The sequence below is a fragment of the Cytobacillus sp. IB215665 genome (assembly GCF_033963835.1).
GTDB lineage: Bacteria > Bacillota > Bacilli > Bacillales > SM2101 > Nanhaiella.
Genome location: NZ_JAXBME010000003.1, coordinates 230,687 through 288,357, shown reverse-complemented (window position 1 = coordinate 288,357; position 57,671 = coordinate 230,687). Strand labels below are relative to the sequence as shown.

Genomic DNA, 57,671 nt, shown 5'->3' with positions numbered 1-57,671 from the left:
CAAAAAACTTTAAAGGGAATGAGAGAGAATTCCAATATTAATGAAATAAAACTACTCGATTTATATGAGGAAGGATTTAATCCTGCGCTTGTATTTAATAAGGACAAAAGAAGAAGGGACATGCATAAGGATCCTGATTTAAAAAAGTATAGAGATCAAATTATTCGGGCAGATAAAATTGTTTTTATTTATCCAATTTGGTGGGGAAGACCACCAGCAATGCTTTTAGGCTATATAGATCAAATATTCTCAACAAAATTTGCCTATAAAAATGTTGGAAAAATCATGCCTGAAGGGCTATTGAAGGGAAAATCCGTTGTTTGTATCTCAACAATGAAAGGACCGGAAATTCTTTATCCGTTACTTATATTGAGAAATTCCCATAAGCGTTCAATGGAAAAGTTAGTATTCAACTTTGTAGGAATTAAAGATGTAAAGTTTTTTGAATTCGGTAATATGGAGAACCCGAAAGGAAAACATACAAAAAAACTAGAAAAAGTTTACCAATATTTTCAGCAAATAAGTAGCTAAGTAAACTCAGTAATATAGGGAGAGAAGTAAAATGAAAAAAGTACTATTAGTGAAAGCAAATCCACAACAAGAGAAAAAATCTTATACACTGCGTTTAGCAAAAACGTTTATTGATGAATACCAAACGCAGAATCCAAATGATCAAATAATAGAGTTAGATTTGTACAAGGAAGAGATTCCTTTTATTGATGGTGATGTGTTATCTGCTAGAGGGAAGGTCGTGTTACAACAAGAGCTTAATGAAATAGAGTTTGAGAAAATAAATAAAATAAACTGACTAGCCTACTTATTTTTAGAGTCAGATAAAATCATTTTCTCTGCACCTATGTGGAATTTTGGTTTTCCACCTATGGTAAAGGCATATATTGATGCCATATCCATTGCAGGCAAAACTTTTAAGTACACAGAGATTGGGCCGGTGGGCTTAGCAGGAGATAAAGCTGTTGTTTTACTTGAGGCACGTGGGGGGATTTATTCAGAAGGTTCAGGAGCAAGCTCCGAACATACAAAAAGCTATTTAGAAACTGTCATGAATTTTTTAGGGGTTAAAAACTTTAAAGTTGTTTTGTGTGAGGGTGTAAATTTAGATCATTCAACAGCTGAAGAGATATACCTTGAAGCAGCTAACAATGCAAAAGAGGTTGCAAGATTATTTTAATTAAGTATAACTATCGCTCTTCTTGGCGTATAGAAGGTAACTAACGCTTAGGAAACTTATCTTCAATATCATTTCAGCACAAGCTCTCTCAAATGACATGAAAGAATATTTTTTTGTGAAACATAATAGAAAGTGTGTTGAATAACTATTATTCTTATCTGATGCACCAACAAATAAGGAAAACATATTATGTATTACATTGGTCATGGTGACATGGAAACTGCCCTACTATTTGATTAAAGTAGGGCAGTTCTTGTGTTTACTTATCTTTTTGAAAAGTAGTGACATTTATACATCGGCAATTACTTTCTAATTCTAAGGTAGGGTTTGATCCGACATCTATATGGGAAGGGTGCCACCTGCAACAGCTATTTTTTGTATTTCTATCATTGTATCAAGTAGATTACCTTATCATTATTTATACCGTATATTATCTGTTCAAGGCAGCGTAGATATTGATAAATGGTTTAACCATGATAACTTATTTTAAAATGATATCCTTACTTCCAAGCAGGAAAGAAATATTTAGTAGAGATAATCTTTTTTGAGGTGAAAATCTATTCGCCCACCCCATGATTGACCAATTTACATATGTTCTGTACACTTAGATAAGTTTGGATCGGACAATAAGAAGGTGATGTATATGAAAATATTAATAAATGGTTTGGATGATCCGCGATATAAACGTCCAATGGAACTAATTACAGATTTATTTTTTGAACAAAGCGAACTCTCGTTTAATAATACTGATGATCCAACATTAATTGTTACGGTTGATCTAGACGAGAGTAAAAACGCTTCAGCTACTGCTAAATTACATGTACTTGCTACAAATCATACATTTGAAGCAAAGATGGAAAAGTCGCTTGTTTCTTTTGAAAGTGAAAAGGAACGGTTTACCCAAATAAAAAATATCGTTTTATATGTGTATTTATCATTGTTACAGCAGCATACAAAAGTGAGACAACCATGGGGATTATTAACTGGGATTCGCCCAACGAAATTACTTCATAAAAAACGTCAGTTAGGTATAGCTAAAAAACAAGCCCATAACGAGCTTCGTGACAACTATATGATTTCAGATGAAAAAATACAACTGATGCAGCAAATTGTGGATCAGCAGCTTTCAGTTGTGCCAGATCTATATCAATTAAAGAACGAAGTAAGCATTTATATCGGAATTCCATTTTGTCCAACGAAATGCGCATATTGTACCTTTCCTGCTTATGCGATAAATGGTAGGCAGGGCTCAGTAAATTCCTTTCTGGGGGGACTACATTATGAAATGCTTAAAGTAGGAACTTGGTTAAAAGAGAATGGTATTAACATTACGACTATATATTACGGTGGTGGAACACCTACAAGTATTTCTGCAGAAGAAATGGATATGCTTTACGAGGAAATGTATGAGTCCTTTCCGAATGTTGAAAATGTACGAGAAATTACAGTAGAGGCTGGTCGGCCTGATACAATCACACCTGAGAAGCTCACTGTGTTGAACAAATGGAAAATTGATCGTATAAGCATCAATCCACAATCGTATATTCAGGAAACATTAAAAGCGATCGGACGGCATCATACGGTTCAAGAAACGATTGATAAATTTCATCTTGCTAGACAAATGGGGATGAATAACATTAATATGGACCTTATCATTGGATTACCTGGAGAAGGTAAAGAACAATTTCACCATACATTATCCGAAACAGAAAAATTAATGCCAGAATCTTTAACGGTGCATACTTTATCATTTAAACGTGCTTCAGAAATGACAAAAAACAAAGCAAAATATCCAGTAGCTGATAGACAAGAAATAGCCGAAATGATGGATATGGCTTCTGTATGGAACAATGAAAAAGGATATAGACCTTATTATTTGTATCGACAAAAAAATATCCTAGGAAATTTAGAAAACGTTGGATATGCTCTTCCTGGTCAAGAAAGCATCTATAATATTATGATTATGGAAGAACAGCAAACAATTATTGGATTAGGGTGCGGGGCATCGAGTAAATTTGTGCATCCACAAACAGGAAAAATAACAAGGTTTGCAAATCCTAAAGACCCTAAAACGTTTAATGACGGTTACGAAAAGTATACACATGATAAGATTTCTATCCTTTCAAATATATTTTCAGATTGAAAATTGCATTATTTTCACTACAAAAGTTGCCCTTGAAATTCTAACTTTCCTGGCAACTTTTTTTAGTGAATTTTATTTTTGGAATATTCGAAAAAATAAAGGTGTTTTACTTTTTTTTGATGAAATATATATTGGAATGACTTACTTAATTAATAGTAAAAAGGAGGAATTTTTTTTGTACATGACAATAGCCAGATTATTTGAACAAACGGTCGCAAAATTTCCTAAGAAGGAAGCGCTGGTTGATGTTGCTAAAGGTTATAGGTTAACTTATGAACAATGGGACATCGAGGTAAATAAGTTAGCAAATGCGTTACTTTCCTCAGGTGTGCAAAAGGGTGATAGAGTATCGACCTATCTTTTTAACACGAGTGAACTAGCAACGGCCCTTATAGCTTGTGCCAAAATTGGTGCTATATTTAATCCAATAAATTTTAGGCTGCAACCAAAAGAGGTAGCTTACATTTTAAGTGATGCAGAACCAAAAGTAGTATTATTTGAGCAAGCCTTAGAACCTCATATATTTGCAATTCATGAAGAATTTACAAACACTTCCTTCTGGTACATTAACGAAGATACTCCTTCTTATGCTGTAAGTTATGATGAAAGATTAAAACTAGCTTCTCTAGAACAACCCCAAGTAAAAATTAGTGAAGATGACCTCTACGCAATTATGTATACGAGTGGTACGACAGGAAGGCCTAAAGGTGTCCTTCACCGTCACCGTGATATGGTTGAACAAAGTATTATTTGCCTTACCGCTCTGAAAATAACGGATAAAGACCGAGGTCTTGTCACAGCCCCAATGTTTCATTGTGCTGAATTACATTGTTGCTTCATACCGAGGATACATGTCGGAGCAACTAATGTCATACTTCACCATTTTGATCCACAAAGTGTGTTAAAAACAATTGAAGTAGAGAAAATCTCAGTTTTGTTTGCAGCACCTACGATGTGGAATATGCTGTTGCAGGAACAAATTGAATCTAAATCACTCACTTCATTACGCTTAGGGCTATATGGGGCAGCGCCAATGGCTCCTGTATTAGTAAAGTCAATAAAAGAGATAATGGGAATTGATTTAATACAAGCATATGGTATGACGGAGATGGGTCCTGCGGTTTCGTTTCTTATGGAAGATGAACAATTACTCAAAGCAGGGTCTGCTGGCAGAGCATGCATAAACCACGAAATACGTATAGTACTGCCGAATGATGATGGCCCTGCAGATCCGGAGAATGTTCTGTCTCCTGGAGAAGTAGGGGAAATAATTGTTAGGGGTCCTTGTATGATGGAAGGATATTTTAATCGTACTGAAGCATCTGATAAAGCGATGTATAAAGGATGGTATCATTCAGGAGATCTAGGCTATCTTGATCAAGGAGGATATTTATATGTAGCAGATAGAGTTGATGACATGATTATAAGTGGGGGAGAGAACGTATATCCGAGAGAAATAGAGGACGTACTCCATGCATATGACGGAGTGCTAGATGTTGCTGTACTTGGGGAGCCAGATGAGGTATGGGGAGAAAAAGTCATAGCAGTAATAGTCAAAAAAAATCCACAGCTAACGGCAGAGATGTTAGAAGACTACTTGATAAATAGCGATCAGCTTGCAAATTATAAACGACCAAGAAAATATGTTTTTATAGATGCGTTACCTCGCAATGCGAGTGGTAAAATCCAAAAGTTTTTACTTCGAGAGCAAATGACTAACACACAAGTATAAATATCTTCTTTATATGGCTCTTTTCGTAATTTTTGTAGTTATTGTATCAAATGAATAATATAAAAGTGGTTTTATATTGTTAGTCATTATGTTACAGAAAAAAAGTTGCCCTGAACTCAAGTTGTGTAAGTATTTAAATAGATCTTTGGGGATTTGAAACTGAGATGATTGCAGAGTTTGTTATGGAGAAGTGGAGACTAAAGGTGTAATTGGAGGCTCGTTCTTTCCTTAAACCAACAAATAGGAGGCTGGTATCATGATGAATTCACCGTTACTTTTGCCAATGATGATGGAGCACGCTGAAACATATTTTCCGAACAAGAAGGTTATCTCTCGAACTGCACAAGGAAAAACAACGCATACGTATAAGCAAATTGGTGAAAGAACTAGACGTTTATCAAGTGCATTGCAAAAACTGGGGGTCAACAAAGGGGAACGTGTTGGAACGTTTGCGTGGAACCACCATCGCCATCTTGAAGCGTATTTTGGCATACCTGGGATAGGAGCGGTTCTTCATACAATTAATATTCGCCTAGCTCCTGAACATATCGTCTATATTATTAATCATGCGGAGGACAAAGTTTTATTAATAGATGATGATTTGCTTCCTCTTATTGAAAAAATTAAAGATGAGCTTCCAACCGTACGTGCTTATATTATTATGACAGATAAAGAAGACATTCCTGAAACAATACTTGAACCGGCTTTCCACTATGAAAAAATACTTGCTGATGCTGACCCAACATTTCCATTTGAAAATAATTTGGATGAAAATGACCCAGCAGGTATTTGTTATACATCAGCAACAACAGGGAATCCAAAAGGTGTCGTTTATTCTCACAGGGCAATTGTTCTACACAGCTTTGCATTAGGATTGGCCGACAGTGCAGCAATTTCTGAGAGTGATGTATCATTAGCAGTTGTACCGATGTTTCATGCTAATGCTTGGGGATTACCTTTTGCGGGGGTATGGTTTGGAACAACCATGGTTATGCCAGGACCTTCTTTTACCCCAAAGATATTAGCACAATTAATGGAGTCAGAAAAAGTGACAATAGCAGCTGGTGTTCCTACGGTTTGGTTAGGGTTATTACAGGTTCTTGAGCAAGGAGACTACAATTTAAATAGTGTAACTAGAATTTTATGTGGTGGTTCTGCTGCACCAAAAGGAATGATAAAAGCATTTGAATCCAAATATGGCATCCCATTTATTCATGCATATGGAATGACTGAAACGAGCCCACTTGTTGTTTTGTCTAGATTAAAAAGCCACCAAACTAACTTATCAGAGGAAGAGCGTTTAGAAATTCGAGCTAAGCAAGGTTATCTTGTGCCGGGTGTTGAAATGAAAGTGATCGGTAAAGATGGCGAAGTAACATGGAATGGAACAGAAATGGGTGAGCTTTGTTTACGAGGTCCATGGGTAGCAGAAGAATATTATCATGATGATAGAAGTAAAGAGGCATTTCGTGATGGCTGGCTCTATACAGGTGATGTAGTAACAGTGGACCAAGAAGGGGTAATTAAAATTGTAGATCGTACAAAGGATCTTATTAAAAGTGGTGGAGAATGGATTTCATCTGTAGATTTAGAAAATGCCTTAATGGCTCATGAAGAAGTTTTTGAGGCTGCTGTCATTGCAGTTCCTCATGAAAGGTGGCAAGAGCGACCAATTGCATGTGTTGTAATGAAGGATGAAAGAAATACTGTAACGAAGGAAGAGCTTTACGAGTATTTACGCCCTCAGTTTGTCAAATGGTGGCTTCCTGATGATATCGTATTCATGAAAGAAATACCTAAGACATCAGTTGGGAAATTTTTAAAAAGAGCATTGAGGGAGCAGTTAAAGGAGCATCTTCAAAAACTATAAACAAAAATAATTTCAGAATATTTATTTTATTGTATAGTTTTGGTACAATTATAAAGAATAAATAAAAGGGGGATAATTATGACAACTCAAAGCTCTACTGAAGTAGTTCTATTAACAGTCGAAGAAAGAGTGGCAACACTAGAACTAAATCGTCCGAAAGTTTTAAATGCGATGGACGTAGAAATGATTTTTAGTATAGTAGAAAAGCTTCATGAAGTTGCTGACAGTGAGGCAGACATACTCGTTATTAAAGGAAGCGGGAAAGGTTTTTGTTCAGGCGGTGACATTAAATCAATGCTAGCAACTGCCGCATCAGCTGGACCAGAAGACTTCGAAAAAATGATGAACAAAATAAACGAAATGATGGAAACGCTTTATAAGTTACCATTGTTAACGATTAGTGCAATTCATGGTCCTGCAGCTGGATTAGGGTTAAGCTTTGCGTTAGCGAGTGATTACGTAATGGCTGAAGCTCATTCAATTGTTGCGATGAACTTTATCGGGATCGCCTTAGTTCCTGACGGTGGAGGACATTTCTTTATCGAAAGACGTGTAGGTGAACAAAAGGCGAAAAAAATTATTTGGGAAGGCGAAAAACTTCCTGTAGCTAAGGCACTTGAACTAGGACTGATTGATCAAGTTGTTGAAGGTAACTTCGAGGAAGCAGTTCAAGCTAAAGTTACTGAGTGGTTAAACAAACCTACGAAAACAATGTTAGAGACTAAAAATATTTTTAAACAAATGCATTTACCTACATTAAAGAATATTCTTGAGTTAGAAAAGCAGGCCCAATTTAAAATGCGCCAAACGGCTGATCATCAAGAAGGTATCATCTCATTTATTGAGAAGAGAAAACCTCAATTTATAGGCAAATAATCATAATATTGAAAGCGATTTCAGAAACGATTTACTTTCTAGTAAGTAAAAAAGCGCAAGTGTCACATTACATAACAATAGTGAGCTTGCGCTTTAGTTTCGAATAAAACTCTGAAATTGACCGATAAAAGTAGTAGATTTGACATGAAAAACAGTAAATTTGACCGATGAAATTGCATAATTGACAATCAGTACATGTAGTCGATGAACAATGATTGTTAACGATATGCGTTTGCCTGTTACATCTCACAACATCAACATCGGACTTATTTGTGGAAAATTTTATTAGCGATGAAACAAAATTAATTTTCCTTGCGAAGACGTACAGCGGTGTGTTTTATCTTGGTAGTTTGATTCAACTAACAATTGTTCTCCTTTTAACTTTGCTTCTTTGTCACCGCTTGCTTCAAATGTCTTTTCTAGTAATTTCTCACCGCTTGCATCATATACTGTTAAAGTGTACACAATTCAACAACTCCTTATTAAATAATTACTATTATTCTTACATAATAATCAAAATTCTGCAAAAAATATGAAACTTATTAGTTTTTTTATTCGTAATTATAGTATCGAAAAATAGGAGGGGGTAGACTATGGGATTAAAGCTAGAGAATGTAACAAAACGTTTCGGCAGTTTTTCAGCTGTCGATAAGTTAACAATTGATATTCCAGAGAAAGAAATGTTCGGCTTCTTAGGGGCGAATGGGGCTGGAAAAACGACAACCTTTCGAATGATTTTAGGATTGTTAGATGCTACTGAAGGAAACATCACTTGGGAAGGAAAACCAATTAATTATTCATCAAGCCATTTAGTTGGTTATTTGCCAGAAGAACGAGGACTCTATCCAAAATTGAAGGTTGTCGAGCAGATTGTTTATTTTGGTAGGCTACGAGGGATGGACAAAGCAAAGGTGGTAAAAGAACTAGACTACTGGCTTGAACGATTCAAAGTTCCAGAATACAAGAATAAAAAAGTTGAAGAGTTATCTAAAGGTAACCAGCAAAAAATTCAATTTATCTCGGCTGTCATACATAAACCTAAATTACTTATTTTGGATGAGCCATTTAGTGGCTTAGACCCAGTAAATGTTGAACAACTAAAAGAAGCTGTCATTGACTTGAAAAATGAAGGTACTTCAATCGTTTTCTCAAGCCATAGAATGGAACATGTGGAGGAATTATGTGAGCATTTATGTATTATGCATCACGGTAAACCTGTCGTTCATGGTAGCCTAAAAGATATTAAAAGGTCATTTGGTAAAAAGAATGTAATGATCGACGCTGACTTTGATTTATCTGACATTAAAACGTTACCTGGTGTAGTCAAAGCTAAGGATACGGCACTAGGAGTGGAGCTGCAAGTAGAAAATGAGAATGTTTCACAAAAGATTCTTGCACAAATTAGCAATAAGGGCTTTATTAGAAAATTTATGCTAGAAGAACCTTCGTTAAATGATATTTTTATAGAAAAGGTAGGTGCTTCTTATCATGAATAAATTTTGGATTATTGTGTCAAATACCTACATGACCAAGTTAAAAACAAAATCGTTTATTATATCAACTCTTATCATTGGCTTAATAGTATTTGCTTTAGGAAATATGCAAAATATTATAGATTTTTTTGATAAACAAGATAAGGCAACAACGATTGCTGTAATTGACGAAACTGCGGAGTTATTTGAGCCTTTTAAAGCCCAGTTAGATGTTTTTAGTGAAGAGTTAACCGTTGAGAAATATAGTGGGACAGAAGAAGAAGCGACATTGAAGGTTGAAGAGGAAGATTATACTGGATTTATCATTCTTTCTTATAATGAAGCAAATTTACCTCAAGGAACCTTTAAGGCGATGAGTATAACTGATAATGATGTAAATACGAAGCTAGAACAAGCTTTACAGCAATTGAAAACAACGATTGCAACGAGTCAAATAGGACTTGAACCATCACAGGTGGAGAAATTATATGAACCAGTATTTTTCGAAAAAATAGCACTTGCAGAGGATGCAAAAACAGAGGAAGAATTAATGCAAGCACGAGGCATTGTTTATGTGTTATTATTCTTCATTTATATCTCAGTCATCATGTATGCGAGTATGATAGCTACTGAAGTTGCCACTGAAAAAACTTCACGGGTAATGGAAATAATTATTTCGAGTGTTTCGCCTGTTACACAAATGTTCGGGAAAATTTTAGGTATTGCTCTTCTTAGCTTAACGCAGCTTGCAGCTATACTAGCAATAGGATATTTTTCATTATCAAGCAATGTAGATAATATTAAAAACAGTGGCGGGGTTTTAGAATTCTTTGGGTTTGCTAATATACCAGCATCTACGATTATATATGGTTTTGTATTTTTTATACTTGGATATTTGTTATATTCAACACTTGCTGCAGTTCTAGGTTCGTTAGTGAGTAGGATTGAAGATGTACAGCAAATGATTATGCCAATGACACTGTTAATCGTTGCAGCTTTTATGATCGCGATGTTTGGATTAGGAGTACCTGAAGCCTCCTTTATTACAGTCACATCTTATATACCATTTTTTACTCCGATGATTATGTTTTTACGTGTAGGCATGTTAAATCTTCCTTGGTGGGAAATTGCTTTAAGTATCACACTGCTAGTTGGAACAATTGTTGCGTTAGCGTTATTCGGAGCAAAAGTATATCGCGGTGGTGTATTAATGTACGGAAAATCAAGTTCGTTTAAAGATATTAAAAAGGCGCTACAATTAACAAAAAAATAACGGTAAATGTATATCAATCTGTTATTATTCATGTTCGTTAAGCATAACGCTTTAAAATAATAATAAGACCACTGAAAATGTTTCAGTGGTCTATTTGTATAATAAGGCTTTTGAAATACCGATAAAGTACTCAGATTCACGAATGATATGATCTATTACTACAATTGCAGTTTGATTTTCTTGGATGGGCTTGCTATGTCTTTGGAGGAACCTGCACAGTTTAATAAACTCTTCACTCTGTTGTAAGCAAAATTGTACTAGTTTCATAATGTCTTCATGGAGCTTAGCAGATATTTGATTACCTGAGCGTATGACAGTTTCAATAAACCTGACTATATGTTGATGTGTTTCTTTAAGTGTTTGTTCCCATACTTTTAACTGATCTACATATTCAGATTCTAGATCTTTAACAAGCTCTCTAATGACAACAGTATGTTCCTCTTCCTGGTGCTTCCAAAATTCAGCTTCATCAAGTATGCGCAAGGGCATTTGCTGCCCATAATAGAATTGCAAATAAACTCCCCCTTAATAGAAATATGTAATACTAATGGAAAATAGCATCCATCATCAGCTAGATAAAATCTTGCATGAATTGAATAGAATGTAATTGGATAGAATAAGAAGTAAAATATCGAATGACAAGTGAAGACTGTTTTCACATTGATTCATTACGTTCGTTATAACATATTTGAACGTATACATTTAGATCTAGCGTTTGTGACTTCTTTTCTATTTTTTAGAACTTTTTGAGCCCTCATAAGAACCATCATACTATCCATTTTTAGTAACGCTATTTTCGCATTAAGAAATAAATACGTAGTCAATTTGTGTTCGTGGCATCTTTTCTACTGTACAACGAGACGATGGTACGAATTTGATAACCATAGCAGCAGAGTTTACGAAAAAAGCCTATGTTAATGAAGCATAATAGCATCTAATCGTTATATCATTTGGCTTAAATTTAGACTTAGTAGAATGATAAAGCATGATGATCTACATATACACAATGTATGTAACTACTACTTTGAAAATGCTTTTTAATAGACATTTATATAGATTTGCCAATGAAAGCTAATGCATCTGTAGTAGTTCCTACTAAGCTCGGGGTGATTTTATATTTGGGTTGTAAATTGCTTGAGTAGGGATATAGTGACACGGTTAAATTGAGCAGCAACAAACGCTTTGTAACAATGACTATGAAGTTACTTTTACTTAGAAAAATAAACAATCAAAGTGAAAGCATTTTTTATGTTATATAATCAATCAAGAAATGCTTTATTAGAGCTAGATAACGGTATACTTTTGTGATTTACGAAAAAGAGGGGTTTATGAGCAACATATGGTAAAATAAATAGAATTATAATAATAGTAAATAGTTGTTTAAAAGGAGCAAGTTTATATGGAGCAAATCAAATTTTTACATGCAGCAGATTTGCATTTGGATAGTCCTTTTGTTGGATTAAAAAAGCTTCCCACACAAATATTTCAACGAGTAATGGATAGTACCTTTATTGCATTGACAAATCTTGTTGATATCGCAATAAAAGAACAAGTAGATTTTGTTATTCTAGCAGGTGATATTTATGATCAAGAGGATCGAAGCATAAGAGCCCAAGCTCGATTAAGGAAAGAAATGGTAAGGTTGAAAGAAGCACAAATAGAGGTATATATTGTGCACGGGAATCATGATTATATTAATGGATCATGGATAGATATAACGTGGCCTGAAAATGTACATATTTTTGCTGATGAAACAGTTGAATGTAAGACTTATAAAAAAGAAGGAAAAGAGCTTGTCAATTTATATGGGTTTAGTTATCGAAACAGATCCGTACGTAACAATATGACTGACCTGTATAACAAACATGGAGAAGTAAAATTTCATATTGGGATCCTACACGGCAGTTCTGAAGGACAAACAGAACATAATAATTACGCCCCGTTTACTGTTAGACAACTCATTGAAAAAGATTTTGATTATTGGGCATTAGGCCATATCCATCAACGTCAAGTTCTATGTGATAACCCTCCAATTATATATCCAGGGAATACTCAAGGTAGGCATCGAAAGGAGTATGGTGAAAAAGGCTGTTATATAGTGAACCTATCTACAACAGGTGTATCTTATTCTTTTCATCCAACTACAAATCTCATTTGGGATCAGTTAGAAATTAATATAGCGCAACTTGAAACATTTGAGGAGTTGTTAAACGTAAGCTATACAAAATTTGAAGAGATTCGATCAAGAAATAATGGAACCCTACTATCTATTGAGTTTATTGGATCAGGACCACTACATAAAGTATTGCATAATGAAGCACAGTTAGAGGATTTTTTATCAATCATAGTTGATGGTGAAGAGGAAAGGCAAGATTTTATCTGGGTTGACAAAACGATCGTTAATACTAGTGAAGGTATTAAGGATAAGAACCTAGCGCAATCTCCTTTTCTCAAAGATTTAGTTTCTATGATAAGCGAGTTCGAAGAATATGAGGAAGTTCTCAAACCGCTATTTTCTCATTCTCAAGCACGTAAATACCTTACAGAGTTGTCTGAAGAAGATATACGTGAAATTCATAACGAGGCTCAGAAGTTATTATTCAGAGAATTATACTAATCATGGAAATAAGCGGGTGATTGAACATGAAAATTATCGGTATATACATTTATGGATATGGAAAGCTTGATCATATAGACTTACAGCCACTTGGTGATATTCAAGTTTTTTATGGGAAAAATGAGGCAGGAAAATCTACACTACATTCATTTATCCATAGTATGTTATTTGGTTTTCCTACTAAGCAACAGAGTGAAAATCGATACAAGCCAAGATTAGGGAGCAAGTATGGTGGTCGCCTTGTGCTTGAAACAGAGAAGTATGGTGTTGTAACTGTTGAAAGGTTATCAAGAAAAGGTGAAAGAGCTGTTACAGTTACGTTTTCTGATGGAACAAAGGCTGGAGAAGAGGCATTGCAAATGATTGTTCAAGGTATGGATAAATCAAACTACCAGTCGATATTTTCATTTAATATTCATGGATTACAAAATATACATACAATGAAAGCTGAGGATTTGGGTCGTTATTTATTTTCTTCTGGCGCTGTAGGAACGGATGCCATTCTTTCGGCTGAGCTAAAGCTTTCAAAAAAGATAGATGAGTATTTTAAGCCAAATGGTAGAAAACCGTTAATTAACGAGATGCTACCTCAACTAGCTGAACAAAATAAACAGCTTCTACATTGGCAGGAAAAAAGTAATCAATACAAAAATTTAATGAATCGTACGACAGTAATAAAGGAAGAACTACAAACGATAAAGGTAAATAAAAAAAAGCTTGAACAAGAAACAGTAATCGTAAAAAAACTAACTGAGCTACAGCCATTGTTTGAAAAAAGAGCATTATATCGTACGCAATTAGACAAGCTACCGACATATCTTCCTTTTCCTGCTGATGGACTTATCCGCTTTGAACAACTATATGCTGAAAAAAGAGCTTATGAAGCACAATATCATACTTTATTTGCAAAACGAAGAGACCTTGTTGAAGAGCAGCAAAATGAAGCGGTAGCTGAAGGCATGTTAATAGCTGAAGAAAAAGTTCAAGAGGTCAAGTCGAATTACAGTTTATTTCAAGCTATGTTGGAAAGACAAAATGAATTATCTGTTCAAATTGATCAACAGCAAAAAGAGTTTCATTTTGAGCTTGCAAAGTTACCCTTTGATCTTGACGAAACACATATTCTTCAAATCGATGCTGGTTTACTACAAAAAGATCAACTTTCTACCCTAATAAGAATTGATGAAGAACTGGCTCATGACAAACGAGTGTTAGATGAGCGTTTTAATCGTGCAAAGGAAGATTTAGAAGATAGTGAACAAAAGCTCATTGAATTCGAACAACAAACCTTACAGGATGAACAGCGTGACAAGTATGAGAAACAAATTTCACAGCATAGTTCACTGCAAGTGTTACAGCATGAGCAGGAACATTTAGCAAAGAGTTATGCTCGCTTAACTCGTAAAGTTGATACGATAAAGGTTGTTGAAAAGAAGAAAAAACAACGGATAAATTTAGTTAGTTCTTTGAGTATCTTGTTGCTTGTTGGGCTTGCTGGCGGAGCGATCTTCACTAGTAACTGGATCATGTTATTAGGTGGAATTGTTATCCTATTTATCCCACTGTTACTTAGATTCAATGCGCCGTCCGAAAAAATATTGTTAAATGAGCTCGAGAAAGAAAAAGCTGAGATAATAAGCGCTATTGATGAAAATAAGCAACAACTTTTAAATTTGTCAAATAATCACCTTTCAGACTTAGAACGAATGTTAGCGAAAGATGACCATTATAGGCAATTACTTGAAATCGAAAAAATAGCAGTTGAACAACGTGGTAGAACATATGAAAAGATCGTTAAGAAATTTACAGATTGGGAACAGGACAAGTTTGCATTTTCTAATAAGTTGCATAATTTAGATTTAGGATTTCCTATTAATGAGGATGTTTCAGCTAAGCAATTATATGAAATATTACTTATTATAGAGAAAATAAAAGAATTGATAATAGGAAAGCAATTGATAGCTGAAAAAAAACAATTGTTAGAAAATGATATGAATGAATTTGATGCTAAAGTGGCTGAATTAGCAGATTTATTCCAAATCGATAAGAATGATAACGATATAAGTGTAACGCTATATAATATTGATAAGCGGTTAATGAAAGAAAAGGATAAAAAAAGGCTGTTGCAAGAAAAAGAAAATAACATAAATGCATTAGACGATGAATTACATGAGATTATGACTAAAAAAAATCATTTACACAATGATATTGTACATCTATTCCAACTTGCTGAAGTCCAAGATGAAGAGCAATTTCGTTTGAAAGAGAAGGCATTTAAAGATAGTCAACTAATATTAGAGAGACTAGCAATCGTTGAGGCTCAAATTTTAACTCAACGTGGAGATGAGTTAACTAATCAACTCCCTAAAGACCTAGTCCCTTTATCAGAGCAGGTTGAGAAGTATGATAACGAGCTTAAAAGCATAATTATGAAAGAACAAAGCCTTATCGAAGAACTCTCAGAATTAAAGGTCCTTCAGTCGCAACTTGAGGAGGGAGGAACATATGCTGAATTACTACATAAATTTGAGATTGAAAAGTCACAGCTTCAAGAGGAAGCGAAAAAATGGGCGAGCTATGCATTAGCAAAAAAAATGCTTACAAATACTATTGATCATTATCGTCATGTACGTTTACCCAATGTACTAAAAAACACGACAGCATATATGAAATTATTAACGAATGGAGAGTATACCGAAGTGTTGCCTCCAAATGAAAACAATAGCTTTTTATTAAAACGTAAGGATGGCCTTTTTTTTCAACCCAATGAAGTAAGTCAAGCAACTGCCGAACAAATGTATGTAGCACTACGTCTAGCACTTGCAGAGCAAGTAGGAAAAGGAGAAAAGTTTCCGATTATTATTGATGATAGCTTTGTAAATTTTGATCGTGATCGGTTAGCGAAGTCAGTCGAGTTAATTAGAGTTATAGCTAAAAAGCATCAGGTTTTATTTTTTACATGCCATGAATATATACTTGACTATTTTCAAGAAAACGAAATTATCTTATTGGAAAATAAGACTGAAAGGATAGGTATATGAATTCAACACACGAATCCACATTTAAACGTGGTCCACTTTTGTTGTTAAGTACTAATTTATTTATTATTATGGTTGGGATTGGCTTAGTCATTCCAATATTACCTTTCTACGTAGAAGCATTCAATGCTAATGCTAGAGTATTAGGGATGCTTGTTGCTGTTTTTGCGTTTATGCAATTTTTATTTGCACCTCTTTGGGGGCGCCTCTCTGATAAAATTGGCAGAAAGCCCCTTATTACAATCGGGCTCTTTGGTTTTGCTGTAGCAGAATTTATATTTGCTTATGCAACAGGCTTGTGGATGCTATTCCTGTCTAGAATTCTTGCTGGAACATTTGGTTCTGCTCTTATGCCAACTGCAATGGCGTATGTATCAGATGTAACTAGTGAAGACAAACGTGGTCAAGGAATGGGGATTCTAGGAGCCGCAATGGGTTTAGGTATTGTAGTTGGTCCTGGTATTGGAGGATGGTTAGCAGAGTTTGATTTGTCTTATCCATTTTTATTTGCTGGCATTGCAGCGACTATAGCAGGTATTGTTTCAATGCTTATCTTACCTGAATCGTATACGAAGGATATGCGAGCTCAGACTCAAACACAAGAAAAATCTGCTAACCATTTTGAAATATTAGTTAAAGCACTTGTCAGTCCTGTAGGTTTCCTATTAGTGCTTGTTTTTATCATGAGCTTTGGTTTAGCGAATTTTCAATCAATCTTTGGATATTATTCGATGGAACGGTATCAATACAGTCCAAGTGAAGTAGGAACGATAATACTCATTGTCGGGTTAATTGGTACAATTGCACAAGGAGTTTTAGTAGGTAAGTTAGTAAATCGTTTTGGAGATGAAAGAGTAGTAACAGGGTCGTTGTTGCTTAGTGCGATTGGCTTCGTAATCATGACATTTGCTAAAAGTTATAGCATGGTTATTTTGACAACTAGTATTTTCTTCCTTGGGAATTCAATTTTGCGTCCAGCACTAAACTCCCTTATTTCTAAGCTTGCTGGCAATAAACAAGGTATGGTCATGGGGTTAAATAATTCATTTCTAAGCTTAGGAAATGTTGCAGGTCCGTTAATTGCAGGTAATTTGTTCGAGGCAAATATACACTTACCATATTTCTTTGGAGCATTGATCATGGTAATTGGGATGATTTCAATGAAAGTTTGGTTATATAATAAACAGCGAAAAGTTACTATTCACGTCGAGGATTAATGAATCATGATATAATGAAATGAATTATATATATGTGAATGAGGGGGAGTGAACACATGTCGTCGAAAGGAATTTTACATTTTGATGTTGGTGAGCAGGTTGATGTGTTTCTATTGATAAAATCTGCAACAAAAGGTATAGCTAGTAATGGAAAACCATTTTTAACGTTAATCTTACAAGATAAAAGTGGTGATATTGAAGCAAAGCTGTGGGATGCTTCCACTGAAGATGAGGATGTATATGCAGGTGAAAATATTGTTAAAGTTGTTGGAGATATACATAATTACAGAGGAAGAAATCAATTAAAGCTTCGTAACATTCGTCCTGCGAATCAAAGTGATGGAGTTAAAATGTCTGATTTTATCGAGATAGCCCCTCTGTCAAAAGAGTCAATGATAGACAGTATAACCCAATTTATATTTGAAATGAAAAATCCTAATATCCAACGTATTACACGGCATCTATTAAAAAAATATCAGCAATCTTTTTTAGAGTATCCAGCTGCTACAAAAAATCATCATGAGTTTGTCTCTGGACTAGCATATCATGTCGTTTCCATGCTCGATTTAGCAAAAGCAATTGCTCAACAATATCCTTCTCTAGATAAAGACTTGTTATATGCAGGTGTAATTTTACATGATTTAGGAAAGGTAATTGAATTATCTGGACCTATCTCAACAGTTTATACTGTAGAAGGTAATTTATTAGGTCATATTACAATCATGGTAAATGAAATAGGTAAAGCAGCTGATGAGCTCGGTATTGATGGTGAAGAAGTAATGGTACTCCAGCATTTGACTTTGAGCCATCATGGCAAAGCCGAATGGGGGAGTCCAAAGCCACCAATGATAAAGGAAGCAGAAATATTGCATTATATTGACAATATAGATGCCAAAATGAATATGCTGGACCGTGCACTAGAACGTGTGAAGCCAGGAGAGTTTAGTGAAAGGGTTTTTGCGCTTGACAATCGATCATTTTACAAGCCTACTTTTCACAAGTAAAGCCTAACATCTATGCTCAAAGTTAGCTGTTCACTATACCCACCTTCATTAACAATAAACACAATATCTTGTCTATTGCAAAAGTGATAAATGCTTGTCCCTATGCATATAATCAATAAAGAGTTGAAAGAGCAGCTAGAGCGTATACCAGCGTCTGTCTACGTCAAATTTGTAGGCTCTTTATTGAAGTACAATCGTTACTAATGATTTTTATCTAAGTAACGATTCATTTGACAACAGTCATTGAATCTTGAGTTAAAGGCAGGGGATAAAGCATGTTTATCATTCCTTGGTGGGTATTATTGGTCATCTTAGGGATTTTGTTTTCTGGGTATATGTCCTATCATATTACGATGAAGGAGCGGAAAATAGAACAATCCTATATTGAAAGAGAAGGAAATGTTTACATGGAGAGAATGAAGAAAGAGCGTGAGCAGCGAAGCTTGAATCGGGAGTTAATTAATGAAGAAAAAACGAATCGGTCGTAATTAATTACGACCGATTCGTTTTTGTTATATGAGACATTGTCATTATTATTCATTCGTTTTAAATAAATCTTTTAAATCATTGTCTTTCACTTTTACTTTGGCAGCTTCTACGTCTTCTAAAATTACCTTATCAACAAAATCTGGTTGACTCATTTTAGATTCGCGAATTTGTTGAGTAAGCTCATCTTTCATTTCGTCAAGTGGTTTAACTGTTTCAGTTAATTTGATGATATGGAATCCGTGTTCACTTTGTACTGGATCGCTTATTTCGCCTTCTTCTTTTAGTGCAAATGCAGCTTCTTCAAATTCTGGTACCATTTGTCCTTTTCCGAACCAGCCTAAGTCTCCACCGTTTGCAGCAGAAGCATCAGTAGAGTACTCTTTTGCTAAGTCTTCAAATGATTCACCTTGATCAAGCTTGTCCTTCACTTCTTTTGCTGTTTCTTCATCAGCAACTAATATATGACTAGCTTTAATTTGTCCTTCCATACTGTCATGTAACTGTTTGACTTCTTCGTCGGTAACTTCGATTTCATCTTCACGCTCTTTTGAAGCTTTTTCTGTCAAAAGTCCTAATTTAATCGTTTCTTTAAGTTGGTCTTCATCTTTATAACCATATTGCTGAAGAAGCATTTCAAATTGTTCACCGTATTGATCTTTTATTGTTTGAAGTTGCTCATTAATTTCCTCATCTGTCACTTCGTATTTGTCCTCTAAGACCTTTGTAAATACGATTTCTCTTAAAACATCTTCACCAACTCGTTCCTTCATTACATCATAAAATTCATCTTTAGTAATATTTCCTGCACTTGTTTCTACGATCACTTCACTATCTCCAGCATTATTACATGCAGAAAGCGCAAATATACTTGCTGCTGCTGTGAATGCGATAAACATTTTCTTCATTAAAAACACTCCTATATCGGTAAATTAAATGATATCTAAGCCACAACAACTACTATAACATATTTTGAAATGAGAAAGAAATTATTTTATTTTTCAACCCATACAGAAATAGAAGATTTTGTATGGTAGTTTGATCATTAGTCGTTATTGTAGTCAGAATTCAGACCATTAATCTATACATAGTTCCAGTGACATGATAAACACCGGAAATGATAAGGAGATCGACTCCAAATATAGCGTTTGTATTAGTAAGGATATTATCTAATGGCTGTTTTCGTCATGATTGGTTTTGCCATTAAGAAATATACCGTACCCAACTAGAGTTCGAGTCATCTTTTTCCATCTTTAGACTATAAAAAATCATAAAAAACACAATAGTTAGTCTAATGCAAGTGAAAAAAAGCAGAAAAGAGGCTTAGTAAATAACAACAAAAGCCGACAAATTAATCTGTCAGCTTTGAAGTGAAAACGATAAATAATTTACAAGTCAGCTTGATCGTTTATTTCGGGTAATGAGTTATCAAGTGTACATGACTTCAACATATGATGAAAGTAGCAGGATAGTTATAAGGACATTGATTGTTCGAAATACTTTTGGCTGGCGCTCTTCAGGAATCTCTTTTTGAATACATAAAGTGTTTGTTAATTTATTAATATAATATAGGACAAATATAGCGAAAGGAATAAAATATATTAGCAATTTGAGATTCCCTCCCTGGAATGTAATTGATGATGCTCAACATCATTAAATATTTAGTTGAACATTTTGTATATGTTTATAACAATATCAAAAATTTAGCAAAAAAGATACCCTTATACTTTGTTATTGTATTAAAGCTTTGATTAACGGTCTAATACACACGTCATTGTTGAGCCTTTTTCGTAAACTTTGTTGCTTTTTATATATTTTATAAAGCTAAATAGTGGTTTATACGATTGGCATTAAGTTTAAGAACAAAAGATGCTGTAAACACTAATTTAATACACGTTTATGTCTTAGTAAGAGGCTCATTTTGTAAACTTTATATCAAATTTTGCTAATAATGGACTGTACGATGAGTATTATGAGAGACTGATAATTGTAAAAGCAGGGATGTATACGTGCTTACAACAATCAATGTGAAAGCAGCCTAGTAAGAAAAGCTATAATTAACGAGATAACAGGCTTAATTTACTAATAACATACGTGAATGAGTGAACTACGTTGTATTTGAGCTCTTAACAATAGTGAAGAGCACCCATATTTGTTGGATGCCCTTAAGAAAGCTATTGTAGTAAGTCCCTGTAAGGTTAATTACTTTTTACTAAAATATCATATCCGTCTTCAATTTCTTCAATAACTGAGCGTTTAGGAGCACTTATAAATTGCTTTAAGCATATAAAGTCTGGTACACACAAACCTAAGTTAGCTGCTGCGATAATTGAAAAATAGTGGATATAGCTTGGGAACATCACAGCTAGAAGCAAGCAAATGGATGTAAACATGACAAACGGTGTTAAAAACACCAGTATAGACATTGTTTTAGATATCATATTGCAAAATCGCACCGTGAATATGGGAATGATTGTAATCCATTTTAATTCAATTTTTACTTTCTTTCTCATAAGTATAAGAGGTATAGCATGCAAGCATTTATGAAATACTATGGTCATAAGTAATGCTATGATAAAATAAATAAATCTATCCCCATGCAACTTAGTTGAAGAGTAATATAAATTTAATGGTAAATAAAATAATATAAATGTACTTAACATGGTTAATAGTGAAATGAGTATGATTCGATGGAATCCAACATCTCTAGAAAAATTGATTGTTTTCCAACAATTCATATAATCACCTTCCGAACTATAATATTGCAGTCCTAAATGAGTTATAATATAAAATCTATAATCTATAATCTACGAACTTACAAACATACTTTACGCTCATTTGTTGAAAAAATCAATAGCTGTTACAAAACTATCAATATTTATGCTTAGACTAAGGTTTTAGTATGAAAAAAACATGTATAAAATAGACTTCGTGTCCCTTTTTTTCTTTAATCGATGACTTTTTACGTAATCTTCTAATTTAGGAACGATAGCAACAAGGTTACGAAAAAATTTTATTAAAAATAGTTGTTATAGAGAACTTATGAAAAGATGTTGGTACTCATGTATCTTTTTAGATATTATTGTATTAGAAATATGGAAAAATTAAAAGTAATGCTATAGAAGGGAATAGTAGTATGGATGAATTTATTGCTCGAATAGAAAAGATAGAGTATTATCAAACACTGTTACTGAAAATGGTTGAAAAGGATCATATGCCATTTTATCAAATGGTTATCAAGGAACAATTATCAAAAGCAGATGTAGATGAAATTCTATCAGTTTGTGAAAAGTTGAGCATGAAACTTGAAGAACAAAAAGCGGAAGGCCTATTAGTATTTACCCCGCTTCTTATAGAATTCTCCAAAACAATCCAATTTAAAATGAATGTAAAAGATACAGTAACAGCTATGTTAAAACAACAAATGTACACTCCGTTGATGGAAGAATTTATGAAATTAATAAAATAGACTTTAGTTATCTTCAATCACTTCTTGTAGCTGATTGTGCTTTCTAATTTTTCCATCTACCTCAACAAATTCTTCTTCAATATTCTCAAAAGATTTTTCAAATATCCTCATGAAATCGTCACCGTATATACTACGAATGATACACATTACATCAGTAAGTTCTGGGAATTTTCCGTATAAATCTTTTATTGGAAGTGCACCCTGAAAGGTAGAATGTCTTGTTGGGTCATAACTCTCCATTAACTCTAATAAAATTTCTTCTCCCTGACTAGTAATTTTTACATAGGTATTTCTTTTATCATTCTCTTTTTTGGAAAATTGCAATAAATTTCGTTCTTCCAATTTCTTAGAAAAGTTGAAGGCAGTTGAAACGTGCATGACTCCGAATTTTGCAATCTCTGAGATGGAGGCACCATTTAAATGGTAAGCAATCCATAGTATATGATGTTCATTAATATTTAAATCATATGGTTTGATCCAGTTTTGCCAATCCTTTTCGATAGTCTTCCATAGTGCTTTACCGAGTTGAGCCATTCTTTGGCTAAATAACATTGCTTCTTTCATAGAAAAATTATTTTCTTTCGTCACAACTAGTCACCTACTTTTCTTTGGATTTTTTATTACAATCTATTATGCCAATAAAATAAAAATTAATAAAGGATTAAATTTCGGAAATTTTAAAATAAACGAAATTTATTTAAATCAGAACACATAGTTATTCTGAAAACACCATAATATCAATTAAGGGGGGGACTGCATTGACAGTGTTAATCTTGTTATTGTTTGTTTTAAGTCTATTATTCTTTGTTGGCATGATAAATTATTTCTCACTAATACAAAGAGCTGTCGCCTACCCACCTAAACAAATACTTCGTCAAAAAGCAGCTGTCCTAGGTGGAGGTGGATGTGTTTGTTTGCTAGTAGCTCTATCTATCATTTATTTTAGATGATGAAACCCCGACCAAAGACCGGGGTTTTTATAAATTTCATCTAACTAAATTATTTTTGAGTTTAGAGCTGGTTCCTCTTATAAAAGCTGTTCATGAAATCTGCTAAGGTTTCACAAGCTTCTAGTGGTACAGCGTTATAAATCGATGCACGACACCCTCCTACAGAGCGGTGCCCACTCAAACCGATAAAGCCTTTTTCTTTAGCCTCGAAGAGAAACTTCTTTGTTAACTCTTCAGAAGGTAATGTAAATGTTACATTCATTTTTGACCTGCTATCCATCTTTGCATGAGGCTTATAAAACCCATTACTATCGTCAATACAACTGTATAGAAGAGAAGCTTTTTCATTATTAACTCTCTCTATTCCTTTCACACCACCATTATTAGCCAACCACTCAAGAACAAGTGATAAAGTATATATTGCAAATGTAGGAGGAGTGTTATATAAGGAATTTTTGTCAGCATGCGTACGATAGTTAAGCATCGTTGGTAATTCATCAGTGGTGTTAGTGAGTAGTTCTTTTTTTAGAATGACAACCGTAACACCAGATGGTCCAAGGTTTTTTTGTGCACCAGCATAAATCATTGAGAATTGCTCCACATTAATTTCATGGCTTAAAATATCACTAGACATATCTGCAATAAGCTCAACATTATTTAACTGTGGATATTTCGACCATTGGGTACCATAAATCGTATTATTTGAAGTAACATGTAAATAAGCAGCATTATCACTTACTTCTAAATCATTAATAGATGGAATGTGCTTGTATTGATTTTCTTTACTAGATGCAGATACATGGACATGCCCGATTTTTTTAGCTTCAGCTAAGGCTTTCTCAGACCAAGATCCTGTCAAAACATAGTTAGCAACTGTATTGTTGGAAAGTAAATTCATTGGAATCATTGTAAATTGAAGACTAGCTCCACCTTGAAGAAATAAAACTTCATATTCATCTGAGATGTTAAGTAATTGCTTTAGTAGAGTTTTCGCTTTTTCATGAACGGCGTCATATTCTTTGCTACGGTGACTAAGCTCCATGACAGACATCCCAGTTCCTTGGAAATTTACTAACTCTTGTTGAGCGATTTGTAGAACTTCTAGTGGTAGTGCAGATGGTCCAGCATTAAAGTTGTATGCACGCATCACGTAATATCCTCCTCAAAAATGTTTTGTTACGTTAATTGCTTAAATTGTTTATATAGTACCATGAAACGGTAATGAAGTAAGCTATTATTTTAAAGTTTTCGAAAATTAGCTAAGATTAGTTAACAAAATATAAACATGAATTCAAAAGGGGAGATATATTTTTGTACCGTGAAAACAAGCCGTTTATTATTAGCCCTTATGACCACCCAGACATTTATCCAGGACCAAGACCACCTAGCTCATTTGTTTTTATGAATGGCAGAGTCCATAAAATTGAAGAAGCAAATAATACTAAAATTGAACAACTTTCAGTTCATGTTGCAAATAATAGTCACCCACTAGGTTCATTTTTAACGGATGATGGAGAGGTACTCAATATTGAGGAATTGTTAGAGACAGAAGGAGTAAGTTCTATCGATAATAGATTTCCTGTCGTTGCTTATGGATCAAACGTATGTATTGCACAACTTGTGTACAAATTTAGCTTAAATCAAAACTCGAAACAAATACTCATTTGTATGAAAGGGACGATGGTTGATTCAGATATTGTTTTTGGCCCATTTTTAGCTCCTTACGGGGCATTACCAGCAGTAATTGCACCAAATCGTGGGTCACAAACGGAAATTTGGCTAACATTCTTGGATAAGGATCAACTTGAACTTATGGATAGAACAGAAACCGGATATGAACTTAGAGAACACCTTAATAGAAAACTAACACTTCAAACAGGAGAAACGTTTGAAAAAGTGTATGCATATTATTATCCATATGCTCTGAAGTTAGATGGAACATATTATCGTTTTAATGATATTCCTAGCATTTCTACTATTCCATCAGTATGGCAAGCGGATATGATAAACCGAATAAAAGATCTATACGGTTTTACTGGAACAAGAGAAGAGTTTATTCATCTATTAAGGTGGAATGATTCTTTTCATAGAACAGTAGAAGAGTTTCTTTCTCAGTATGAAGATTTCTTTGATCACGATGATTGGTTGAGAATATCAGAAATAACACCAGTTCGTGCAATGATCAGAAAGTTTAGCGATTATTGAATATAGGGGTTGCTTTGCATAGGTTGTTGTTATCGTTGAATGAGGTTTAAATACAATTTGAAAACAATTAAACGATGACAAACTCATAGAGTTGCATATAGTGTAATTTAGTAAATAAAAGAAGCGATATTTACGAAAGGCTCTTTTCGTAAACTTTGTTGCAATTATCACCAAATTCGTCCATAGGAAGTAGCTCTAGATGTTAGTTATCATGTTTCAGAAGAAAAGGTACTACGAACTCTAGTTGTATACGTGTTTATTTCCAATACGAAAGACAATCAATACGAAAACAGCCTTACGTAATGAGCCTATATATAATAAGAACCATAATCTATCTATATAGAATATCCTATATAGGGTAGATTATGGTAGCTGATTACCTTTTTTAAATTGTAGAGGCTCTTTTCGTAAACTTTGTTTTTTTACTAATAATGGAATAGTGCTGAGCTTTATGAGAGCTCAATAATTGTAAAAGTAGAAAAGATGCCACGAAGGCGACAGTTTACGTGCTTATAACTTAAAACGAAAAGGGACATTAATGCGAAGATGAACTTTAGTATGACTCTTTTCGTAATCATTGTTGTTATTGTTACCAAGTTAGCACCATAAACAGCGGTTCTACACGTTAGTCATCGAAAAGACCACGAACTCTAGTTGTATGCGTGTTTATTTCTTAATACGAAAAACAACAATCAATGCAAAAACAGCCATTGTATAAAATACAACATATGTTATTCGCTCTGTCTAATCGTAAAGTTGTTTACCATATTGACTTACTTAATAGACATCATTGTATGCTAGATGCGATTGTACGAGCAATTTGTTGTAAATCCTCTGGACTATATTCATTACCATGTGGCTTCCATGCTGCTCCAAAGCCGTCACCTTTCCCATAGCGAGGGATAATATGCATGTGGTAATGAAATACTGTTTGCCCTGCAATTTCACCGTTGTTGTTAAGCAGATTTAATCCGAGAGGTTCATATTGTTCTTTAATTGAATTAGCTATCTTTGGGACTACTTCAAATATGTTTTTAGCAATGTCAGGAGTTAAATCAAAAATATTTTCTTTATGTACTTTCGGAATAACTAGTGTATGTCCTTTTGTGACTTGGCTAATATCAAGTATTGCTATAACATGTTCATTCTCAAAAACTTTTGCGCTAGGAATTTCACCATTAATTATTTTGCAAAAAATGCAATCAGTCATATTCTTACCCCTCCATTAATTTTTTTGATTAGAAAGAAGCAAACGTATTAGCTCGCGCCAATCCCCTCGATATTTCTTCACCTTTGCATAGAAGGAAGAAACACCTTCATATGAAATGTTACCAGTGCTTGTGGGGGCTGCGCATTTATGGATGGCTAACTCGAGCTCCTATCCCCTTTAAAAAGCACCTTCACATGCGTATCGAGATGGTCAACTTGCTTGCACATTTCTTTATATTTTACCATATATTTGTTTGGAAATAGAAACAGGATACAACCTTTTAGGTTGCATCCTGAGTTGAAGATGAGGGATATTGTGTTCTGCTTTGAATACGTTGTGAAAAAGCTAATGTGTCTTTCGTAAACACCTCATTTGTTTTATGAATGATGTGTTTAAAAGTGAGAATGATTGTTCAAGATGAGCATTCTAAGTGATTACACCTTACATTGAAGTAAGGGATCTTTATTTAGATGCAAAGACTAAATTGCCTTCTGTAAACACCTCATTATGAATGGAGTCTTTGAACGTCGTTAACTCACTTTGTTCAAGATGACCATCCCCTCTTTGACAAACGTCATTAAAAGCAACTAATAGGTCCAGTGTCTAACATAGAAAGTTGTCTTTCACAGACACCTCATTCCTTTAGATTGAATCACCACTAGAAAAGCGGGAGTTCAATTTCTTAGCTAACACCTTTCCCTCTCTTCAACATTTAGAATACCCAATGTTTAAAACACTATACACAAAAAATATGATTTTATTTACTACTAAAAAATGGATGGGATTTTATCCTAAGATGTGCGCCTTCAGGTAATTTGACTCCAGTGCATGTCGGGAATGATCAAGGCACTTCCGCTTTTATTATTTTCTAGCTCCAGCGCCTATTCCCTCGAGGTCACTTCGTCAAATCCGTTGAAGGCAAACAGCGCCTTCACGAAATTTGACTCCAGTGCATGTCGGGAATGATCAAGGCACTTCCGCTTTTATTATTTTCTAGCTCCAGCGCCTATTCCCTCGAGGTCACTTCGTCAAATCCGTTGAAGGCAAACAGCGCCTTCACGAAATTTGACTCCAGTGCTTGTCGGGAATGATCAAGGCACTTCCGCTTTTATTATTGTTTCTTTTTCTTTTTGTTTGGTAAAATATACTTAAGTATAGTTAAATATATAAACTTAAGGAGATGTACAATGGCATTACTTGAATTGAACGGTGTGACCGGTGGATATACAAAAAGACCAGTCATTAAAGATGTATCTTTTGAGGTAAATAGTAATGAGATAGTTGGGTTAATCGGCTTAAATGGTGCGGGAAAAAGTACTACGATTAAACATATCATTGGCTTAATGGATGTGAGAAACGGATCAATTAAAATAAATGGAAAGACCATGTTAGAAGACACTGAAGAATATCGGGCGCAATATAGCTTCATTCCGGAAATGCCTATTTTATATGAAGAACTCACGCTAAGAGAACATCTAGAATTAACCGCGATGGCCTATGGTCTCACAAAAGAAACTTTTGAAGAAAGACTAGAACCATTACTAAAAGAATTTAGGATGGAAAAGAAGTTGAAGTGGTTTCCTGCCCATTTTTCAAAAGGTATGAAGCAAAAGGTAATGATTATGTGTGCGTTTTTAGTGGAGCCGTCGCTCTATATTATTGATGAACCTTTTGTAGGATTAGACCCATTGGGCATCCAGTCACTATTAGAGTTAATGAATACGATGAAAAAGAATGGTGCTGGAATTTTAATGTCAACCCATATTTTAGCAACTGCTGAACGATACTGTGATTCATTTGTTATTTTACATAATGGTAAAGTACGAGCGAAAGGGACATTGAATGAGTTGCGGAAAGAGTTTCAAGCTCCAGATGCTACACTTGATGATCTTTATATCCAATTGACAAAGGAAGCAGAGTCAGATGAATGAGGGAAAAAAGATTTGGAATCAGCGATTTGCACAACATAGAAAAGAAACGGGCAGATACCTTCGTTATATATTTAATCAACATTTAGCTTTTGTTTTAATATTTAGCATTGGAGCAGGGGCTTATTATTATCAGCAGTGGCTTGAGACACTCTCACCGCATTTTCCGCATGCGATAGTCATGTCAATTATTTTAGCCGTAGTAATCACGAAAAGCCCAATACAAACTTTTTTAAAGCAAGCAGACATTGTATTCTTATTGCCAATGGAAACAAAAATGTCGGCATATTTTTATCGGTCGTTTTTGTACAGCTTTACCTTACAAAGCTACATTGTTATTTTGGTTGTAGCAGGTCTTGCACCTCTTTATTTAACGATGTCTGGTAGAGGAGCTACAAGCCTTCTTTTATTACTAGTACTATTGTTAATATTAAAGGTTTGGAATATGTTAATCGAATGGACAGTACAATATTTTGTTGAAAAAGAAGTTCACATTGTTGATTTCATCATTCGATTATTCATTTCTTTTTCGTTTGTCTATTTTGTCATTATTAAAGCCAACTACTTATATCCTATTTTAATCATCCTTATTATGTTTGGCCTATACGTTTATTTTAGAAAGCTAACATCTTCTAAACGATTGAAATGGGATCACTTAATTGAACTAGAATCGAAAAGGATGATGACGTTTTACCGCATTGCTAATTTGTTCACAGACGTTCCTCAATTGAAAATACAAGTTAAGAGACGAAAGTGGCTAGATTGGACATTGAAGAGGTTACCTTTTTCACAAGATGCTACTTTCACTCATTTATTCGCGAGGGCTTTTTTACGATCAAGTGATTATTTTGGTTTGTTTATCCGATTACTTATTATAGGGATACTTTTACTTGTAATGTTGCCTTTAAGCTATGGAACGCTCGTCATTGTTGTTTTATTTTTATATCTTACTGGTTTTCAACTTATGACCTTATGGCGACATTTTTCAATGAAACTTTGGCTTGGCTTGTATCCGGTTCAAAAATCCGTGAGGGAAAAAGCATTCTTACAACTGCTACATAAATTGTTAATTATTCAAGCTAGTATATTTGCTATCGTCATACTACTTATAGGTAAAGTATTTATTGCATTTTTAGCTTTCATTTGTGGGATAGTTTTTAGTTATGTGTTTATAAATCTTTATGTTAAAAGTAGGCTGAAAAAGTTATAAATACGTCTAGGTTCGGAGGAGTATGATGAATGAACACATATGAGCGAAAAGTTTTAAATGAGTTAATTCAATGGCGTAAAAAAATGTTACAGCGACCACCAATTTACACTAGGGTGACAAAAAAAGCCCAGTACAAAGTGAATCAAATGATCCCTGAGCAAGCTCATGAAATAATTACAGAAAGTATAAAAAAACTTGTCAAAGGAACGCTTGTTGGTTCAGATTTTACCACGAAAGATCACGAGGTGTCTCATCTTACGTTACAAGAAAAAGATTTGTTAATAAAAGAAAAAATTAAGTCCTATAAACGAACAGCGGCAGTAGAAGGGGCTGGAACAGGTATGGGAGGGATTTTGTTAGGTCTTGCTGATTTCCCTTTATTACTGTCTATTAAAATGAAGTTATTGTTTGAAATTGCTACATTATATGGGTATGATGTGAAAAAATATGAAGAGCGTTTATTTTTGTTATATTTATTTCAATTAGCGTTTTCAAGTGATAAGCATAGAAAAGAAACATTTATAATTATTGCGAACTGGAACGAGAAAAAAAATGAACTAATTGAATTGGATTGGAGAAAATTTCAGCAAGAATATCGAGATCATATTGATTTAATTAAAATGATGCAAATTGTACCTGGAGTAGGAGCGGTCGTTGGAGCTTTTGCTAACTTTCAACTTCTTAACCAGCTAGGAGAAACTGCGATGAACGGATTTCGTTTACGTATACTAAATATTAATTGAATTTGGTAGCAGCAAAAAAGGTAAAACCAGATGGCATCTATACCACCTGGTTTTTTATTTTGGCTGTTTTCGCATAAAGAAGAAAAACGTACACAACTAGAGTTCGTGGCATCTTTTCTTTTGTACAACAATAACTAACAATATAAAACCACCTTTTTAGTACTAATAAGATAACAATAGCAACAATGGTTAAGAAAAGCGGCTTTATTCTTATACTTGCATTTATAGATAATTAATTATTAGGGATTATGATAAATCTTCATTAGTGATGAAATAGGTTTTTAGATAAGAAGGTCTAGGGAAAAACGATTTGTAGTGATCAACGCCTTCCGGAGTTCCTCTTCTTTCATGTGTTTTTTCGTATGCGTTGGACTTTTGCCAATTTTGGTAGCTTTGTTCATTATGCCATACTGTAATAATGATATATGTATCGCTATCCATTGGCCTTAAAATACGCATTGCAATAAACCCAGGTTCTTTGTCAATAAGGCCGGGGCGTTTGCTAAATCTATATTCAAAGACAGGTCTTCCTTCCTCTGATACTGGAACGTGATTCATAACAACATAGCCTTTTAGTGGGAAGCTACCTTCTGAATCTAGCACCTCATATTTTCGAGGTTCGTTAAAGACACAATTTCGGTTGGTTTCATGCAATAATAAAGTTTGATCTTCGTTTTGCATGAGAACGATTAGTTCGTTAGAAAACTCATCTTTTTTGGTTTTTAAATAATGATACGTACCATGTGTTAGATAAATTTTCATAATTCATCACCTCACTATCATTATAACAATTTCATCCATTGTCCCAATCAACAAAATTGAAAAAATTGTTAACTTATTTAGAAAAACGAAGCCGACTTAATTTCATCTAAATTCTTCCCACATCCTATGGGCTATGAGGATATGTCGTCATCCATGACTTCCCTCAACAAGCATTGGAGCATCAAGTCAAGAAGGCGGTTTTTGTCTTTATGGATTGAAGCGAAACGTCTCGAGAGGCTTGGAGGGGGATTTTAGTAACAATATCCTACGACATGTAGATAAGTCTGAATTGTGCCATGCTGGACAGCGCCTATTTTTATGCTGTTTTCCCATTTTTTGTTGGTTTGCGTATTAAGTTAAATACTTAATATCTTGTCTTGTGAAAATGAAAACTGTTGTGTTAAACGCATCTTGAGCTCAACAAAATTTACGAAAAGAGCCTTTAAGAATAACAACAAACTTTACAAAAAGAGCTTAATCTTTTTACATATTGTGAAACATTTACATGAATAATAATTAATAGTTGCATGAATGGACAATTCAATATAGTATAGCTGTACTGTCGAGGTCGCTATTAAGTTGTCAGTTTTATAATGCGTCATTTGGAGGTGATGTTGCATGCTTAAAGTGATTAGTAAAGCAAGTGTAATTATATTTTTTACTTTTTTTGTCGGATTAGTTGCATATTTATTTATAATATATGCTGGAGATTATGTAGTTGATGAAAAAAAACTTGTGATGAACTCTGCTTCAACGTTAGTAAGTGATGAGGATGAGTTAATTGCAAAGCTTTATATAGAGAACAGAGAATTGGTCTCTATACAAGACATTCCTAAACATGTACAGCAGGCATTTATATCAGTGGAGGATGAACGTTTCTATAATCATCATGGAGTTGATTTAAGAGCCATTATGAGGGCATTATATAGGGATATAACTGAAGGAAAGAAGGTGGAGGGAGGAAGTACGATAACACAACAGCTCGCTAAAAACATCTTCCTTTCCAATGAAAAAACGTGGCTACGAAAAACAAAAGAAGTAATTATCGCACTTAATCTAGAAAAAAAATATAGTAAACAAGAGCTGCTAGAAATGTATTTGAACCAAATATATTTTGGGCACGGTGCTTACGGTATTGAAGCTGCTTCCCAATTATATTTCAACAAACATGTGTCTGAACTAACTGTAGAACAAGGAGCGTTATTAGCTGCAATACCAAAAGCTCCAACTAATTATTCCCCGATTCTACAGCCAGAGAAAAGTTTTGATCGGAGAAACCTTGTTTTAAGTTTGATGGAAAGAAAAGGGTATATCACACCCGAGGATGCAGTTCGTTATCAAGGTAGAACGTTAGCGTTAGATATAAATCAGATGAATGAAAATATGTATTTATTATCTTATATAGATTTAGTAGTCAAGGAAGCCGAAGAAAGATATGGATTGACGAATAACGAATTATTAAAGGGTGGATACAAAATTACTGTGCCCTTAGATGCGACTGTACAACAAAAAGCTTATGAATTATTCCAAGACTTAAATAATTTTGCTGGTACAGATGAAAATGTTCAAGGCGCTTTTGTCTTAATGGATAATAAAACAGGAGGGATCATAGCTTGTATTGGTGGGCGTAACTATGTACAAAAGGGCTTGAATCGTGCAACGGTAAAAAGACAGCCTGGTTCTACATTTAAGCCCATAGTCGTATACGGTCCTGCACTTGAGAAAGAAGAATTTAATCCTTACTCATTATTAGTTGATCAACTGCTACAATATGGTGATTATGAACCGCATAATTACAACGATGTTTATAAAGATAAAATAACGATGTATGATGCTATTATTGAATCTGCAAATGCCCCTGCTGTATGGGCGTTAAATAATTTAGGTATTGATTATGGAAAAAAATATTTAGAAAAAGCTGGGATTTCAATAACAGATAAAGGTCTCGCAATGGCACTCGGAGGATTAGAGGAAGGAGTTTCTCCAATTGATTTAACAACGGTTTATCGTGCATTTGCTGAAGGTGGTAAAGTGATTGAACCTCACTTTATTACAAAAATTGAAGACCGTAACAATCGGGTGATTGGGGAATTTAATAAAGAAGAAAAACGTGTATTTTCTAAGCAAACTGCTTGGTATATGACTCGCATGCTAGAGGGGGTAGTTCGAGAAGGAACAGCACAAATGGGAAAATACTCAGGGGCTTTAGCTGGAAAAACTGGTTCGACATCGTACGAGCCAGTTGAAGATGCGACAAAAGATGCGTGGTTTGTTGGGTATACACCTACAGTTGTTGGCGCATTATGGATGGGGTATGACAAAACAGACAAATCTCATTATTTAACAAAAGGTAGTAGTCAACCAACCCTATTATTTAAAAAAATTATAGAAGAGACGTTTGAAAGTAAACATTTAGCGTTTGAAGTTCCTGAGCAAGTAGAGGATCTAGAACAACCAATCCGATTAAAAGAGATAAATGATTTATTTGCACAACTCTCTTTCAAACCATATGGTTTTTTTTCTGTAAATTTAGAATGGACACCAGCTAAGGATAAGAGAATCAAGTATCGAATTTATGAAAAGAAAAATAATAAAGCAACACTTATAGGTACGGTTACTGGAAAAGGAGACTTTGCTATTTCATCTGTCAATATTTTTTCGATACCCAATTATCAAGTAGTTCCTTATAATCCGATTACAGGCGAAGAGGGTAGTCCTTCTAATAATGTTAAGCCACAATTCTTTACATTTGATGAGTAATTATGGTCAATTTATTGACATTTTTAAATGTTATATATACAAGTATAGTATAAACAGTTATAGTTAATAGTGTTTTTGTACAACGATGTTTTCGCATTCATTGTTATTTTTTGCGTAGTAAGAAATCCAATCAATAAGAGTTTGAGGCATCTTTCCTTTTTAAAAAAAGGAGAGAGATTACATTCATACTACGCCTAGGTGTCCTTATTAAGTTAATATGATAACAAAATTAATGACAAGGGCTTGTATAAATAAAACGATAGACTTGGCTACAGCCAAGTCTTCGTATTGAATAAAAGAAAACGTTCACAAGATATACATACTACTATCAGTATATTGTTTTGTATAATAATATGTATCATTTGATTGGAAATAAGAGTTCTTATATGATATTTAGGTGGAATAATGAAAGGGTGGGCTTTATGGCAAACAACACAATTTTAAATGATACGTTTTTGAAGGCATGTAGAGGTGAAAAGACAGATTACGTGCCTGTTTGGTACATGCGTCAAGCTGGACGCTCACAACCAGAATACAGAAAGATAAAAGAAAAATACTCGCTTTTTGACATTACTCATCAACCAGAACTTTGTGCGTATGTGACGAGACTTCCAGTTGAGCAATATAATGTTGATGCAGCAATTTTATATAAAGATATTATGACTCCTCTTCCGGCAATGGGGGTTGATGTAGAAATTAAATCAGGTATCGGACCAGTTATATCGAATCCGATACGTTCATTAAACGATGTTGAAAATCTAGGAGAAATAAATCCAGAAGCTGATGTACCATATGTTCTTGATACAATTAAATTATTGACTACAGAACAATTAAATGTACCACTAATTAGTTTTTCGGGAGCACCATTTACACTTGCTAGCTATATGATTGAGGGAGGTCCGTCGAAAAATTACAATAAGACGAAAGCCTTTATGTATGCAGAACCAACTGCTTGGTTTGCCTTAATGGACAAGTTAGGAGACATGGTTATTACATATGTAAAATCACAAATTAATGCAGGTGCTAGTGCGATACAAATATTTGATTCATGGGTTGGTGCATTAAATGTTGCAGATTATCGTTATTTTATTAAACCAATAATGAATCGAATTTTTTCAGAACTAAGCGAAGAGCAAGTTCCATTAATCATGTTTGGTGTTGGTGCAAGCCATTTAGCTAAAGAATGGCATGATTTACCATTAAATGTTGTAGGTTTAGATTGGCGACTTCCGATAAAAGAAGCTAGGTCTATAGGTATTCATAAACCAGTACAAGGAAACCTTGACCCAGCAATTTTACTCGCACCGTGGGAAGTCATTGAAGAACGAACTAAAGCAATATTAGATCAAGGTATGGAGTTACCTGGTTATATTTTTAATCTCGGTCATGGGGTATTTCCGGAAGTTCAACCTGATACTTTAAAACGTCTTACTACATTTATCCATGATTATTCATTAAACAAGTAACAAAGATGTAGAAGGGGTATATTGGCTAAGAGATTAAAAGGGGGTAATAAAATTATGAAGAAACAAATGGGTTTGCTCGTTATGGCATATGGGACACCATACAATGAGGAAGATATAGAAAGATATTATACGCATATCCGGCGAGGGAGAAAACCAACTATTGATATGCTTGATGATCTTAGAGAACGATATCAAGCAATTGGTGGAATTTCTCCACTGGCTAAAATTACCCAAGAACAAGCAGCTAAGCTTGCTTCACATCTAAATGATATTCAGCAGGAGATAGAATTTAAACCTTATCTTGGCTTAAAGCATATTGAGCCATTTGTTGAAGATGCTGTGAAACAGATGAAAGACGACGGAATTGAAGAAGCAGTTAGTATCGTTTTAGCGCCACATTTTTCAACTTTCAGTGTTAAATCCTATAATGGTAGGGCTAAGGAAGCTGCTGATAAACTTGGTGGACCCATCATTCATTCAATTGAAAGTTGGTATGATGAGCCTAAATTTATCAATTATTGGGTGGAAAAGGTGACAGAAACTTATCATAAAATGCCTGATGAGCAACGGAATAACGCTGTACTTATTGTTTCAGCTCATAGTTTACCTGAGAAAATCCTTGCTAATGGTGACCCTTACTTACAGCAATTACAGCACACAGCTGATTTAATTTCAACGAATGCGGAGATTTCTGACTATGTAATAGGTTGGCAGAGTGCTGGTAATACGCCTGAGCCGTGGTTAGGACCAGACGTACAAGATTTAACTAGACAGTTGTATAAAGAACAAGGTTATAAAACATTCGTTTATATACCTGTTGGGTTTGTCTCCGATCACTTAGAAGTATTATATGATAATGACATTGAATGTAAAATGGTTACTGATGAACTGAATGCAACATATTACCGTCCTGAAATGCCAAATACAAACCCGGATTTCATAGATGCAATGGCTTCAGTTGTGTTAAAAGCATTAGATAATAAAAAACTATAATAAAGAAGGCGATGTGCAAGTGAGTAATGTGAAGAGAAGGACTGTCGTAATTGGTGGTGGTATCACTGGAGTAACAACAGCATATTACTTGCAAAAGGAAGCAAGAGAGAGAGGGATTTCTTTAGCATGTACGTTAATAGAATCTTCCAATCATCTCGGAGGAAAGATTCAAACAGCCGAACGAGATGGCTTTGTTATTGAGAAGGGACCAGATTCCTTTTTAGAAAGGAAGAGAAGTGCATCAAGACTAGCTACAGAGGTGGGACTAGGAGATGAACTAGTAAATAATTCTACCGGACAATCTTTTGTACAAGTTAAAGGAAACTTACACCCGATGCCAGGTGGCTCCATTATGGGAATTCCTACACAAATTGCTCCATTTGTTACAACAGGATTGTTTTCGCCATTCGGTAAAATTCGAGCAGCAGCTGATTTTGTATTACCCAAATCAAAAGTAGTTGGTGATCAATCATTAGGACAATTTTTCCGCAGACGATTAGGTGATGAAGTTGTAGAGAATTTAATAGAGCCATTACTATCAGGTATATATGCAGGTGATATTGACAAACTGAGCTTATTATCAACTTTTCCGCAATTTCATCAAGTTGAACAAAAGCATGGTAGTTTAATAGTCGGAATGAAGAGTATGACACCACGAAAAGCGAAAAATGCTGAGAAAGGTAAAGCAAAAGGGATGTTCTTAACTGTTTCAACTGGTTTACAATCGTTAGTTGAAGCAGTTGAGGAGAAGTTAGATGCTGGTTCAGTATTAAAGAACACAAGTGTGATCAAGTTAGAAAAGGTAAATGATGAATATATTGTTCATTTAAGTAATGGTGAGCAAATAATAGCTGATACGGTTGTTATTACAACACCACATGAAATTACCCAAAACATTCTTGCTGATTATTCGTTTTTTGATGGATTTAAAAATATGCCATCAACTTCAGTTGCTACAGTTGCACTTGCATTTCCGCAGTCTGCAATCAACAAAGACATAGATGGTACAGGGTTTGTTGTCTCAAGAAATAGTGATTATACCATCACTGCATGTACTTGGACACATAAGAAATGGCCACATACAACACCAAAAGGAAAAATACTGTTACGGTGCTATGTCGGTAGAGCTGGAGATGAAGCAATTGTTGATCAAACTGATGATGAGATCATAAAAGTTGTTTTAGAAGATTTAAATAAAACAATGAATATTACTAGCGATCCAGAGTTTTCTATTATAACTCGATGGAAAAAATCAATGCCTCAATACACTGTTGGACACAAAGAACGAGTAGAGAATGTGAAAGAAATAATGGAGAAGGATTTGCCCGGCGTATTTTTAGCAGGAAGCTCGTTCGAAGGCTTAGGCATCCCAGATTGTATAGATCAAGGTGAAGAGGCAGTTAAGAAAGTTTTAGAATATATCCAAACGCATTCAAAAGAACTAGTAGAGGTTAACTAATTATAGTTAGCCTCTTTTTTATATCACCCCCTCATTTCTATAGGTGTTAAACAAAGGCTGTTTTCGCATTGATTGTTGCTTTTCGTTCTAAGGTTAAGCACGTATATATCTAGCGTTCGTGGCATCTTTTCTACTTTTAAAATTATTGAATTCTCTTAAAACTCATCAAACTGTCCATTTTAGAAATAATAGCAACAAAGTTTACGAAAAGAGCCTAAACAGACGAAGTTGCTACATACTCGATTCATCGATGTTCAAGTTGCTTACCGATATTAGGTATTGAGCTTGTTACTAATCTTTTGTCTTAAATGGAACTGTGTATAGGTGATGTCGTAGTAAGATTCTCAAGTCTTGTTCTTTTTCACCTGTGAGGGAGTGTACTCCTATTCTTTGTAAATAGTGATTCATGTCCATCTGTATTCCTCCTTTATTTACATTAGGCTGTTTCTCGTAAGAATCATTCTACATGTAGTTAACAATCTTTTGTTACATCTCGCCTTTTTAAAACCGAATAAGAACTGGATATAATAAACAACTTGTCTAATGCATTAAATTGTAACGAAAAGATCCTTGCCTTAAGCGTAACTTATAAATAATTGGAATAAATTGGTATTTGTATTGAATGATTGCTACGAATTTAAACCGATACGAAAAGGAACTTTCATACATCTACAGACTGAAGGTATGAATACGTTTGCATTTTTTAGAAAAAACTGTTTTTATAAAATTAATACCAAAAGTGTTGCTCAAGGTTTTGGTCTTGTGTTATAGTATCTTCATACTAAATGACTAAATTGTTCATCTGGTCAGTTGTGGAATGAGGTGTAGCAGTGGTTAAAGATCGAAAACAACTAATAATAGACGCAGCGACAAAATCTTTTTCTTTGTTTGGGTATAAAGCAACAACGATGGACCAAGTCGCAAAACTCGCTAATGTTGGGAAAGGTACGATATATACATTCTTTAAAAATAAGGAAGAGTTATTTGACGAAATAACATCTTCATTAATTGCTGAAATGAAAGAGGCTGCCGAAGAAGCTATTGATCCAACATTACGTTTCCACGAAAATGCGCATAGAGCTTTATACAAAATTTTAGAATTTAGAAAGAGACACCAACTGATGATTAAGTTAATTGAAGAGGAAAATCAGATTGGTACACCTGCTGTCCAAGAAGCTATGGTTAAACTCGAAGATGCTATTATTGGATTTATTAAACAGAAAATTATCGTTGCAATAGATAAAAAAGAAATGAGAAATTGTGATCCAGAAATGACCGCATTTATCTTTTTAAAATTGTATATTGCATTAATTTTTGATTGGGAAAAAAATCGCGAACCGTTAGATAAGGAACAAATATTACACTTATTCGAGCTCTATTTCTTAGAGGGATTATCAATTAGATGATCCTTAAATTTTTCAGCATTATTGACCAAATGAACAAAACAGTCAAATGTTACTAGGGGGATACTATGAGAGGAATATCACTGTTAATACAAGAACTAAAAGCGATGGTAACGAACAAGAAACTCATTGTTCCAATCATTGTGTTAATGTTTATTCCGCTGTTATATAGTGGAATGTTTTTATGGGCTTTCTGGGATCCATACGATCAGATGGATCGTTTACCTGTAGCAGTCGTAAATCAAGATATTGGTACAGTGTATAATGATGAAGAACTGCACATAGGAGATGATTTAGTAGATCAATTAAAAGATAATGAAGGTTTTGGATGGGATTTTGTAGATGAAAATGTAGCTCAAGAAGGGTTGGATAATCTAGATTATTATATGATGGTTGAAATTCCAGTAGATTTTTCTGAGCGTGCTACAACATTGTTAGAAGATAACCCTACCAAGCTAGAGCTTAAATATATACCTAATGAAAGTTATAACTTTCTTGCTGGACAAATTGGAGAATCTGCAATTGAAAAAATTAAAGGCGAGCTAGCGAATGAAATTAGTGCAACATTCGCAGAAAGCCTATTTGACAATGTTGATGAATTAGCAGATGGTTTAACAGAGGCTAGTGATGGTGCAAGTAAGATTGATGATGGAGTTACCGAACTAAACGATGGTGCAATTACGTTGCAAGAAAATTTAGCAAAGCTAGCAAGCAATACAATTACATTTAAGGAAGGGTTACAAGCATCAAATAATGGTTCAAAAGAATTAGTTGATGGCGTAACAGCTTTAAAAGATGGATTTGGGGAAATGAAGACAGGCCAGGAAGAATTGTTAGCTGGAGCTCTTGAAGCTCAAAATGGTACAGAACAATTGTCAAATGGTTTGCAACAATCACTTCAGGGAGTGGAAACAGCTCAGTCTTCTATACCTCAATTAACAGATGGATCCTTACAGTTAAATGATGGGACACAACAGTTAATTGGATCCATAGAACAATGGAAACAAGCAGCAGAACAAACTGCAGCTGGATCTGCCCAGTTATCAACTGGTATTGAACAATTAAATGAAGTGATTCAACCGATGTTTGATTCGTTACCTGAGGAACAAAAGGAACAACTTAAAGTAACCATGGCGAGCTTAATAGATGGAAGTAAAGAAGTAAATGGTGGATTAGAACAGTTAACGGTTGCTGCTGACGAAATTAATGGTGGTGCAACAGTACTTTCAACAGAAATGAATAAGCTTCATCAAGGACAACTTGCGTTACAAACTGGAATAATCGAGTTGGCTGAAGGGCAACAGGTGCTAGTTGATGGTGCTACTAAACTGTTAGATGGTCAAGATCAACTTGTAGGTGGGCTTCAATTATTCGGAGAAAAGATTACAGAGGCACAAGTAGGTACTGGCAATTTACTAGACGGTAGTAATAAATTATCAGCTGGTATAGATGAATTAGCAACTGGCTCTTTGGCGCTAGAAGATGGAGCTAGTCAATTAGCAGATGGATCTATAGACTTAATTGATGGGTTTGGAGAGCTTTCTGAAGGAGCGAATGAACTTTCTACGAAATTAACTGATGCCTCCACAGAGACATCGGAAATATCAGGTAACGATGATATGTATAATATGTTCGCAGACCCAGTAACAGTCGAAGAAAAGAAAATGAATGAAGTACCAAACTATGGAACAGGGTTTGCGCCATACTTCTTAAGTTTAGGGTTGTTTGTGGGGGCATTGCTCTTGTCGATTGTATTTCCTTTACGTGAAACGATCGCAGCGCCAAAAAATCCGTTTAGTTGGTTTATTAGTAAATTTGGAGTACTGGTTATAGTTGGTATAATTCAAGCGCTAATAGCCGATGCAGTGCTATTATATGGCTTAGGTCTTGAAGTGAAAAGTGTCCCATTATTTATCTTGTTTAGCATTCTAACTAGTGTAACCTTTATCACATTGATTCAGTTTTTAGTGACTTGCTTTAATGATCCAGGACGCTTCTTAGCAATAGTTATTTTAATTTTGCAATTAACAACTAGTGCCGGAACGTTCCCGTTAGAAGTAATTCCAGATGTATTACAACCGTTTAATACATTATTACCAATGACCTATACAGTTTCAGGGTTGAAGGCAGTTATATCAAGCGGTGATTATGGATTTATGTGGCAAAATGCAACAATCCTTTTAATGTTCATTGTATTGATGTCATTAGGAACGCTATTATATTTTGTAATGCAGTTTAAGCGTAAATATGGAGCAAATGCTGCACAATCATAATGAACAAATCTTGGAATTTCAAGTGGAGAGTCTATTCAACTGATTCTTGAAATAAAGATAAAAATATTAGAGCATAGAACAAAGCCTGCTGATTCGTTATCAGCAGGCTATTATTTATAAATTTATTATTTAACATGAAGACAATCGTTACAGATGTTACCATAGCATTCATGCTGTTCATCTATTTCTTTATTACAATCAGTACATTTTTTTGGTGGTAAGTTTTTGAAGAAGTCACTACTTTTCTCGATCATTTCGTATCCCCTCCGAATTATGTTATGTATATATTGTATTATAACAGATTCATCCAGTCAATAACTGTTTTGTAACAAAGCTTGTAAATAGGCAAAATTGATAGCATACATCCATCATAAATGGTTTTTAAGTGTTACCAGCGATATTTAACGAAGATCGGTTAGGTTCTGGCAGGTTTATGTAGAGTGTAATATTTAAGTGTAAAAGGGTACAATGAAATGAAATAGGAGTATTTTGAAAGGAAGAATGAAGATGAAGATGACTGTAATTGGATATTGGGGTGGGTATCCTGCCGCAGGGGAAGCAACGTCAGGTTATTTAATTGAGCATGAAGGTTTTTCATTATTGGTTGATTGCGGTAGCGCGGTTCTATCGCAACTGCAAAAATTTATTCAAATTGACCAACTTGATGCTGTTTTACTTTCTCACTATCATCATGATCATATTGCAGACATTGGTCCTCTACAATATGCTTTGTTAATTCACAGATTTATGGGGAAAGAACTGAAGGAACTACCGATTTATGGACATTCACATGATCAAATAGAGTTTGATAGGCTATCGTATAAAAATATTTCAAGAGGAATTGCATATAACCCTGAAAAAAAATTACACATTGGACCTTTTTCCGTTACCTTTATGCAAACAGTTCACCCAGTAATGTGCTATGCTATGGAAATACAAGCAGGTGATCAATCAATTGTTTATACAGCTGACTCCAGTTTTGATAATAAATTTATTTCATTTGCTCAACAAGCCGATTTATTTATTTGTGAAAGCAATTTATATGCAAATCAAAATGGAACGAACGCTGGACACATGACTAGTGAAGAAGCTGGTTTTATCGCAAATAAAGGTAATGTCAAGGAACTTTTACTTACGCATCTTCCACATTTTGGTGATCATGAACAATTAATTAGGGAAGCTGAAAAACTATATCAAGGTAATGTAACTCTTGCAAAAACTGGCTATGTTTGGGGTTGAAATAGTTAAAAATAATGAAATGAAATAAATTTCAGAAATTTTTTATTTCGTTCCTTGAGTAAACTAGATTATTTCAATATAATAGAAGTGTATATTAATATGCCGAAAAAATGAATGGTTACTCATTCATTATAATAGGGAGGGAGTATTTTGAATTTAACTTCGCGCTTGTCAGAATCTGCACAGAAATACCCAGCAAAACCAGCTTATATTTTTCAAGATAAAGCTAGCACATATGCTGAGCTAGATAGTGCTGTGAATGCGTTTGCTAGTGGGTTAGACAAACTAGGTATTGGCAAAGGGGATCACATTGCACTCTTATTAGGTAATTCACCTTACTTTGTAATTTCGCTTTACGGTGCATTGAAGGTAGGAGCAACTATTATACCTATTAATCCTATTTATACTGCCGATGAAATTAGTTATATCGTTAATAATGGGGATGTTAAAGCGATTATTACCTTTGATGTTTTACTTCCACAAGTAGAACCTATGCTTCCTATCATGAAAGGTGTCGAACATATCATTTATTGTGAAACACCACAAGGAAAAGACGCCGGTATTGATTCATCAGCAATTGTTACATTAGAAAAAATGAAATCGTTTTCAAAGATAATCTCATTAGGAAGTTTTAATTATGAAGGTCCAACATTAGCTGAAGATGATGTAGCAGTTATCCTTTATACATCAGGAACAACAGGTAAACCAAAAGGGGCAATGCTGACTCATAAAAATTTGTATAGTAATGCGATAGATGTTGCACAATATTTAAAATTAAGTGATACTGACCGAGTAATTACTACATTACCGATGTTTCATGTGTTTTGCCTAACCGTTGCACTGAATGCTCCACTTATGAATGGCGGAACGTTGATAATATTACCAAAGTTTAGTCCCGAAGAAGTATTTCGTGTTGCAAAGACATATGAAGCGACAGTTTTTGCAGGTGTCCCAACGATGTATAACTTTTTATTACAACATCCAGACGGAAATAAAGAAGATTTAGCATCTTTACGTCTTTGTATTTCTGGTGGTGCATCAATGCCAGTAGCACTGTTAAAAGGTTTTGAACAAAAGTTTAATGTTATCGTATCAGAGGGTTACGGATTGTCTGAAGCATCTCCAGTAACAGCCTTTAATCCGCTAGATCGTCCAAGAAAACCAGGCTCTATTGGTACAAGTATTTTTAATATAGAAAATAAGGTAGTTGACGAAATGGGTGAGGAGGTACCACCGGGACAAGTAGGTGAGCTTATTGTTCGTGGGCCAAATGTGATGAAAGGTTATTATAAAATGCCTGAAGAAACTGCTCATACAATTATGGATGGGTGGTTATACACTGGTGATTTGGCACGTATGGATGAAGAGGGGTATTTTTATATTGTAGATAGAAAAAAAGACATGGTACTAGTAGGTGGATATAATGTATATCCACGAGAAGTAGAGGAGGTTCTATATAATCATCCAGATATTATCGAGGCTGCAGTCATTGGTGTTCCAGATCCGAACTTTGGTGAGGCAGTAAAAAGCTTTGTAGTAACAACAAACAATCAACTTACTGAGAAAGAAGTCCTTGATTATTGTATAGAGCATCTAGCAAAATATAAAACCCCTACCTCAATAGAGTTTATAGAAGAGTTACCAAAAAACACAACAGGAAAAATATTAAGACGTGCTTTAAAACAGCAAGCAACAACAAGCTTATAATTGAAGCATCATAAGATATAGGCTAATTGTAACATATACAAATAGATGAACAGCATGAAGGTCAGATCCCCAGTTTAGCTAGGGTCTGACCTTTAATTTGTAAAGCGCTTTCAAAAAATCAAATAGTGATGGAAATTATGCCGCGCGCTGACGTCTAAAGCTTTTTTCGGCTTTTCCAGTTTGTAATTGCCACATATGCCAAAAGACATATGGAACGATTAAGATGAAGTTAATCATACCCCATGTTTTTAATACTTCTGGATTATACCAAGAAGAGGAATCCATCGTCATAGGGAATATATCAAAACTTGCTCTTAAGAGCAGGTGTGCAGCTAGTGTATATACTCGAGCAATAATATATAATTCTGGACGTCCTTTCATCAATGGGTATAGCTCTGCTGCAAGTAAAATAGTTAATGAACTCGCAAAATAGACAGGACTCTCAGCATAGACGAAGCAAGCGTTCCATGTTGTATAGAGAAAGTTCCAAGAAGCAGTCGTATAAGCTATAAGATCTCCATGTTTTTCAGTAGTAATCTTCCAAAACTTTGGAGCGAATGGTATGGTGACACATAAGAGAAACCCGGTTGCTGCATTAAAATAATTACCCATAGTAGCATCTTTTATCGTTGCTTCCATAATATTTAAAAACAAGATGGCGTAGAAAAACCATAGAAATTGCTCTGATTTTAAAACATCCCATATTTTACCTTTTTTATTTTCGTAAACGGCTATACGCGAAAAGCCAACGATGATGGTTGGTATGATGACACTTAATATTTTCGCCCAGCGAAACCATCCTTCAACTCCACCTAGAATCCATAATGGGAATGTAAATAGAGATGCAATCCAAAAATAAGCTGCTAGTTTATAGTGTTTTCTGAAAAAAGCGACGATGAATATTAAAACTGTAAAGTAAATAGGCATAGTAATTACGTGTGGCCAAATGGTAATATTCATAATCATCTCATCCTCTACGTTATTTAATTTTTAATATAAAATAATGTCATGAAAAAATTTGAATGATAACGTATCGAACGTTCGGTATACCATAATTATACTGCTAAAATTCTTTACTATCAATGTGAAAAGTATCACAATTTCATGACATTTATACATGTAAATAGTTTGTCAAAGCTCTTTTCTTAAACTCTGTTGCTATTGTTATCAAATTAGTACGATAACAAGTGGTTTGATATGTTGGGCATCGTCGTATGGAGAAAAGGTACCACGAATGTTAGTTGACTACTTGTTTATTTCTTAATACGAAAAACAACAATCAATTTGAAAACAGCATTACTAATAATGGACACTACGATGAGTTTTATAAGAACTTAATCATTTTAAATGTAAAAAAGATGCCAAGAACGCTAAATGTATACATGTTTATATTTTGTCAAACAACGCATACTTCTATAAAAAACAAAATTTTCTGAATGATTTTCCTTTAAAAAAAGGAATTTATCCATTTAACTTAGAATTAGAACAATAACTATGAATAAATGAAGTAGGTGATCTTATTAGTGTCGTAAAATTTCATGTCGAAAATCATATTGCAACTGTTACATTAAATCGTCCTGATGCTCTTAATTGTTTTAATTACGATTTGCTATGTAGTTTAGAGAAAACGATTGAAGAAATACATGCTAGTAATGACATTAGAGTTGTTATTTTTACAGGGACAGGTGATAAGGCATTTTCAGTAGGCGCAGACTTAAAAGAGAGAAGAACATTATCTGACACAGAGGTAAAAAGAAATTTGACTAAAATTGGTCAATTATTCACAAACATTGATAAACTACCTCAACCGACTATTGCTGCAATAAATGGTTATGCATTTGGTGGTGGACTCGAGTTAGCTCTATCTTGTGATTTCCGTTTCGTTGTTGAAGGTACACAATTAGGCTTAACTGAAACGAGTTTAGCTATTATTCCAGGTGCTGGCGGTACACAACGTCTACCTCGAATAATAGGAACAGAAAAAGCTCTAGAATTAATTTTGACAGCTAAAAGGTTAAATTCTGCACAGGCTTTAACGTATGGTTTAGTTACTAAAGTTGTACCTAAAGATCATTTAATAGACGAAAGTATACAATTTGCTAATGAAATGCTGAAAAATGGCCCTATTGCTTTACAACAAGCAAAGTTTGCTATAAAGCAGGGGATGAATACTGATTTACAAACAGGTCTGGAAATTGAAAGAAAGGCATATGAAGTAACAATTCCGACCGAAGATCGATTGGAAGCTCTACATGCATTTTCTGAGAAGCGACCTCCTAAATTTAATGGAAAATAACGAGGAATATTTTTGGATAATTAATAATATTCATATATTATTTAGTGTACCTTAAATAAGAGTCTTATAGGCTATGTTCTTTGTTCAAATGGAACAGTTATTGCTTATTTTAGAAAAAAATCTTGATGTTTTATATTATTCATGTATAATTTAATGCATAAAAGCACCGAAGCATAAAAGCGTAAAAGCATAAAAGTAACAAAGGAAATATAGAATAATAGTTTACGAGGGGGTTTTAAAAGATGAAAAAAAGTTTGAAAGGTATACTCGGCAGTACACTTGCATCAGTATTAATTTTGAGTGGCTGTGGCTCTAGCGAGAGCAATGGATCCAATACGGGGAATGCTGGAGAAACATATAAAATAGGTGTGACACAGATTGTAGAGCATGACTCATTAGATGCTGCGTTTAATGGATTTAAGCAAGCATTAGCAGATAAAGGATTAGAGGTTGAATATGACGTTCAAATTGCTCAAGGTGATCCTAATACGAGTAACTTAATAGCCGAGAAGTTAGTGGGAGATAATGTAGACTTAATTTTTGCTAATTCAACTCCAAGTGCTCAAGGTGTGTTAAATGAAACGAGTGAAATTCCAATCGTGTTTACGTCTGTAACTGATCCGGTTGGTGCTGAGTTAGTAGAAGCAATGGATAAGCCTGGATCGAATATAACGGGTACAACAGATACACATCCAGATGCAGTACCAAATACAGTTGAATTTATCGACCAATATTTTGAAGGGAAACGTGTTGGGATGGTATACAACTCTGGAGAACAAAATTCCAATGCACAAGTCGAGCTAGTGGAAGAAGCAATGGAAGGAACAGATCTTGAAATTGTCTCAGCATCTGTGTCAACATCTGCTGAGGTAAAGCAAGCGACTGAATCTCTCATTGGAAATGTTGATGTGATATACATTATTACAGATAATACTGTTGTTAGTGCGTTAGAATCAGTCATCATGGTAGCAGAAGAAAATGATATTCCATTGTTTGTTGGTGAACTTGATTCAGTTGAAAATGGTGGATTTGCTGCTTACGGTTTTGACTACTTTGATATTGGCTATGAAGCTGGTGAGATGGCAGCACAAATATTAACAGGAGAAAAAACAACTTCAGAACTACCAGTACAGTACCCTCAAAACTTAAAATTACAGATTAACAAAAAAGCAGCTGAAAATATGGGTATCGATATAAATAGCAAGTGGGATGATATAGCTGAATATTTAAATGAAGAGTAATGAATAGATTACTATTGTGTTCCTTTCTTATATATAGAAGAAAGGAACATATTTTTCTGTTTGAAAGATAAGAAAGTATAACATTTTGAGAGAGCTCATTCTTTGTATGAGAATTATCGATGAACAGTTCCAGCGCCTATCTCTTCGAGGTCACTTAGGCATTTTATCAAAAAGGCAAAAAGCGCCTTCTTGTGAAACGCAGCCTCAAGGGATTACCAGGCGCTTGCGCTTTTCATAACAACTTATGGAAAAAATATATTTTTTAACTGGAAGGGTGAAAATACTATGCCTACAGCAATATTCGGAGCATTTGAGTCAGGTATTATTTATGCAATCATGGCATTAGGTGTATACTTATCATTTCGAATTTTAGACTTTCCAGACTTAACCGTTGATGGGAGTTTTGTAACTGGAGCAGCCGTAGCCGCAATTTTAATAGTAAATGGTATCAATCCTTTTATTGCTACAATTGCTTCTTTACTAGCGGGATTTATTGCTGGTTGTATCACAGGTTTGCTTCATACGAAAGGAAAAATAAATCCGCTGTTATCAGGGATTTTAATGATGATTGCATTATATTCTATTAATCTTCGTATAATGGGAAGATCAAATATACCGATGTTAAATGAAACAACAGTGGTTACAATTTTAACAGATTTTTGGAAGAATTTAGGTTTTGATACGGGTGTAGTTAATGTGTTGAGAGCATTAGGGTATTCAGGGTATATTCCAAAAACTTGGGCAATTGTTATTTTTATGATTATAATTACATTTGCCATAAAACTTATGTTAGATCGCTTTCTTCAAACGGAGATTGGACTTGCACTACGCGCCACTGGTGACAATAAAAATATGATTCGTAGCTTTTCAGCAAATACGAATGCTTTAACAGTAGTTGGACTAGGAATATCCAATGCACTTGTCGCTTTCTCTGGTGCAATCATTGCACAATATAATGGATTTAGTGATGTCGGAATGGGAATAGGTATCATTATTATTGGCTTGGCCTCAGTTATTATTGGTGAAGCAATATTTGGTACGAAATCGATTATGCGAACGACATTTGCCGTGATCGGTGGTGCAATTATTTACCGCATTGTTGTAAGTATTGCTTTGCGTGTAGAATTTCTAGAACCAGGTGATTTGAAGTTAATTACTGCAGTCATAGTTGTCTGTGCATTAATTATTCCTAAAATATTTGAATCACGTAGAGTCAAAAAACGCAAAAAGCAACGATTACAAGCATTCGCAAATGATCACGAGCAACTAGCGAATAAAGAGGTGATATAGATGCTTGATTTTAACCATATCTTCAAAGTTTTTAACGAAGGAACGCTTGATGAAAAAATTGCATTAGATCACATAACGTTATCATTAAATAAAGGAGATTTCGTGACGGTCATAGGAAGTAATGGTGCAGGGAAATCAACGCTGATGAATGTTGTGTCAGGTAGGATTTTCCCCGACATAGGTGAGGTTATAATTGATGGGCAACAAGTAACGAATCTACCAGAACATAAGCGAGCTCAATATATCGGCAGAGTATTTCAAGATCCGATGGCAGGTACTGCGCCGACGATGACGATTGAAGAGAATTTGGCAATGGCTTTTTCGAGAACAAAAAGAAGAACTTTACACAAGGGTGTAACAAAAAAGCGTAAGGTGTTTTTTAAAGAACAGCTTGAGACACTTCACTTGGGGCTAGAAGATCGCTTAAATGCAAAAGTAGGCTTATTATCAGGTGGTGAACGTCAAGCATTGTCTTTATTAATGGCGTCATTCACTGATCCAAAAATATTGCTACTAGACGAACATACAGCAGCATTAGATCCTGCTAGGGCAGAATTAATCACAAATTTAACTAAAGAAATTGTAGAAAAGAATAAGCTAACGACTTTAATGGTCACCCATAATATGCAACAAGCTCTTGACTTGGGCAACCGTTTAATTATGATGGATAAAGGTCAAATTATTTTTGAAGCTAGCGGAGAAGAGAAAAAGAAATTGACTGTAGAGCAGCTATTAGCAGAGTTTCAGCGCATTCGTGGTTCAGGGTTTACAAGTGATCGATCGGTTTTGTTGTAAAATAAGCGCTATATAGCAGACTTGATTAACATAAAAGCCGGTGGGGACTCCCCACCGGTTTTACATATAGTCTGTTTTCGCACGGCTTGTTGTATGTGTACAAAGAAATAACTACGTGTGATGTTCTAATATCTTTGACAAGCACTGAAAGCATGCCTTAATCGATTGTTCTCATTATTCTTTTGAATACACGCTCTTTGTCAAAGCCTTCTCCCATACCAAAAATTTCAATGATGTTATTTTCATCGTCTAATAAATATGTATAGGCTGAATGAATAAATTGTCCATCACCTGGATCTCTATATAAGAATTCAAACGCATCGGCAACTTTTTTTGTATCTTCCTCACTTCCACGAAGAAGATACCATGGGCCACCTTGCTCTAATTCAAATGCTTTGCCATATTCCTGTAACACTTCTTTTGTATCGTATGCGGGATCAATTGTAATTGTTATGAATTCAACTTTATTCCCAAAGACGCCTTCTTGTTCAAATTCTTCACGCAGTTGCTTCATTTTATAAGTTGTTACTGGACAAATATCTGGGCAATTTGTGTAAATAAATTCTAGTAGACGTACCTTTGGTTCCATTGTAGTAAATGAAAATGGCTCTCCGTAAGCTGTTTCCATGGCAACGTCTTCCGGAAATTCCATTCCTGATTGTTTATAAACTGAAAAGTAGAATATTCCTGATGAAATACCGAGTACTAATAAGGTGACAAATGTAATATAAAGCTTTTTCATGAAATCACTCCAATACGCCATTCGAATTTGACAATATAAATTAAGTCGGTTCTATACATACTAATCATACATGAACATTGCATATTCATGTGTCTATATCCATGAATTTTGTATGACAAAAAAATTATCGCTAATTTTGTACTAATTTTATCTGATTTTTCTTACAATTAGTAAGGAGGCAAGCTATACTTAGTACAAGGGGGAGAATCTAACATTCATGAGAAAAATTGTAGGTTGGACGTTAATTTCGTATGTGCTATTTAGTCTATTTATAGCTATGTATATTTTTTATTGGGCTGATACATCAATTCCGATACAGTATAGGGGATCAGGAGCGGATCCTACTACGTTCTTAAATGAACGTGAGCTTATGTTGAGTGAAGAGTATTCACAAATAAGAAATTTGATATTTTTTCTCTCCTTACCATTCGAATGGATAATCTATTTATTTGTACTATTGTTAGGAATATCATACAAATTCAATACTTGGGCGCAAATAACTTCTAAAAGAAAAATTGTACAAATTCCAATTTATGTATTTTGGTTATCTATTTTTGTTGGCGTTTTAAAACTACCACTTAGTTGGATTAGCTTCACCTTTTCTAAAATGTACAATATTTCTACTCAATCTACATCAGGGTGGTTAAAAGACCGATTAATCGATTTCTGGCTTGATTTTGGATTCTTGGTCATGATCGCCTATGCTTTATTTTTTCTCATTACAAAAGCAAAGAAGCGATGGTGGTTTTATGCATGGGTCTTGTCAATCCCATTTTCCTTATTTTTAATGTTTGTACAACCAGTGATTATTGATCCTCTTTATAACGATTTTTATGAACTTAAAAATAAAGAGCTTGAAGCGGAAATTCTACAAATGGCAGAACAAGCGAACATCCCTGCTGATCACGTATTTGAGGTTAATATGTCTGAAAAAACAAATGCCTTAAATGCTTATGTCACTGGAATAGGGAATAACTCAAGAATTGTGTTATGGGATACAACATTAAACAGGCTTAATGAACAAGAGATTTTATTTATCATGGCTCATGAAATGGGGCACTATGTGAAAAAGCATATTTATTTTGGTATAGCGGGTTATTTAATTGTCTCTCTTATTGGCTTATATTTAACTAATAAAATTCTACATTTTTGCATTCATAGGTGGAAGGATATTCTACATATTCGTGACTTAAGAGAGCTAAATGCACTTCCTTTGTTGTTACTTGTATTTTCAATGCTAACATTTATAGCAAGCCCATTGGAAAACGTTGTTTCTAGATATCAGGAGCATACAGCAGATGTATACGCGATTGATATGACTAAGGACAATGAAGCAGCCATTCAAACTTTTCAAGAATTGTCACGTGCGGGACTTAGTCAAGTGAACCCTCCATTTATTGTAAAAATATTTAGATATGGTCATCCAACTATACTAGAGCGAATTGCTTATATAGAGGAGCAAAAATAACTAAGAAACGCTAGAAAGCATAAGTACAAGTGATTTTGTTTTAAATATGGTAAAAAGTGTCAGGTGGAGTGCTTACTTCATCTGATATAATATTTTATTATAGAAAAGTAGTGAAGCGTTTAGCTATACTATAAAAACTGGGCTAAAGAAGCGTAGCAGGATGAACTTATATGAGGCTGTCATCGTTTTACAGATGAAAAGATACCACATTTATTCATAGTTCCTAAATAGTCGGTGACTTTAAGCGCTTACATTTTTTATAAGAATTAGCATGATTTTATATAAATATATAATTAAATAATATAAAATTAATATTAACAGTGTAAAATATCCTTATTGTTGTTGTGATTGAGCTATATTTATATAGAAAAACAAGGGGGAAATATGTTTGGAAATTGTAACTGAGAAGAGGAAAACGAGAGGAAGGTTTGTAAGAAATATGTTATTAATTGTACTAGCTGTAATCATTTTGTTCTTTTTGATTGTCCAAATCATTCCAGTTAAGAAGAATGAAAGTAATACTCTTCTGCGTGAAGGTGGAAAGCCAGATGTGATCGCACACCGTGGAGGAGCTGGAATAGCCCCTGAAAATACGTTAGAGGCATTCAAACTGTCTGATTCACTCGGAGTAGATATGTTAGAATTTGATGTGAGACTATCAAAAGATGGACAAGTAGTAGTAATGCATGATGAAACAATTGATCGAACAACTAATGGAGAGGGTAAAGTATCTGAATATTCTGTTGAAGAATTGAAATCGTTTGACGCTGGCTATCATTTTGTAGGTCCAGATGGCTCATTTACTTATAGAGGTAAAGGTGTTACGATCCCAACTCTAACCGAAGTGTTTGAATCGTATAGTCATTTCCCTATGGTCATAGAAATTAAAGAAAATGATACGAAGTTAGCAGATGAATTTGCTGATATTATTTTTCAATTTGGAATGCAAGATAAAGTGATTATAGGATCTTTCTATGACGAAATAGCAAATTATTTTTACGATATTACTAATGGAGAAGTTGCTATAAGTACTGCAAGTGCTACTACGAAAAAATATGTCATTTTTCAAAAGCTATTTTTAGGAAATATTATTCCGTTAAAGGAACAAGCTTTACAACTACCTACTCACTCAAGTATTTTTGATCTTACTACAAAAAAATTAATTGATGCAGCACATGAAAGAAATATTGCTGTCCAATACTGGACAATTAATGATTTAGACATGGTAGAATATTTACTTGAACAAGGTGCCGATGGAATAATGACAGATTATCCGAATAAAGTTATTCATTTATTACGTCAAAAAGGAGTAGATAAATAAATATGGAGATTAATAGACAACCTGTAGTGAGAAATAAACGCCCTGTCGCTCATCATATTGGATATATAACTATTTGTTTTGTTGCGGTTGCCATATTCTTTATTATAGCTGAGGTCGTTCAACAGTCTGAACAAGTAGCCTTTGATACAGCAATAAGAAATATCTTCGTCTTAGAGTCTCAATCATTTTTATATCAAGTATTTGCGAAAATCACTTGGCTTGGGAATAAGCCTGGTGTCATCACAATGCTAGTTATAATGTTAGTATGGTTAATATGGAGATATCGTGATTTCAAAGGTATTATTCTACTCATAACGATGGTTATTTTGCAAAATGAATTTAATAAAGCGATTAAAGATTTTTATCAAAGGGAACGACCTTTGATCGATCCTGCTATCGATGCATTAGGCTACAGTTTTCCGAGTGGTCATGCAATGACTGGTTTGTTAGCATATGGACTGGCCACGTATTTAATTGTTGTGAATGTAACATCGTTCAAAGCAAAGTTTATCGTTGGCATCTTTGGAAGTATTCTAATATTTTTAATCGGTCTAAGTCGCATAATACTGTCAGCTCATTATCCTACAGATGTAGTTGCAGGACATGCTTTAGGTATAGTTACCCTAATTATTTCGATATATTTGTATCAATGGATGAAGAGAATAGCTTTAAGTAAAAAAAATGATAAAGATACTCTTCAAGTAACGTAATAATTAAGAAAAATGATAATGAGATGTTTTAGAATAAAGGCACCCGCATTAGAGTATGAGGGTGCCTCTATTTTATATCATACATAACGATTTCCATAGTAGAGCAGGTAATCTAACTCATTGATATTTCAAATCCAAAATGTTCAAAAAAACCGTACTTATAAAAACCACATTAATTTTTTCCGCATTCATACTATTCTTTCGTATCGTTGGTGGTTTGTTTATTATGACTTATTAGAACATCATTTTCGGGTTTAATAAAATTTGGCTGTACTCGTTTGTAATACAATAGCCTATAGCAAAAAGGACTCTGGATAAAAGTATTTTAAAACTTTTATCCAGAGTCTTTATTTATGGTGCGAATAAATGTTCTTTTTTTGCTGCACTCAAATTAAAATGACGATCCCCTTAATATTCATATTATTATTATAAATTATTAATTTTTATAAGTCTACAATTTTATGGCAATTTTAGCTATATTTTCTATACAACAACTAAAAAAGTGGTAATGGTCGTATGGAGAGGAGTAATTATATGAAAATTAGTACATGGAATACAAGCTTAAAAATTCGGTTAATTGGTGAAATGTTATTTAATTTGCTGTATTGGATGTATTTCCCTTTCATTACTTATTACTTCGGTAGTGCATTAGGAAACAATATTGCTGGAATACTTATGACGATCCCCCCCTTAATAGGAATAATTGGAATTATCATTGGTGGGAATCTAGCTGATAGATTAGGTAGACGTGCTGCTATGTTAATAGGGACATCGATTAGAACAATAGTGTTTTGTATTTTTGCTTTATCAGATTCGTATTGGTTAAGCTATTTGGCGTTTGTTGGAATTGGCTTAGGAGGTGCATTATACGGACCAGCTAGTGATGCAATGATCGCTGACTTAATACCACAGCAAGCGAGGAAACGAGTGTACGCAACTTTTATGACAGCTAATAATATTGGTGCTGTTATAGGGCCAGTTTTAGGATCGTTTTTCTTTTTTAGCTATCGTAGTGAATTGTTATGGGCTTGCACAATTGTGATGTTAGTTTACACAATTATTATTTGTGTAAAGGTAGACGAATCCATGCCAAATTACTCAAGAAAACGAATAAATTTAAAATCTATTTCCAGTGGATTTAAGGAAGAATGGAAGGGGTATGGAGAGATTTTTAGAGATAAAGTCTTCTTGTTGTACATACTTGGAGGCGTTTCTGCTGTTATCGCTATTATGCAATTAGACTTATATTTATCAGTATACATTATTAATTATGTTCCTTCACAAAAGCTATTTGTTTGGAATAACTATTCTGTAGCACTTGACAGTAAAGAGATTTTTGCGTGGATGTTAGTGTTAAACGGTGTCCTGTTCGTGTTTTTTGTTTTACCTATAACAAAATTGTTAAAAAATTGGACTGATCGGAACGTTTTTATTCTTTCAGCGATTTTAGCTGGAGGTGGCATGTTTTTAGTTGGATTTACTACAAACATTTGGGTGCTATTTATACTAACAATCATTTTTACTTTCGGAGAAATCGTGAGAGCCCCAGTAATAAATAATTTTGTTAGTAACTATGCTCCAGAACATGCTAGAGGAAAATATATGGGGGCAGCTAGACTACAGTTTACAATTGGTAGATTTTTAGCCCCATTAACTGTATTCCTAGCTGAATGGATTTCTCCTATGGGGATCTTTAGCGTAATTCTATTTTTTGCGTTTATGAGTGCAATTCTATATATCAAACTATATAAAAGCTATGAGCGCTATACAACAGGAATGACTGAGCCTGGAGTTCGAAAAAAAATGTAAGAAGTTTTATTTGATACGTCAGAAATACGTACAAAATTATCAGATTTTTTAAAAAATAGCTTGCAATTCCTCTATTCTGTTATATAATACTATTAGTTAAATAAAACTGTATTATAACAATATAGGTGGAAGGGTGTGTAGCTGCTGATGATGATACAGACGTCAGGTATTCAAGTTCACAGTACGAGAAATGAACAGTATGATGAAATTTTGACACCTGAAGCATTAAAGTTTGTTGAAAAGTTAGAGAAAAAATTTGGTGAGAGAAGAAAAGAGTTACTACTAAAAAGAGGTGAGCGACAGCAGAAAATCGATGCTGGGAAATTGCCAGACTTCTTGGAAGAAACATCCGGTGTTCGACGAGGTGATTGGACTATTGCTCCCATACCTAAAGACCTTCAGGATCGACGAGTCGAAATAACAGGCCCTGTAGAAAGAAAGATGGTCATTAATGCATTAAATTCTGGTGCAAAAGTGTTCATGGCTGATTTTGAGGATGCTAATTCTCCAACTTGGCGAAATTGTATAGAAGGACAAATAAATCTAAGAGATGCAGTGAACAAAACCATTACATTTGAAAATCCAAATGGAAAAAAATATAGCTTGAATGAAGAAATTGCCACGTTGGTCGTACGTCCCCGTGGTTGGCATTTAGAAGAAAGACATGTCACAGTCGGCGGCAAGAGTATGTCCGCTAGTTTAATAGACTTTGGATTGTATTTTTTTCATAATGCTAAAACACTTTTAGCACGAAATAGCGGACCATATTTTTATTTACCGAAGCTCGAAAGTCACTTGGAAGCAAGATTGTGGAATGACGTATTCGTTTTTGCTCAAAATGAGCTCAATATTCCGCAAGGGACAATTAAAGCTACTGTATTAATCGAAACAATATTAGCAGCTTTTGAAATGGATGAAATATTATACGAGTTACGCGATCATTCAGCAGGGTTAAATTGTGGACGTTGGGACTATATTTTTAGCTATATTAAAAAATTAAGAAATTTTGAACACGTTATTTTACCTGATCGTTCACTCGTTACGATGACAGTTCCTTTTATGAGAGCTTATTCACTGCTTGCGATTAAGACATGTCATAGACGTAGTGCACCTGCAATTGGTGGTATGGCTGCACAAATTCCAGTGAAAAATGATCCAAAAGCAAATGAAGAAGCTTTTAAAAAGGTTCAAGCTGACAAGGAGAGAGAAGTGCTAGACGGTCATGATGGGACCTGGGTTGCACATCCAGCGCTAGTTCCTGTTGCAATGGAAATCTTTAATAATGAAATGCCTGAACCGAATCAA

General features: G+C 34.4%; 48 protein-coding genes and 1 pseudogene (2 of these 49 running past the window's edge). 36 read left to right on the top strand and 13 right to left on the bottom strand.

Annotated features, from left to right (window positions below; all coding sequences use genetic code 11):
- The 6 genes and pseudogenes from SLH52_RS05595 to SLH52_RS05565 all read left to right on the top strand — a co-directional run.
- On the top strand, positions 1 to 531 hold the 3' portion of the coding sequence (locus tag SLH52_RS05595; protein WP_320208295.1) for an NAD(P)H-dependent oxidoreductase. It extends 60 nt beyond the left edge of the window; the window shows 531 of its 591 coding nt (coding positions 61–591); its start codon lies beyond the left edge, outside the window; its stop codon occupies positions 529 to 531.
- A gap of 31 nt (positions 532 to 562) precedes the next feature.
- Positions 563 to 1,189, top strand: a pseudogene (locus SLH52_RS05590) (FMN-dependent NADH-azoreductase).
- A gap of 643 nt (positions 1,190 to 1,832) precedes the next feature.
- Positions 1,833 to 3,332, top strand: coding sequence for a coproporphyrinogen III oxidase (locus SLH52_RS05580; protein WP_320208294.1), 1,500 nt, complete (start codon positions 1,833 to 1,835; stop codon positions 3,330 to 3,332).
- A gap of 175 nt (positions 3,333 to 3,507) precedes the next feature.
- On the top strand, positions 3,508 to 5,064 hold the full coding sequence (locus SLH52_RS05575) for a fatty acid--CoA ligase (RefSeq protein ID WP_320208293.1): 1,557 nt from the start codon (positions 3,508 to 3,510) through the stop codon (positions 5,062 to 5,064).
- A gap of 256 nt (positions 5,065 to 5,320) precedes the next feature.
- Positions 5,321 to 6,934, top strand: a complete 1,614-nt coding sequence (locus SLH52_RS05570; RefSeq protein ID WP_320208292.1) for a long-chain fatty acid--CoA ligase — start codon at positions 5,321 to 5,323, stop codon at positions 6,932 to 6,934.
- Between the two features lie 78 nt (positions 6,935 to 7,012).
- Positions 7,013 to 7,810, top strand: coding sequence for an enoyl-CoA hydratase (locus SLH52_RS05565; protein ID WP_320208291.1), 798 nt, complete (start codon positions 7,013 to 7,015; stop codon positions 7,808 to 7,810).
- Between the two features lie 285 nt (positions 7,811 to 8,095).
- Here the strand turns inward: SLH52_RS05565 and SLH52_RS05560 are convergent, their stop codons facing one another.
- Complete coding sequence (locus tag SLH52_RS05560) at positions 8,096 to 8,275, bottom strand: YhzD family protein (protein ID WP_413785491.1); 180 nt, start codon at positions 8,273 to 8,275, stop codon at positions 8,096 to 8,098.
- Positions 8,276 to 8,403: 128 nt separating this feature from the next.
- Here SLH52_RS05560 and SLH52_RS05555 point away from each other — a divergent pair, with 128 nt between their 5' ends.
- Positions 8,404 to 9,306, top strand: a complete 903-nt coding sequence (locus SLH52_RS05555; protein WP_320208290.1) for an ABC transporter ATP-binding protein — start codon at positions 8,404 to 8,406, stop codon at positions 9,304 to 9,306.
- Positions 9,299 to 10,555 (top strand): ABC transporter permease, encoded by a 1,257-nt coding sequence (locus SLH52_RS05550; protein ID WP_320208289.1) that lies wholly within the window; start codon positions 9,299 to 9,301, stop codon positions 10,553 to 10,555. The genes SLH52_RS05555 and SLH52_RS05550 overlap by 8 nt, the downstream gene beginning before the upstream one ends.
- Before the next feature lie 90 nt (positions 10,556 to 10,645).
- Here SLH52_RS05550 and SLH52_RS05545 read toward each other — a convergent pair whose 3' ends face one another.
- Positions 10,646 to 11,068, bottom strand: a complete 423-nt coding sequence (locus SLH52_RS05545) for a DUF2935 domain-containing protein (protein WP_320208288.1) — start codon at positions 11,066 to 11,068, stop codon at positions 10,646 to 10,648.
- A gap of 886 nt (positions 11,069 to 11,954) precedes the next feature.
- Between SLH52_RS05545 and SLH52_RS05540 the strand changes: the two genes are divergently transcribed.
- The 5 genes from SLH52_RS05540 to SLH52_RS05520 all read left to right on the top strand — a co-directional run bounded on the left by SLH52_RS05540 (position 11,955) and on the right by SLH52_RS05520 (position 18,919).
- On the top strand, positions 11,955 to 13,172 hold the full coding sequence (locus SLH52_RS05540; protein WP_320208287.1) for a DNA repair exonuclease: 1,218 nt from the start codon (positions 11,955 to 11,957) through the stop codon (positions 13,170 to 13,172).
- 26 nt (positions 13,173 to 13,198) lie between these two features.
- Positions 13,199 to 16,213: an AAA family ATPase gene (locus tag SLH52_RS05535; protein WP_320208286.1), complete on the top strand. Its 3,015-nt coding sequence runs from the start codon at positions 13,199 to 13,201 to the stop codon at positions 16,211 to 16,213.
- Positions 16,210 to 17,427, top strand: coding sequence for an MFS transporter (locus SLH52_RS05530; RefSeq protein ID WP_320208285.1), 1,218 nt, complete (start codon positions 16,210 to 16,212; stop codon positions 17,425 to 17,427). The genes SLH52_RS05535 and SLH52_RS05530 overlap by 4 nt, the downstream gene beginning before the upstream one ends.
- A gap of 56 nt (positions 17,428 to 17,483) precedes the next feature.
- Positions 17,484 to 18,431, top strand: a complete 948-nt coding sequence (gene yhaM / locus SLH52_RS05525) for a 3'-5' exoribonuclease YhaM (RefSeq protein ID WP_320208284.1) — start codon at positions 17,484 to 17,486, stop codon at positions 18,429 to 18,431.
- 275 nt (positions 18,432 to 18,706) lie between these two features.
- Positions 18,707 to 18,919 (top strand): sporulation YhaL family protein, encoded by a 213-nt coding sequence (locus tag SLH52_RS05520; RefSeq protein WP_320208283.1) that lies wholly within the window; start codon positions 18,707 to 18,709, stop codon positions 18,917 to 18,919.
- 45 nt (positions 18,920 to 18,964) lie between these two features.
- Here the strand turns inward: SLH52_RS05520 and SLH52_RS05515 are convergent, their stop codons facing one another.
- The 3 genes from SLH52_RS05515 to SLH52_RS05505 all read right to left on the bottom strand — a co-directional run bounded on the left by SLH52_RS05515 (position 18,965) and on the right by SLH52_RS05505 (position 21,655).
- The gene (locus SLH52_RS05515) at positions 18,965 to 19,825 is read right to left on the bottom strand and encodes a peptidylprolyl isomerase (protein WP_320208282.1); all 861 of its coding nucleotides are present in this window, start codon (positions 19,823 to 19,825) and stop codon (positions 18,965 to 18,967) included.
- 520 nt (positions 19,826 to 20,345) lie between these two features.
- The gene (locus tag SLH52_RS05510; protein WP_320208281.1) at positions 20,346 to 20,525 is read right to left on the bottom strand and encodes a hypothetical protein; all 180 of its coding nucleotides are present in this window, start codon (positions 20,523 to 20,525) and stop codon (positions 20,346 to 20,348) included.
- Positions 20,526 to 21,115: 590 nt separating this feature from the next.
- A complete protein-coding gene (locus SLH52_RS05505; RefSeq protein WP_320208280.1) occupies positions 21,116 to 21,655 on the bottom strand; it encodes a DUF3267 domain-containing protein in 540 nt (179 codons plus the stop codon).
- A gap of 398 nt (positions 21,656 to 22,053) precedes the next feature.
- Between SLH52_RS05505 and SLH52_RS05500 the strand changes: the two genes are divergently transcribed.
- Positions 22,054 to 22,386, top strand: coding sequence for a DUF1878 family protein (locus SLH52_RS05500; protein WP_320208279.1), 333 nt, complete (start codon positions 22,054 to 22,056; stop codon positions 22,384 to 22,386).
- Positions 22,387 to 22,389: 3 nt separating this feature from the next.
- Here the strand turns inward: SLH52_RS05500 and SLH52_RS05495 are convergent, their stop codons facing one another.
- Positions 22,390 to 22,974, bottom strand: coding sequence for an HTH-type transcriptional regulator Hpr (locus SLH52_RS05495; protein ID WP_320208278.1), 585 nt, complete (start codon positions 22,972 to 22,974; stop codon positions 22,390 to 22,392).
- Positions 22,975 to 23,144: 170 nt separating this feature from the next.
- Between SLH52_RS05495 and SLH52_RS05490 the strand changes: the two genes are divergently transcribed.
- Complete coding sequence (locus SLH52_RS05490) at positions 23,145 to 23,336, top strand: hypothetical protein (protein ID WP_320208277.1); 192 nt, start codon at positions 23,145 to 23,147, stop codon at positions 23,334 to 23,336.
- A 61-nt stretch (positions 23,337 to 23,397) separates the two neighbouring features.
- Here SLH52_RS05490 and serC read toward each other — a convergent pair whose 3' ends face one another.
- Positions 23,398 to 24,483, bottom strand: coding sequence for a 3-phosphoserine/phosphohydroxythreonine transaminase (gene serC, locus SLH52_RS05485; protein WP_413785490.1), 1,086 nt, complete (start codon positions 24,481 to 24,483; stop codon positions 23,398 to 23,400).
- A gap of 164 nt (positions 24,484 to 24,647) precedes the next feature.
- On the opposite strand from serC, the gene SLH52_RS05480 reads away from it, so the two are divergent.
- The gene (locus SLH52_RS05480; RefSeq protein ID WP_320208275.1) at positions 24,648 to 25,541 is read left to right on the top strand and encodes a hypothetical protein; all 894 of its coding nucleotides are present in this window, start codon (positions 24,648 to 24,650) and stop codon (positions 25,539 to 25,541) included.
- Positions 25,542 to 26,328: 787 nt separating this feature from the next.
- Here SLH52_RS05480 and SLH52_RS05475 read toward each other — a convergent pair.
- On the bottom strand, positions 26,329 to 26,751 hold the full coding sequence (locus SLH52_RS05475; RefSeq protein ID WP_320208274.1) for an HIT family protein: 423 nt from the start codon (positions 26,749 to 26,751) through the stop codon (positions 26,329 to 26,331).
- A gap of 1,187 nt (positions 26,752 to 27,938) precedes the next feature.
- On the opposite strand from SLH52_RS05475, the gene SLH52_RS05470 reads away from it, so the two are divergent.
- From SLH52_RS05470 to SLH52_RS05460, 3 genes are read left to right on the top strand one after another with little or no spacing between them, the layout of a single operon-like run.
- Complete coding sequence (locus tag SLH52_RS05470) at positions 27,939 to 28,682, top strand: ABC transporter ATP-binding protein (protein WP_320208273.1); 744 nt, start codon at positions 27,939 to 27,941, stop codon at positions 28,680 to 28,682.
- Positions 28,675 to 29,889, top strand: coding sequence for an ABC transporter permease (locus SLH52_RS05465; RefSeq protein WP_320208272.1), 1,215 nt, complete (start codon positions 28,675 to 28,677; stop codon positions 29,887 to 29,889). The genes SLH52_RS05470 and SLH52_RS05465 overlap by 8 nt, the downstream gene beginning before the upstream one ends.
- Positions 29,890 to 29,918: 29 nt before the next feature.
- Complete coding sequence (locus SLH52_RS05460) at positions 29,919 to 30,632, top strand: EcsC family protein (RefSeq protein ID WP_320208271.1); 714 nt, start codon at positions 29,919 to 29,921, stop codon at positions 30,630 to 30,632.
- A 246-nt stretch (positions 30,633 to 30,878) separates the two neighbouring features.
- Here the strand turns inward: SLH52_RS05460 and SLH52_RS05455 are convergent, their stop codons facing one another.
- Positions 30,879 to 31,394, bottom strand: coding sequence for an antibiotic biosynthesis monooxygenase (locus SLH52_RS05455; RefSeq protein ID WP_320208270.1), 516 nt, complete (start codon positions 31,392 to 31,394; stop codon positions 30,879 to 30,881).
- 618 nt (positions 31,395 to 32,012) lie between these two features.
- Between SLH52_RS05455 and SLH52_RS05450 the strand changes: the two genes are divergently transcribed.
- The 4 genes from SLH52_RS05450 to hemY all read left to right on the top strand — a co-directional run bounded on the left by SLH52_RS05450 (position 32,013) and on the right by hemY (position 38,072).
- A complete protein-coding gene (locus SLH52_RS05450; protein WP_320208269.1) occupies positions 32,013 to 34,154 on the top strand; it encodes a PBP1A family penicillin-binding protein in 2,142 nt (713 codons plus the stop codon).
- A 422-nt stretch (positions 34,155 to 34,576) separates the two neighbouring features.
- Positions 34,577 to 35,620 (top strand): uroporphyrinogen decarboxylase, encoded by a 1,044-nt coding sequence (gene hemE / locus SLH52_RS05445; RefSeq protein WP_320208268.1) that lies wholly within the window; start codon positions 34,577 to 34,579, stop codon positions 35,618 to 35,620.
- A gap of 51 nt (positions 35,621 to 35,671) precedes the next feature.
- Complete coding sequence (gene hemH / locus SLH52_RS05440; RefSeq protein WP_320208416.1) at positions 35,672 to 36,613, top strand: ferrochelatase; 942 nt, start codon at positions 35,672 to 35,674, stop codon at positions 36,611 to 36,613.
- A 28-nt stretch (positions 36,614 to 36,641) separates the two neighbouring features.
- A complete protein-coding gene (hemY, locus tag SLH52_RS05435) occupies positions 36,642 to 38,072 on the top strand; it encodes a protoporphyrinogen oxidase (RefSeq protein WP_320208415.1) in 1,431 nt (476 codons plus the stop codon).
- A gap of 291 nt (positions 38,073 to 38,363) precedes the next feature.
- Here the strand turns inward: hemY and SLH52_RS05430 are convergent, their stop codons facing one another.
- Positions 38,364 to 38,486 carry a hypothetical protein gene (locus tag SLH52_RS05430; protein ID WP_320208267.1) on the bottom strand — a complete coding sequence of 41 codons (123 nt, stop codon included), beginning with the start codon at positions 38,484 to 38,486 and terminating at the stop codon, positions 38,364 to 38,366.
- A 416-nt stretch (positions 38,487 to 38,902) separates the two neighbouring features.
- Here SLH52_RS05430 and SLH52_RS05425 point away from each other — a divergent pair, with 416 nt between their 5' ends.
- Together SLH52_RS05425 and SLH52_RS05420 are read left to right on the top strand one after the other, a co-directional pair.
- Positions 38,903 to 39,478, top strand: a complete 576-nt coding sequence (locus SLH52_RS05425) for a helix-turn-helix domain-containing protein (protein WP_320208266.1) — start codon at positions 38,903 to 38,905, stop codon at positions 39,476 to 39,478.
- Positions 39,479 to 39,543: 65 nt separating this feature from the next.
- Complete coding sequence (locus SLH52_RS05420; RefSeq protein ID WP_320208265.1) at positions 39,544 to 41,748, top strand: YhgE/Pip domain-containing protein; 2,205 nt, start codon at positions 39,544 to 39,546, stop codon at positions 41,746 to 41,748.
- A 125-nt stretch (positions 41,749 to 41,873) separates the two neighbouring features.
- On the opposite strand, the gene yhfH is transcribed toward SLH52_RS05420, so the two are convergent.
- Positions 41,874 to 42,002 (bottom strand): protein YhfH, encoded by a 129-nt coding sequence (yhfH, locus tag SLH52_RS05415; protein WP_214482421.1) that lies wholly within the window; start codon positions 42,000 to 42,002, stop codon positions 41,874 to 41,876.
- 253 nt (positions 42,003 to 42,255) lie between these two features.
- Between yhfH and SLH52_RS05410 the strand changes: the two genes are divergently transcribed.
- A complete protein-coding gene (locus SLH52_RS05410) occupies positions 42,256 to 42,987 on the top strand; it encodes an MBL fold metallo-hydrolase (protein WP_320208264.1) in 732 nt (243 codons plus the stop codon).
- Positions 42,988 to 43,137: 150 nt separating this feature from the next.
- A complete protein-coding gene (locus SLH52_RS05405; protein ID WP_320208263.1) occupies positions 43,138 to 44,694 on the top strand; it encodes a fatty acid--CoA ligase family protein in 1,557 nt (518 codons plus the stop codon).
- Positions 44,695 to 44,829: 135 nt separating this feature from the next.
- Here the strand turns inward: SLH52_RS05405 and SLH52_RS05400 are convergent, their stop codons facing one another.
- On the bottom strand, positions 44,830 to 45,654 hold the full coding sequence (locus tag SLH52_RS05400; protein WP_320208262.1) for a hypothetical protein: 825 nt from the start codon (positions 45,652 to 45,654) through the stop codon (positions 44,830 to 44,832).
- Between the two features lie 559 nt (positions 45,655 to 46,213).
- Here SLH52_RS05400 and SLH52_RS05395 point away from each other — a divergent pair.
- The 4 genes from SLH52_RS05395 to SLH52_RS05380 all read left to right on the top strand — a co-directional run bounded on the left by SLH52_RS05395 (position 46,214) and on the right by SLH52_RS05380 (position 50,316).
- Positions 46,214 to 46,990 (top strand): enoyl-CoA hydratase-related protein, encoded by a 777-nt coding sequence (locus SLH52_RS05395; protein ID WP_320208414.1) that lies wholly within the window; start codon positions 46,214 to 46,216, stop codon positions 46,988 to 46,990.
- A 242-nt stretch (positions 46,991 to 47,232) separates the two neighbouring features.
- The gene (locus SLH52_RS05390; protein WP_320208261.1) at positions 47,233 to 48,231 is read left to right on the top strand and encodes an ABC transporter substrate-binding protein; all 999 of its coding nucleotides are present in this window, start codon (positions 47,233 to 47,235) and stop codon (positions 48,229 to 48,231) included.
- Between the two features lie 285 nt (positions 48,232 to 48,516).
- Entirely contained in the window at positions 48,517 to 49,521 is a 1,005-nt protein-coding gene (locus SLH52_RS05385; RefSeq protein ID WP_320208260.1) for an ABC transporter permease subunit, read from the top strand.
- Positions 49,522 to 50,316, top strand: coding sequence for an ABC transporter ATP-binding protein (locus tag SLH52_RS05380; protein ID WP_320208259.1), 795 nt, complete (start codon positions 49,522 to 49,524; stop codon positions 50,314 to 50,316).
- A 157-nt stretch (positions 50,317 to 50,473) separates the two neighbouring features.
- On the opposite strand, the gene SLH52_RS05375 is transcribed toward SLH52_RS05380, so the two are convergent.
- On the bottom strand, positions 50,474 to 51,058 hold the full coding sequence (locus tag SLH52_RS05375; protein WP_320208258.1) for an SCO family protein: 585 nt from the start codon (positions 51,056 to 51,058) through the stop codon (positions 50,474 to 50,476).
- Between the two features lie 217 nt (positions 51,059 to 51,275).
- Between SLH52_RS05375 and SLH52_RS05370 the strand changes: the two genes are divergently transcribed.
- The 5 genes from SLH52_RS05370 to aceB all read left to right on the top strand — a co-directional run.
- The gene (locus tag SLH52_RS05370) at positions 51,276 to 52,526 is read left to right on the top strand and encodes a M48 family metallopeptidase (RefSeq protein ID WP_320208257.1); all 1,251 of its coding nucleotides are present in this window, start codon (positions 51,276 to 51,278) and stop codon (positions 52,524 to 52,526) included.
- Between the two features lie 388 nt (positions 52,527 to 52,914).
- Positions 52,915 to 53,847, top strand: a complete 933-nt coding sequence (locus SLH52_RS05365) for a glycerophosphodiester phosphodiesterase (RefSeq protein ID WP_320208256.1) — start codon at positions 52,915 to 52,917, stop codon at positions 53,845 to 53,847.
- A gap of 2 nt (positions 53,848 to 53,849) precedes the next feature.
- Entirely contained in the window at positions 53,850 to 54,557 is a 708-nt protein-coding gene (locus SLH52_RS05360) for a phosphatase PAP2 family protein (protein WP_320208255.1), read from the top strand.
- 534 nt (positions 54,558 to 55,091) lie between these two features.
- The gene (locus SLH52_RS05355; protein ID WP_320208254.1) at positions 55,092 to 56,366 is read left to right on the top strand and encodes an MFS transporter; all 1,275 of its coding nucleotides are present in this window, start codon (positions 55,092 to 55,094) and stop codon (positions 56,364 to 56,366) included.
- A gap of 147 nt (positions 56,367 to 56,513) precedes the next feature.
- A protein-coding gene (aceB, locus tag SLH52_RS05350; RefSeq protein ID WP_320208253.1) for a malate synthase A crosses the window boundary here: on the top strand, positions 56,514 to 57,671 show its 5' portion. The gene runs 432 nt beyond the window's last position; only the first 1,158 of its 1,590 coding nucleotides appear in the window; its start codon is at positions 56,514 to 56,516; its stop codon lies beyond the right edge, outside the window.

What these genes read in the sequence shown, in the direction of transcription:
- SLH52_RS05580 (WP_320208294.1), top strand. Translation starts at nt 1,833, where the DNA reads ATGAAAATATTAATAAATGGTTTGGATGATCCGCGATATAAACGTCCA.
- SLH52_RS05570 (WP_320208292.1), top strand. Translation starts at nt 5,321, where the DNA reads ATGATGAATTCACCGTTACTTTTGCCAATGATGATGGAGCACGCTGAA.
- SLH52_RS05565 (WP_320208291.1), top strand. Translation starts at nt 7,013, where the DNA reads ATGACAACTCAAAGCTCTACTGAAGTAGTTCTATTAACAGTCGAAGAA.
- SLH52_RS05555 (WP_320208290.1), top strand. Translation starts at nt 8,404, where the DNA reads ATGGGATTAAAGCTAGAGAATGTAACAAAACGTTTCGGCAGTTTTTCA.
- SLH52_RS05550 (WP_320208289.1), top strand. Translation starts at nt 9,299, where the DNA reads ATGAATAAATTTTGGATTATTGTGTCAAATACCTACATGACCAAGTTA.
- SLH52_RS05540 (WP_320208287.1), top strand. Translation starts at nt 11,955, where the DNA reads ATGGAGCAAATCAAATTTTTACATGCAGCAGATTTGCATTTGGATAGT.
- SLH52_RS05535 (WP_320208286.1), top strand. Translation starts at nt 13,199, where the DNA reads ATGAAAATTATCGGTATATACATTTATGGATATGGAAAGCTTGATCAT.
- SLH52_RS05530 (WP_320208285.1), top strand. Translation starts at nt 16,210, where the DNA reads ATGAATTCAACACACGAATCCACATTTAAACGTGGTCCACTTTTGTTG.
- yhaM (WP_320208284.1), top strand. Translation starts at nt 17,484, where the DNA reads ATGTCGTCGAAAGGAATTTTACATTTTGATGTTGGTGAGCAGGTTGAT.
- SLH52_RS05520 (WP_320208283.1), top strand. Translation starts at nt 18,707, where the DNA reads ATGTTTATCATTCCTTGGTGGGTATTATTGGTCATCTTAGGGATTTTG.
- SLH52_RS05515 (WP_320208282.1), bottom strand. Translation starts at nt 19,825, where the DNA reads ATGAAGAAAATGTTTATCGCATTCACAGCAGCAGCAAGTATATTTGCG.
- SLH52_RS05505 (WP_320208280.1), bottom strand. Translation starts at nt 21,655, where the DNA reads ATGAATTGTTGGAAAACAATCAATTTTTCTAGAGATGTTGGATTCCAT.
- SLH52_RS05500 (WP_320208279.1), top strand. Translation starts at nt 22,054, where the DNA reads ATGGATGAATTTATTGCTCGAATAGAAAAGATAGAGTATTATCAAACA.
- serC (WP_413785490.1), bottom strand. Translation starts at nt 24,483, where the DNA reads ATGCGTGCATACAACTTTAATGCTGGACCATCTGCACTACCACTAGAA.
- SLH52_RS05475 (WP_320208274.1), bottom strand. Translation starts at nt 26,751, where the DNA reads ATGACTGATTGCATTTTTTGCAAAATAATTAATGGTGAAATTCCTAGC.
- SLH52_RS05470 (WP_320208273.1), top strand. Translation starts at nt 27,939, where the DNA reads ATGGCATTACTTGAATTGAACGGTGTGACCGGTGGATATACAAAAAGA.
- SLH52_RS05465 (WP_320208272.1), top strand. Translation starts at nt 28,675, where the DNA reads ATGAATGAGGGAAAAAAGATTTGGAATCAGCGATTTGCACAACATAGA.
- SLH52_RS05460 (WP_320208271.1), top strand. Translation starts at nt 29,919, where the DNA reads ATGAACACATATGAGCGAAAAGTTTTAAATGAGTTAATTCAATGGCGT.
- SLH52_RS05455 (WP_320208270.1), bottom strand. Translation starts at nt 31,394, where the DNA reads ATGAAAATTTATCTAACACATGGTACGTATCATTATTTAAAAACCAAA.
- SLH52_RS05450 (WP_320208269.1), top strand. Translation starts at nt 32,013, where the DNA reads ATGCTTAAAGTGATTAGTAAAGCAAGTGTAATTATATTTTTTACTTTT.
- hemE (WP_320208268.1), top strand. Translation starts at nt 34,577, where the DNA reads ATGGCAAACAACACAATTTTAAATGATACGTTTTTGAAGGCATGTAGA.
- SLH52_RS05430 (WP_320208267.1), bottom strand. Translation starts at nt 38,486, where the DNA reads ATGGACATGAATCACTATTTACAAAGAATAGGAGTACACTCCCTCACA.
- SLH52_RS05420 (WP_320208265.1), top strand. Translation starts at nt 39,544, where the DNA reads ATGAGAGGAATATCACTGTTAATACAAGAACTAAAAGCGATGGTAACG.
- yhfH (WP_214482421.1), bottom strand. Translation starts at nt 42,002, where the DNA reads ATGATCGAGAAAAGTAGTGACTTCTTCAAAAACTTACCACCAAAAAAA.
- SLH52_RS05410 (WP_320208264.1), top strand. Translation starts at nt 42,256, where the DNA reads ATGAAGATGACTGTAATTGGATATTGGGGTGGGTATCCTGCCGCAGGG.
- SLH52_RS05400 (WP_320208262.1), bottom strand. Translation starts at nt 45,654, where the DNA reads ATGAATATTACCATTTGGCCACACGTAATTACTATGCCTATTTACTTT.
- SLH52_RS05390 (WP_320208261.1), top strand. Translation starts at nt 47,233, where the DNA reads ATGAAAAAAAGTTTGAAAGGTATACTCGGCAGTACACTTGCATCAGTA.
- SLH52_RS05385 (WP_320208260.1), top strand. Translation starts at nt 48,517, where the DNA reads ATGCCTACAGCAATATTCGGAGCATTTGAGTCAGGTATTATTTATGCA.
- SLH52_RS05380 (WP_320208259.1), top strand. Translation starts at nt 49,522, where the DNA reads ATGCTTGATTTTAACCATATCTTCAAAGTTTTTAACGAAGGAACGCTT.
- SLH52_RS05375 (WP_320208258.1), bottom strand. Translation starts at nt 51,058, where the DNA reads ATGAAAAAGCTTTATATTACATTTGTCACCTTATTAGTACTCGGTATT.
- SLH52_RS05370 (WP_320208257.1), top strand. Translation starts at nt 51,276, where the DNA reads ATGAGAAAAATTGTAGGTTGGACGTTAATTTCGTATGTGCTATTTAGT.
- SLH52_RS05360 (WP_320208255.1), top strand. Translation starts at nt 53,850, where the DNA reads ATGGAGATTAATAGACAACCTGTAGTGAGAAATAAACGCCCTGTCGCT.
- SLH52_RS05355 (WP_320208254.1), top strand. Translation starts at nt 55,092, where the DNA reads ATGAAAATTAGTACATGGAATACAAGCTTAAAAATTCGGTTAATTGGT.